The sequence below is a fragment of the Streptomyces sp. NPDC006193 genome, assembly GCF_040613915.1.
In the GTDB taxonomy this organism is placed as follows: Bacteria; Actinomycetota; Actinomycetes; order Streptomycetales; family Streptomycetaceae; genus Streptomyces.
In genome coordinates this window covers 70,801-128,057 of the sequence record NZ_JBEXTB010000010.1, presented here as the reverse complement: position 1 = coordinate 128,057, position 57,257 = coordinate 70,801, and the positions used below count along the sequence as shown (strand labels likewise).

General features: G+C 73.2%; 45 protein-coding genes, 1 tRNA gene and 1 riboswitch (1 of these 47 running past the window's edge). Of the genes, 13 read left to right on the top strand and 33 right to left on the bottom strand.

Annotation, left to right across the window (positions count from 1 at the left end; genetic code table 11):
• Window positions 1-538 precede the first annotated feature (538 nt).
• Both ABZ261_RS13135 and ABZ261_RS13130 read right to left on the bottom strand, forming a co-directional pair.
• A complete protein-coding gene (locus ABZ261_RS13135; RefSeq protein ID WP_356858418.1) occupies window positions 539-1,108 on the bottom strand; it encodes an ATP-binding protein in 570 nt (189 codons plus the stop codon).
• Window positions 1,109-1,428: 320 nt separating this feature from the next.
• A complete protein-coding gene (locus tag ABZ261_RS13130; RefSeq protein WP_356858416.1) occupies window positions 1,429-1,806 on the bottom strand; it encodes an STAS domain-containing protein in 378 nt (125 codons plus the stop codon).
• A gap of 246 nt (window positions 1,807-2,052) precedes the next feature.
• On the opposite strand from ABZ261_RS13130, the gene ABZ261_RS13125 reads away from it, so the two are divergent.
• Window positions 2,053-2,949 carry an RNA polymerase sigma factor SigF gene (locus ABZ261_RS13125; protein ID WP_356858414.1) on the top strand — a complete coding sequence of 299 codons (897 nt, stop codon included), beginning with the start codon at window positions 2,053-2,055 and terminating at the stop codon, window positions 2,947-2,949.
• A 162-nt stretch (window positions 2,950-3,111) separates the two neighbouring features.
• On the opposite strand, the gene hutI is transcribed toward ABZ261_RS13125, so the two are convergent.
• Genes hutI through hutU form a run of 4 tightly spaced genes read right to left on the bottom strand, consistent with a single transcriptional unit; the run spans window position 3,112 to window position 8,520 of the window.
• Window positions 3,112-4,287, bottom strand: a complete 1,176-nt coding sequence (hutI, locus tag ABZ261_RS13120) for an imidazolonepropionase (protein WP_356858412.1) — start codon at window positions 4,285-4,287, stop codon at window positions 3,112-3,114.
• A gap of 20 nt (window positions 4,288-4,307) precedes the next feature.
• Window positions 4,308-5,645: a formimidoylglutamate deiminase gene (locus ABZ261_RS13115; protein ID WP_356858410.1), complete on the bottom strand. Its 1,338-nt coding sequence runs from the start codon at window positions 5,643-5,645 to the stop codon at window positions 4,308-4,310.
• Entirely contained in the window at window positions 5,642-6,859 is a 1,218-nt protein-coding gene (locus tag ABZ261_RS13110; protein ID WP_356858408.1) for an allantoate amidohydrolase, read from the bottom strand. Before ABZ261_RS13110 ends, ABZ261_RS13115 begins: the two co-directional genes overlap by 4 nt.
• The gene (gene hutU, locus ABZ261_RS13105) at window positions 6,856-8,520 is read right to left on the bottom strand and encodes a urocanate hydratase (protein ID WP_356858406.1); all 1,665 of its coding nucleotides are present in this window, start codon (window positions 8,518-8,520) and stop codon (window positions 6,856-6,858) included. The genes ABZ261_RS13110 and hutU overlap by 4 nt, the downstream gene beginning before the upstream one ends.
• A 139-nt stretch (window positions 8,521-8,659) precedes the next feature.
• On the opposite strand from hutU, the gene ABZ261_RS13100 reads away from it, so the two are divergent.
• The 5 genes from ABZ261_RS13100 (at window position 8,660) to ABZ261_RS13080 (ending at window position 12,346) form a co-directional block, all read left to right on the top strand.
• A complete protein-coding gene (locus ABZ261_RS13100; RefSeq protein WP_356858404.1) occupies window positions 8,660-10,030 on the top strand; it encodes a diaminopimelate decarboxylase in 1,371 nt (456 codons plus the stop codon).
• A gap of 178 nt (window positions 10,031-10,208) precedes the next feature.
• A complete protein-coding gene (locus ABZ261_RS13095; RefSeq protein ID WP_356858402.1) occupies window positions 10,209-10,592 on the top strand; it encodes a hypothetical protein in 384 nt (127 codons plus the stop codon).
• Window positions 10,589-11,410 (top strand): transcriptional regulator, encoded by an 822-nt coding sequence (locus tag ABZ261_RS13090; RefSeq protein WP_356858400.1) that lies wholly within the window; start codon window positions 10,589-10,591, stop codon window positions 11,408-11,410. The genes ABZ261_RS13095 and ABZ261_RS13090 overlap by 4 nt, the downstream gene beginning before the upstream one ends.
• A gap of 31 nt (window positions 11,411-11,441) precedes the next feature.
• The gene (locus tag ABZ261_RS13085; protein ID WP_356858398.1) at window positions 11,442-11,960 is read left to right on the top strand and encodes a roadblock/LC7 domain-containing protein; all 519 of its coding nucleotides are present in this window, start codon (window positions 11,442-11,444) and stop codon (window positions 11,958-11,960) included.
• A gap of 11 nt (window positions 11,961-11,971) precedes the next feature.
• Window positions 11,972-12,346: a hypothetical protein gene (locus ABZ261_RS13080; RefSeq protein ID WP_356858396.1), complete on the top strand. Its 375-nt coding sequence runs from the start codon at window positions 11,972-11,974 to the stop codon at window positions 12,344-12,346.
• 7 nt (window positions 12,347-12,353) lie between these two features.
• On the opposite strand, the gene ABZ261_RS13075 is transcribed toward ABZ261_RS13080, so the two are convergent.
• The 5 genes from ABZ261_RS13075 to ABZ261_RS13055 form a co-directional block, all read right to left on the bottom strand.
• Window positions 12,354-12,935 (bottom strand): hypothetical protein, encoded by a 582-nt coding sequence (locus tag ABZ261_RS13075; protein ID WP_356858395.1) that lies wholly within the window; start codon window positions 12,933-12,935, stop codon window positions 12,354-12,356.
• Window positions 12,936-13,039: 104 nt separating this feature from the next.
• Window positions 13,040-13,882, bottom strand: coding sequence for a MurR/RpiR family transcriptional regulator (locus ABZ261_RS13070; protein ID WP_356858393.1), 843 nt, complete (start codon window positions 13,880-13,882; stop codon window positions 13,040-13,042).
• Window positions 13,883-14,132: 250 nt separating this feature from the next.
• Window positions 14,133-15,113, bottom strand: coding sequence for a DUF2637 domain-containing protein (locus ABZ261_RS13065; protein ID WP_356858391.1), 981 nt, complete (start codon window positions 15,111-15,113; stop codon window positions 14,133-14,135).
• A 12-nt stretch (window positions 15,114-15,125) separates the two neighbouring features.
• Window positions 15,126-15,395, bottom strand: a complete 270-nt coding sequence (locus tag ABZ261_RS13060; protein WP_356858389.1) for a hypothetical protein — start codon at window positions 15,393-15,395, stop codon at window positions 15,126-15,128.
• A gap of 604 nt (window positions 15,396-15,999) precedes the next feature.
• Complete coding sequence (locus ABZ261_RS13055; RefSeq protein ID WP_356858387.1) at window positions 16,000-17,391, bottom strand: cystathionine beta-synthase; 1,392 nt, start codon at window positions 17,389-17,391, stop codon at window positions 16,000-16,002.
• A gap of 163 nt (window positions 17,392-17,554) precedes the next feature.
• Between ABZ261_RS13055 and ABZ261_RS13050 the strand changes: the two genes are divergently transcribed.
• From ABZ261_RS13050 to ABZ261_RS13040, 3 genes are all read left to right on the top strand, one after another.
• Entirely contained in the window at window positions 17,555-18,574 is a 1,020-nt protein-coding gene (locus ABZ261_RS13050; protein ID WP_356858385.1) for an SGNH/GDSL hydrolase family protein, read from the top strand.
• 851 nt (window positions 18,575-19,425) lie between these two features.
• Window positions 19,426-20,646 (top strand): acetyl-CoA C-acetyltransferase, encoded by a 1,221-nt coding sequence (locus ABZ261_RS13045; RefSeq protein WP_356858383.1) that lies wholly within the window; start codon window positions 19,426-19,428, stop codon window positions 20,644-20,646.
• Between the two features lie 283 nt (window positions 20,647-20,929).
• Window positions 20,930-21,709 carry a hypothetical protein gene (locus ABZ261_RS13040; protein ID WP_356858381.1) on the top strand — a complete coding sequence of 260 codons (780 nt, stop codon included), beginning with the start codon at window positions 20,930-20,932 and terminating at the stop codon, window positions 21,707-21,709.
• Window positions 21,710-21,776: 67 nt separating this feature from the next.
• Here ABZ261_RS13040 and ABZ261_RS13035 read toward each other — a convergent pair whose 3' ends face one another.
• A complete protein-coding gene (locus tag ABZ261_RS13035; protein ID WP_356858379.1) occupies window positions 21,777-22,088 on the bottom strand; it encodes a hypothetical protein in 312 nt (103 codons plus the stop codon).
• A 99-nt stretch (window positions 22,089-22,187) separates the two neighbouring features.
• Between ABZ261_RS13035 and ABZ261_RS13030 the strand changes: the two genes are divergently transcribed.
• On the top strand, window positions 22,188-22,418 hold the full coding sequence (locus tag ABZ261_RS13030) for a DUF4287 domain-containing protein (RefSeq protein ID WP_356858377.1): 231 nt from the start codon (window positions 22,188-22,190) through the stop codon (window positions 22,416-22,418).
• Window positions 22,419-22,498: 80 nt separating this feature from the next.
• On the opposite strand, the gene ABZ261_RS13025 is transcribed toward ABZ261_RS13030, so the two are convergent.
• The 3 genes from ABZ261_RS13025 to ABZ261_RS13015 all read right to left on the bottom strand — a co-directional run bounded on the left by ABZ261_RS13025 (window position 22,499) and on the right by ABZ261_RS13015 (window position 26,393).
• A complete protein-coding gene (locus ABZ261_RS13025; protein ID WP_356858375.1) occupies window positions 22,499-23,359 on the bottom strand; it encodes a Bax inhibitor-1/YccA family protein in 861 nt (286 codons plus the stop codon).
• Window positions 23,360-23,600: 241 nt separating this feature from the next.
• On the bottom strand, window positions 23,601-25,004 hold the full coding sequence (locus ABZ261_RS13020; protein WP_356858373.1) for a VanZ family protein: 1,404 nt from the start codon (window positions 25,002-25,004) through the stop codon (window positions 23,601-23,603).
• 1,305 nt (window positions 25,005-26,309) lie between these two features.
• Window positions 26,310-26,393 (bottom strand) — tRNA-Leu (locus tag ABZ261_RS13015).
• 396 nt (window positions 26,394-26,789) lie between these two features.
• Between ABZ261_RS13015 and ABZ261_RS13010 the strand changes: the two genes are divergently transcribed.
• Window positions 26,790-27,560, top strand: a complete 771-nt coding sequence (locus ABZ261_RS13010; RefSeq protein WP_356858371.1) for an ABC transporter ATP-binding protein — start codon at window positions 26,790-26,792, stop codon at window positions 27,558-27,560.
• Window positions 27,560-30,088, top strand: coding sequence for an ABC transporter permease (locus ABZ261_RS13005; protein ID WP_356858369.1), 2,529 nt, complete (start codon window positions 27,560-27,562; stop codon window positions 30,086-30,088). The genes ABZ261_RS13010 and ABZ261_RS13005 overlap by 1 nt, the downstream gene beginning before the upstream one ends.
• Window positions 30,089-30,144: 56 nt before the next feature.
• Here ABZ261_RS13005 and ABZ261_RS13000 read toward each other — a convergent pair whose 3' ends face one another.
• The 15 genes from ABZ261_RS13000 to ABZ261_RS12930 form a co-directional block, all read right to left on the bottom strand.
• Window positions 30,145-31,437: a cyclopropane-fatty-acyl-phospholipid synthase family protein gene (locus ABZ261_RS13000; RefSeq protein ID WP_356858367.1), complete on the bottom strand. Its 1,293-nt coding sequence runs from the start codon at window positions 31,435-31,437 to the stop codon at window positions 30,145-30,147.
• 339 nt (window positions 31,438-31,776) lie between these two features.
• Complete coding sequence (locus tag ABZ261_RS12995) at window positions 31,777-32,538, bottom strand: hypothetical protein (protein WP_356858365.1); 762 nt, start codon at window positions 32,536-32,538, stop codon at window positions 31,777-31,779.
• A gap of 161 nt (window positions 32,539-32,699) precedes the next feature.
• A complete protein-coding gene (locus tag ABZ261_RS12990) occupies window positions 32,700-34,079 on the bottom strand; it encodes an NAD(P)/FAD-dependent oxidoreductase (RefSeq protein ID WP_356858363.1) in 1,380 nt (459 codons plus the stop codon).
• Window positions 34,080-34,524: 445 nt separating this feature from the next.
• On the bottom strand, window positions 34,525-35,487 hold the full coding sequence (locus ABZ261_RS12985; protein ID WP_356858361.1) for a Ppx/GppA phosphatase family protein: 963 nt from the start codon (window positions 35,485-35,487) through the stop codon (window positions 34,525-34,527).
• Window positions 35,484-36,020: a DUF501 domain-containing protein gene (locus tag ABZ261_RS12980; RefSeq protein WP_356858359.1), complete on the bottom strand. Its 537-nt coding sequence runs from the start codon at window positions 36,018-36,020 to the stop codon at window positions 35,484-35,486. Before ABZ261_RS12980 ends, ABZ261_RS12985 begins: the two co-directional genes overlap by 4 nt.
• A gap of 49 nt (window positions 36,021-36,069) precedes the next feature.
• Complete coding sequence (locus tag ABZ261_RS12975) at window positions 36,070-36,546, bottom strand: septum formation initiator family protein (protein ID WP_356858357.1); 477 nt, start codon at window positions 36,544-36,546, stop codon at window positions 36,070-36,072.
• A 100-nt stretch (window positions 36,547-36,646) separates the two neighbouring features.
• Window positions 36,647-37,927, bottom strand: coding sequence for a phosphopyruvate hydratase (gene eno / locus ABZ261_RS12970; protein ID WP_356858355.1), 1,281 nt, complete (start codon window positions 37,925-37,927; stop codon window positions 36,647-36,649).
• Window positions 37,928-38,240: 313 nt separating this feature from the next.
• Entirely contained in the window at window positions 38,241-38,990 is a 750-nt protein-coding gene (locus ABZ261_RS12965) for a transglycosylase family protein (RefSeq protein ID WP_356858353.1), read from the bottom strand.
• A 4-nt stretch (window positions 38,991-38,994) separates the two neighbouring features.
• Window positions 38,995-39,168: riboswitch (cyclic di-AMP (ydaO/yuaA leader) on the bottom strand.
• A gap of 197 nt (window positions 39,169-39,365) precedes the next feature.
• Complete coding sequence (locus ABZ261_RS12960; protein WP_356858351.1) at window positions 39,366-40,382, bottom strand: transglycosylase family protein; 1,017 nt, start codon at window positions 40,380-40,382, stop codon at window positions 39,366-39,368.
• 167 nt (window positions 40,383-40,549) lie between these two features.
• On the bottom strand, window positions 40,550-41,821 hold the full coding sequence (locus ABZ261_RS12955; RefSeq protein ID WP_356858349.1) for a cytochrome P450: 1,272 nt from the start codon (window positions 41,819-41,821) through the stop codon (window positions 40,550-40,552).
• 333 nt (window positions 41,822-42,154) lie between these two features.
• Window positions 42,155-43,162: a nucleoside triphosphate pyrophosphohydrolase gene (locus ABZ261_RS12950; RefSeq protein WP_356858347.1), complete on the bottom strand. Its 1,008-nt coding sequence runs from the start codon at window positions 43,160-43,162 to the stop codon at window positions 42,155-42,157.
• A gap of 111 nt (window positions 43,163-43,273) precedes the next feature.
• Complete coding sequence (locus ABZ261_RS12945) at window positions 43,274-43,927, bottom strand: SurA N-terminal domain-containing protein (RefSeq protein WP_356858345.1); 654 nt, start codon at window positions 43,925-43,927, stop codon at window positions 43,274-43,276.
• A gap of 164 nt (window positions 43,928-44,091) precedes the next feature.
• A complete protein-coding gene (locus ABZ261_RS12940) occupies window positions 44,092-45,606 on the bottom strand; it encodes a protein kinase (protein ID WP_356858498.1) in 1,515 nt (504 codons plus the stop codon).
• Window positions 45,607-45,623: 17 nt separating this feature from the next.
• A complete protein-coding gene (locus ABZ261_RS12935; protein WP_356858343.1) occupies window positions 45,624-46,328 on the bottom strand; it encodes a hypothetical protein in 705 nt (234 codons plus the stop codon).
• Between the two features lie 159 nt (window positions 46,329-46,487).
• Entirely contained in the window at window positions 46,488-48,770 is a 2,283-nt protein-coding gene (locus ABZ261_RS12930; RefSeq protein ID WP_356858341.1) for an N-6 DNA methylase, read from the bottom strand.
• A gap of 275 nt (window positions 48,771-49,045) precedes the next feature.
• On the opposite strand from ABZ261_RS12930, the gene ABZ261_RS12925 reads away from it, so the two are divergent.
• Window positions 49,046-49,804 (top strand): hypothetical protein, encoded by a 759-nt coding sequence (locus ABZ261_RS12925; RefSeq protein ID WP_356858339.1) that lies wholly within the window; start codon window positions 49,046-49,048, stop codon window positions 49,802-49,804.
• Between the two features lie 136 nt (window positions 49,805-49,940).
• Here ABZ261_RS12925 and ABZ261_RS12920 read toward each other — a convergent pair whose 3' ends face one another.
• From ABZ261_RS12920 to ABZ261_RS12910, 3 genes are all read right to left on the bottom strand, one after another.
• A complete protein-coding gene (locus ABZ261_RS12920; protein ID WP_356858337.1) occupies window positions 49,941-50,654 on the bottom strand; it encodes an HNH endonuclease family protein in 714 nt (237 codons plus the stop codon).
• Between the two features lie 232 nt (window positions 50,655-50,886).
• The gene (gene mfd / locus ABZ261_RS12915; protein WP_356858335.1) at window positions 50,887-54,429 is read right to left on the bottom strand and encodes a transcription-repair coupling factor; all 3,543 of its coding nucleotides are present in this window, start codon (window positions 54,427-54,429) and stop codon (window positions 50,887-50,889) included.
• Window positions 54,430-54,755: 326 nt separating this feature from the next.
• A protein-coding gene (locus tag ABZ261_RS12910) for an FtsX-like permease family protein (RefSeq protein ID WP_356858333.1) crosses the window boundary here: on the bottom strand, window positions 54,756-57,257 show its 3' portion. It continues 81 nt past the right edge of the window; 2,502 of the gene's 2,583 nt are visible here — the last part of the coding sequence; its start codon lies off the right edge, out of view — the gene reads right to left on this strand; the stop codon is at window positions 54,756-54,758.

The following is a 57,257-nucleotide window of genomic DNA, read 5'->3' as shown; positions in this document are numbered from 1 at the left end:
CCACGCCCGACACCGGCGGCGGGCATACCCCCAGGGCGGGTGCCCGGCGACAACGGACGCACCGGAGCGGCCGGCCCGGTGCGAGCCTTCCCGCCAACACGGGCGCCGCACGCCGGGACCGGCGCTAGGAACCTCCACGCCCGACACCGGCGGCGGGCATACCCCCAGGGCGGGTGCCCGGCGACAACGGACGCACCGGAGCGGCCGGCCCGGTGCGAGCCTTCCCGCCAGGACGGGCGCCGCACGCCGGGACCGGCGCTACGAACCTCCACGCCCGACACCGGCGGGAGCGCACCCCAGGGCCGGGGCCCGGTGGGAACGGACGCGGCGGAGGGGCCGGCCCGGTGCGGGCCTTCCGGCCAGGGCAGTTGGCCTCGGTGGGTGCCGAACGCCGGTAAGAATGCGTTCACTCCGGGCCGCCCTGCGGGGTCGCTCGCCGGGGTGGGCGGCCCGGTGGGTGCCGCGTGCCGGGTCGCGCGGAAGGGCCGGCCGGGCAGGGGACATGGCCTGCCCGGCAGGGGGTGGGTGGCCGGCCGGCTCAGGCCGGCGCGCCCAGCTCCGCCCAGACCGTCTTGCCGGGCCGGCCGGTGGCGCGGAACACGCCCCAGTCCAGGCACAGGCGCTGCACGATGAACATGCCGTGGCCGCCGGGTCGGCCCGCCCGGTGCGGGGTGCGCGGGGCGGGCTGGCCGGCGCCCCGGTCGGAGACCTCGACCCGGATCACCTTGTTGTCGCAGGAGAGGAGCAGGTCGTCGGGGCCCTCGGCGTGCAGGCAGGCGTTGGTGACCAGTTCGGAGACGACGAGCAGCACGTCCTCCGCGGCGGCCCGCTGATCGGCGGTGGCGGCCGGCAGCCAGCCCCACGCGTACAGCGCCTGGCGGGTGAAGTCGCGGGCGAGCGGGACGACCCCGCTCTCGCCTTCCAGGCGGAGTCTGCGGACCTCCCGGCCCCGTGCCTGCTGTGTGCCGGCGGTCGCCCCGGACGGCACGGACGGCGCGGCTGCCCCCGTGGCCGCGCCGGCAGCCGGCACAGCCTCCTCGGACGCCCCGGAAGCGCCGCTGGGCTCCGGGCCGCGGTCGCCCGGCGAGTAAGGCCGGGTGGTGCTCATCAGCGCTTCACCTCACCGATTCACCAGTTCATGATTCAAAAGTCCGGTCACAAGGTCCGGCACGCCGGTGCCGGGCGGTCGTACGTCGCCCGGCCGCCGTTCCTCCGCCGTCCGCGCGGGTCCCGTGTCCGCGCGTCCGCCGGGGCCGCGTCCCGTCCAGGCCGTTCGCCGGTCCCGCAAGGGGCCGGCGGCCGGCCGGGCGCCTCCTGGTTCTTCTGCCCTCTCCTGCCCGACCGATCCGGCGGAACACCCCCGTGTTCGAGGTGACGGACGCAACGCGCGCGTCGGCCGGTTCCGGACCGGGCGGGCGGGGCGGAGGGTCAGTCGGCACCGTCGGCCAGGGCCGCCTCCACGGAGTCGTGGACGCTGAAGACCGCCTCGGCACCCGTGATCTCGAACACGCGGGCGACCACCGGCTGCATTCCGGCCAGATGGACCCCGCCTCCGGCGGCCTCCGCCTTCAGCCGGGCGCCGAGCAGGACGTTCAGCCCCGTGGAGTCGCAGAACTCCAGGCGTGAGCAGTCCACCACGAGCCGCGCGAAGCCCTTGGCCAGAAGGTCGTCGAGGGGCTCACGCAAAAGATCGGCGGTGTGGTGGTCGAGCTCACCTGCCGGTGTCACTACGGCGCTGGAGCCCTCTTCCCGCACCTCCACCAGAAGCCGGCCCGACTGTGCGCTGCCGACCGTCCCGTGGTCCATGCCGTCTCTCTCCCGAGGTCGTGGCTGCTGATGCCCTCGAACATTACGCCTTCCCTGCGCACTCCGACACCCGAACATCCGCACACAAACGGACATACCGTCACAGAATGCACTTGCGACCCGCTCGGTGCAGCGGGTAGGGCTAGTAGGAACACGTACCCCTACACGCCGGCTTCGGAGGCGCCGCACACCGTAGTGCACGCACTGGCTTCGGCAGCCATATGCCGAGAACGATGGAGGACACCCATGTCACCCCGGCTCGACGCATCGCCTACCCCGATCGCGACGTCGACACCCTCACCGGACCCACTGGATCATCCCATCGACCCCCTCGATCCCCTCGAGGGACTCCCGGAGATCCCCCCGTACGCCGAGATCGGCGCCGTCGACGCTCGGGCCCTGTCCAAGACCCTCTTCGAGCGGCTGGAGTCGCTGGAGGAAGGGACGCACGAGTACGCGTACGTCCGCAACACGCTCGTCGAGCTGAACCTCGCGCTCGTCAAGTTCGCCGCCTCCCGCTTCCGCTCCCGCAGCGAGCCCATGGAGGACATCATCCAGGTCGGCACGATCGGCCTGATCAAGGCGATCGACCGCTTCGAACTCTCACGCGGTGTGGAGTTCCCCACATTCGCGATGCCGACCATCATCGGCGAGATCAAACGCTTCTTCCGCGACACCTCGTGGTCCGTGCGCGTCCCGCGCCGGCTGCAGGAGCTGCGGCTGGACCTCGCCAAGGCCGGGGACGAACTGGCGCAGAAGCTGGACCGCGCCCCCACCGTCGCGGAACTCGCCGAACGCCTCGGCATCTCCCACGACGAGGTCGTCGAGGGCATGGCCGCGTCGAACGCCTACACCGCCGCCTCGCTGGACGCCCAGCCCGAGGAGGACGAGTCCGAGGGCGCGCTCGCGGACCGCATCGGATACGAGGACCACGGGCTGGAGGGCATCGAGTACATCGAGTCGCTCAAGCCCCTGATCGCCGGGCTCCCGCCGCGGGACCGGAAGATCCTCTCCCTGCGGTTCGTCGCGAACATGACCCAGTCGGAGATCGGCGAGGAGCTCGGCATCTCCCAGATGCACGTCTCCCGGCTGCTGTCGCGCACGCTCGGGCGGCTGCGCAAGGGGCTGACCGCGGAGGAGTGACCCTCCTGCGTGCCGCGGCAGGCGGCCCGGCGCCATTGCCGGGCCGCCGCGCCGTCCACGGGACGCACTTCACGCAGTCCCGTGTATCCCCTGTCCCCGCCGCCATGCCTCCACCGCGGGAACGTCTTCGCACCACCCCCGGCCGCCGCCCGGGTCCGGCGTTCACAGCACCCGTGCGCCGCGGCGCCAGACGCCGGTGACCAGGGGCACGCCCGGCCGGTAGGCCAGGTGGACGTGGCTGGGGGCGTCCAGGAGGATCAGGTCGGCGCGGGCGCCCGGGGCGACGCGGCCGATGTCGGTGCGGCGCAGGGCCGCGGCGCCGCCCGCCGTGGCCGACCAGACCGCCTCGTCGGGGGTCATCCGCATGTCGCGGACGGCGAGGGCGATGCAGAACGGCACGGACGAGGTGAACGACGAGCCCGGGTTGCAGTCCGTCGACAGGGCGACCGTGACCCCCGCGTCCAGGAGGCGGCGGGCGTCCGGCCACTCGGCGCGGGTGGAGAACTCGGCGCCGGGCAGCAGGGTCGCGACCGTACGGCTGTTCGCCAGGGCGTCCACGTCGGCGTCCGTGAGGTGCGTGCAGTGGTCGGCGCTGGCCGCGTCCAGTTCGACGGCGAGCTGGACGCCGGGGCCGTGGGAGAGCTGGTTGGCGTGGATGCGCGGCTGCAGGCCCTTCGCCCTGCCCGCCGTGAGGATCGCGCGGGCCTGGTCGCCGTCGAAGGCGCCCTTCTCGCAGAAGACGTCGATCCAGCGGGCGTGCGGGGCGCAGGCGTCCAGCATCTCGCCGGTGACCAGGGCGACGTAGCCGGCCGGGTCGTCGGCGTGTTCGGGGCTGACGACGTGCGCGCCGAGGTACGTCACCTCGTCGGTGTGCCGCGCGGCGATGCGCAGGGCGCGGGACTCGTCCTCGACGGTCAGGCCGTAGCCGGACTTCGTCTCGAAGGTCGTCGTGCCCTGGCGCAGGCCCTCGGCCAGGTACCGGGTGAGGTTGGCCTCCAGTTCCGCGTCGCTCGCCGCGCGGGTGGCCGCGACCGTGGTGCGGATGCCGCCCGCGGTGTAGGAGCGGCCGGACATGCGGGCGTTGAACTCCTGCGTGCGGTCGCCCGCGAAGACCAGGTGGGAGTGGGAGTCCACGAATCCCGGCAGCACCGCCCGGCCGCCCGCGTCGACCCGGTTGTCAGTGGCGGGTGCTTTGCTGGATCCACCGGTCCACGCGACGCGGTCGCCGTCGATGACGACGGCCGCGTCCTGGATCAGACCGAGCGGGGAGCCGTCACCGAGGGAGGGGTCGTTGGTGACCAGCGTGGCGATGTTGGTGATGACGGTGCTGCTGCTCATGGTGTCCTCGTGGGTGATCGTCAGGCGCGGAGGGCTTCGACCGCCCGCGCGAGCGCTTGCGGCACATCGGGTACGAGCGTGTGCGCCCCGTCGCGCACGACGTGCCGGCCGCCCACGACCGTGTGTCGTACGTCCGCCGCGCTCGCCGCGAATACGGCCGTCTCGGCGCCCAGCCCGGGCGGCGGCCCGGCGGTCCTGACCGAGTCCAGGGCGATCGTCGTCAGATCGGCGAGCGCGCCGGGCTGGATGGCGCCGGCCTCGTCCCAGCCGAGGGCGGCATGGCCGTCGGCGGTGGCGGCCCGCAGCAGGGCGGCGGCCGTCCAGTGGCCCCGGGTGCGGGTGCGCAGCCGCTCGTTCAGCTCCATCGCGCGCGCCTCTTCGAGCAGGTCGATGACGGCGTGGCTGTCGGAGCCGAGGGAGAGCGGGGAGCCGGCCCGCTGGAGGGCGACGGCCGGGCCGATGCCGTCGGCCAGGTCCCGCTCGGTGGTGGGGCACATGCAGGTGCCGGTGCCCGAGCCGCCGAGCAGGGCGATGTCCTCGTCGGTGAGGTGGGTGCTGTGCACGCCGGTGGTGCGCGGCCCGAGGACCCCGTGGTCGGCGAGCAGCCGGGTGGGCGTGCGGCCGTGGGCGGCGAGGCAGGCGTCGTTCTCCGCGGTCTGCTCCGACAGGTGCACGTGCAGCGGGGCCCGCCGCTCCCCGGCCCACCGCGCCACGGTGGCGAGCTGCTCGGCGGGCACGGCCCGCACCGAGTGGATCGCCGCCCCGATCCGCGCGTGATCCCGCTCCTTGAGAACCGCACAGCGTTCGGCCCAGGCCTCCGCGCTGCCGTCGGAGAACCGCCGCTGGTGGGCGTTGGGCGGCTCCCCGAAGCCCGATGACAGGTAGCAGGTGTCGAGGAGGGTGATCCGGATGCCGGCCTCGGCGGCGGCGGCGATCAGCGCCTCGCCCATGGCGTTGGGGTCGGCGTAGCGGGCGCCGCCCGGCGCGTGGTGCACGTAGTGAAACTCGCCGACGCACGCGATGCCGGCGAGCGCCATCTCGGCGAACACCGCGCGGGCGAGCGCGTGGTAGCTATCCGGGGTCAGCCGGTCGGCGACGGAGTACATCACCTCGCGCCAGGTCCAGAAGGTGCCGCTGCCGACCTGCACCGCGCCGCGCAGGGCGCGGTGGAAGGCGTGGCTGTGGGCGTTGGCGAGTCCCGGCAGGGTCAGCCCGCGCAGGATCTCGGCGCCGGGCGGCGGAGCGGGCACGCCGGTGCGGACGGCGGTGATCCGGCCGTCCTCCGTGTCCACGGCCACGCCGGACTCGACGGCCGTGCCGAGCCAGGCGTGCTCCAACCAGTAGGTCACCTCGGTCACCTGCAGGCCAGTCCTTCCAGTACGTCGGCGAGCGCGCGCACCCCGGCCACGCAGTCGTCCTCGGCCGCGAACTCGGCCGGGGAGTGCGAGACACCGGTGGGGTTGCGCACGAACAGCATGGCGGTCGGAACGCTCCCGGACAGGATCCCGGCGTCGTGTCCGGCCCCGGTGCCGAGGACGGGCACCTTCAGGCCGGTGTCCGCGCCCAGGATGCGGCCGAGTTCGTCGCGCAGGGCGTGGTCGAACTCGACGACCGGGGTGAAGGACTCCCGGACCACGTCGAGGCCGACGCCGTGCGCGGCGGCGTGACCGCGCGCCGCCTTCTCCACTCCCCCGACGACCGCGTCCAGGGTCTCCTGGTCGGCGGCGCGGGAGTCGAGCCAGCCGCGCACCAGCGAGGGGATGGCGTTGACGCCGTTCGGCTCGACGGAGATCTTGCCGAAGGTGGCGACGGCGCCGGCGCGTTCGGCCTCGCGGCGGGCGGCGAGCACGGTCTCGGCACAGGACAGCATCGGGTCGCGGCGGTCGGCCAGCCGGGTGGTGCCGGCGTGGTTGGCCTCGCCGCGGAAGTCGAACCGCCAGCGGCCGTGCGGCCAGATGGCGCTGGCGATGCCGATGCGGTCGCCGGACAGGTCCAGCGCGCGGCCCTGTTCGACGTGCAGTTCCACGAAGGCGCCGATCCGGGCCAGCCGTTCGGGGTCGGGTCCGATGGCCTCGGGGTCGTACCCGGCGGCCTCCATGGCCCGCGGCAGGCTCACTCCGTCGCCGTCGGTGAGCCGGTGCGCCTGCTCGGGGGTCAGCAGGCCGGCGGTGAGCCGGGACCCGACGCAGGCGAGCCCGAACCGGGCCCCCTCCTCGTCCCCGAAGTTGACGACGGCGAGGGGTCTGGCGATGCGCGCTCCCCTGCCGCGCAGCTCGTCCAGCGCCGCGAAGGCGGAGACGACGCCGAGGGGCCCGTCGAAGGCTCCTCCGTCGGGCACGGAGTCCAGATGCGAGCCGGTGACGACGGCGTCCCCGGCGGCCGGGTCCCCCAGCCAGGCCCACTGGTTGCCGTTGCGGTCGACCTCGTACGCCAGCCCGCGGTCCTCGGCCTGCTGCCGGAACCAGGCCCGGCAGTCGGCGTCGGCGCCGGTCCAGGCGTAGCGGCGGTAGCCGCCGGAGGCGGAGCTGCGGCCGATCGGCAGCAGCTCCGCCCACATGCTGTGGAAGCTCACGCGTCGTCACCTTCGCGCATGGGGACCCGCACACCGCGCTCGGCCGCCACGGACTCGGCGATGTCGTATCCGGCGTCGACGTGCCGGATGACGCCCATTCCGGGGTCGTTGGTGAGGACGCGCCGGATCTTCTCGCCGCCGAGCTTCGTGCCGTCGGCCACGGTGACCTGGCCGGCGTGGAGGGAGCGGCCCATGCCGACGCCGCCGCCGTGGTGGACGGAGACCCAGGACGCGCCGGAGGCCACGTTGACCATGGCGTTGAGCAGCGGCCAGTCGGCGATCGCGTCGGAGCCGTCGAGCATGGCCTCGGTCTCGCGGTACGGGGAGGCGACGGAGCCGCAGTCCAGGTGGTCGCGGCCGATGGCCAGCGGGGCGGCCAGCTCACCGCTGGCCACCATGTCGTTGAAGCGCTCGCCGGCCTTGTCGCGCTCGCCGTAGCCGAGCCAGCAGATGCGGGCGGGCAGGCCCTGGAAGTGCACCTTCTCGCCGGCCATCCTGATCCAGCGGGCCAGGGACTCGTTCTCCGGGAACAGCTCCAGGATCGCCTTGTCGGTCCTGGCGATGTCGGCGGGGTCGCCGGACAGGGCCGCCCAGCGGAAGGGGCCCTTGCCCTCGCAGAACAGCGGGCGGATGTAGGCGGGGACGAAGCCGGGGAAGGCGAACGCCCGGTCGTAGCCGGCGAGCCGGGCCTCGCCGCGGATGGAGTTGCCGTAGTCGAACACCTCGGCGCCGGCGTCCATGAAGCCGACCATGGCCTCGACGTGCCGCGCCATGGACTCGCGGGCGCGCGTGGTGAAGCCGGCCGGGTCCTTCGCCGCCTCGGCGGCCATGTCCTCGAAGGCCGTCCCCACGGGCAGGTACGACAGCGGGTCGTGGGCGGAGGTCTGGTCGGTGACGATGTCGACGGGGGCGTTCATCGCGAGCAGCTGCGGGACCAGCTCCGCCGCGTTGCCGAGGACGCCGACGGAGAGCGGGCGGCGGGCGTCGCGGGCCTCGACGGCCAGCCGGAGCGCGTGGTCGAGGCTGTCGGCCCTGACGTCCAGGTAGCGGTGCTCGATGCGGCGCTCGATGGCGCGCGGGTCGCAGTCGATGCAGAGGGCGACGCCGTCGTTCATGGTCACGGCGAGGGGCTGGGCGCCGCCCATGCCGCCGAGTCCGGCCGTGAGGGTGATCGTCCCGGCGAGGGTGCCGCCGAACTTCTTGGCGGCTACGGCGGAGAAGGTCTCGTAGGTGCCCTGGAGGATGCCCTGGGTGCCGATGTAGATCCAGGAGCCGGCGGTCATCTGGCCGTACATGGTCAGGCCGAGGGCCTCCAGGCGGCGGAACTCCTCCCAGGTGGCCCAGTCGCCGACCAGGTTGGAGTTGGCGATGAGGACGCGGGGGGCCCACTCGTGGGTCTGCATGACGCCGACCGGGCGGCCGGACTGGACCAGCATGGTCTCGTCCTGCTTGAGGGTCCGCAGCGTGCGGACCATGGCGTCGAAGGAGCGCCAGTCGCGGGCGGCCTTGCCGGTGCCGCCGTAGACGACGAGCTTGTCGGGGTGCTCGGCGACCTCGGGGTCGAGGTTGTTCTGCAGCATGCGCAGGGCGGCCTCCTGCTGCCATCCCAGGGCGCTGAGCCCGGTGCCGCGCGGCGCTCGTACGGGGCGGGGTCCCGACATCGTCTGCCTCCTCCTGTGCCTACGTCTATTCACATCCTGTCGCCCTGAATAGAGCTAGTCAATACACCGCGGGGGCTCCGTCGGCGCCCGGCGGGTGTTTGGCTGGAGGCACCGGTCGCCGAGACAGGACGGGGATGCCGTGGAGCACATCGGGAGCGAGGCGCGCGAACGGGCCGGCCGGAGGGACCGGGCGGTGCGGGCGGCGGTCGGGCAGGGGCTGCTGGGACCGGACTGCGCCGTGGCGGCACTGCTGGACGTCACCGGCATCCGCCGGTCCGCGGCGGAGCTGCGGGCGGCGTTCGGGGCGGTGCTGCCCGCCGGGACGCCGGTGCTGCACGCGTTCGCGGTGAAGGCGACCCCGCTGGTGCCGGTGCTGCGGCTGCTGCACGAGGCGGGCGTGGGCGCGGAGGCGGCGAGCCCCGGGGAGCTGGCGCTGGTGCGCGCGGCCGGGGTGCCGGCCGCGCGGACGGTGCTGGACTCGCCGGCGAAGACGCCGGCGGAGCTGCGCGAGGCGCTGGCCCTGGGCGTCGCGGTCAACGTGGACAACCCGCAGGAGCTGGGCCGCCTGGACGCCCTCGTCGGCGCCGGGCCCGTCCGGTCCCCGCTCGGCGTCCGGGTCAACCCCCAGATCGGCGCCGGGGCGATCGGGGCGACCTCGACGGCGACGCGGACCTCGAAGTTCGGGGTGGCTCTGCGCGACGAGGGGGCGCGCGCGTGGGTCCTGCGGGCGTACGCTGAGCGGCCGTGGCTCACCCGGCTGCACGCGCACACCGGCTCGCAGGGCGTCCCGCTGTCGCTGCTGGCGCGGGGCGTGGCGGAGGCGTACGCGCTCGCCGAGGAGATCAACGCGCACGTCGGACGGCGGCAGGTCGACACGCTGGACATCGGCGGCGGGCTGCCGGTGAACTTCGCGTCCGAGGAGACGACGCCGTCGTACGCGCAGTACGCGCGGCTGCTGGCCGGCCGGGTGCCGGGACTGTTCGGCGGGCGGTACGGGCTGGTCACCGAGTTCGGGCGGTCGCTGCTGGCCCGGCACGGGACCGTGGTGGCCCGGGTGGAGTACACCAAGAGCGCGGGCGGGCGGCGGATCGCGGTGACGCACGCGGGCGTGCAGGTGGCGACGCGGACCGTGTACGCGCCGGGGTCGTGGCCGCTCCGGATCGCCGCGTACGACGCCGGGGGACGCCCGAAGCGGGGGCCGGAGACGGTGCAGGACGTGGCCGGGCCGGCCTGCTTCTCCGGCGACCTGCTGGCCGAGGGGCGCGCGCTGCCCCTGCTGGAGCAGGGCGACTACGCGGCGGCGCTGGACACGGGCGCGTACTACTTCGCGCACCACTACGCCTACAACTCCCTGGCCCGCCCGGGCGTGTACGGCTTCGCACCGGACGGCGAGGGGGGCGTGGCCTTCGCGACCGTGCGGGAGCCGCAGACGGTCGCGGAGGTGGTGGCGGAGTCCGGAGGGGCGCACGCGTCCGCGCTCACCACCCTCGATGCGCCCGAGCGCCGTTGACAGCCGCCGCCCGGGTTCGAACAAATGAAGCAACAGCCGTGACACACACGCCAGTCGGGCAACACTAGTGCGCCGGACGCATGTTCCGTCGGAAAATGCCAAAGGCCTCACCTCCCGCACACACGTTGCGTAGTGTCGGCGTCACTCAGCCGGAGTCCCAGGCGGGAGGGGAGCCACGGTGCCCGGAATCGACGAGTGCTTACTGGAAGCGATGCGGTTGCCCGGCGCCCGGGGAGCCGCGCTGGTGGACTGGACGAGCGGACTGGCGCTCGGCGCGGTCGGCGAGGCGCCCGGCGGCGACCACGAGACCACCGCCGCCGAGGCGGCCGAACTGGCCCGGATGGCCGCCGAGCACGGCACCTTCGCGGTGGGCCGGGACGACCTGCCCCCGGTGGAGGACGTGATCATCAGCAACGGGGACAGCTACCACCTGCTGCGGTTCGTGGACACGTCCTTCGACAGCAGCGTGTTCCTGCACCTGTGGCTCGGCCGCGAGGAGGGCAACCTCGCCCTCGCCCGGATACGGCTCGGCGAGATGGCCGCCCGGCTGGTGCTGGGATGAGCGCGGTCACGACGCCTCCGCCCGCCCTCCCCGTGCGCGAGAAAGGGGCCGCCCGCGCCCTGTCCCCGATGCTGACCCGGCTCGCCGAGGAGCGCGCCACCGGCGTCCTGCTCCGCGAGCACGGCACCCTCCACCTCGCCGAGGGCCGGGTGGTGCACGCCGAGAGCCCGCTCGCACCGGGGCTCGACGTGCTCCTCACGGCCCACGGCACCCTCGCGGCCGCCGCCTGGCAGCGGGCCGCCGCACGCAGCGCGGGCCCCCTGCACGCCGCCGAACTCCTGCTGGACGCCGGGGTGCTGCCCACCGGCGCGCTGGAGCTGTGCCACCTCGACGCGCTGTACGACGCCGGGTACTTCGCGCTGGCGCCGAGCAGCACTCCGGGCCGTTTCCGGTACGACAACGCGCCCCGGCTCGGCCCGCTGCCCTCCGTCCCGGTCGTCGCGCTGGAGCGGGAGACGCTGCGCCGCCGCCTGCTGCTGCACCGGCTGTGGCCCGACCCGGCCGGCGACAGCGTGCCGCTGGTCCGGGCGGCCCCGGCCGCCGGCACCTTCGCCGCCGCCCCGGTCACCCCCCGGCAGCGGGCCGTCCTGGACCGCGTGGACGGCGTCCGCACGGCCGCCGTCATCGCCCGCGAGCTGGGCCGGCAGGCGTTCCACACGCTGGTCGACGTCCGCCGGCTCGCGGCGGCCGGCCACATCGCCCCGGCGGCACCGGCGGCGCCCGCCCCGGCGGCCCACGTCCCGCTGCCCCACCAGGTCACCACCGACCCCGACATCGCGCTGCTGAAGAGGCTCAGGGATGCGCTGGAGGCGCTTTGAACGGCACCGCCCCGCCGAGAGGAGAGAGTTGATGGTGACCGAGGAGGACCTGCGGACCGTCCTGGGCGAGCTGCACCGCCTGCGCACCCGGGTGCCCCAGCTCACCGGAGCCCTCGCGGCCGGCGTCGACGGGCTCGTCGTCGCCCACGACACCCCCGGCGTCGCCCCGGAGGGCCTGTCGGCGCTCACCGCGGCAGCGCTCGGCGTCGCCGTCCGGGTCGCCGACGCCACCGGCAGCGGCGGCTTCCGGGAACTCCTGGTGCGCGGCGAGCACGGCTACATCGCCACCTACGCGGCCGGCCGCACCGCCGTGCTGACCCTGCTCGCCCAGGACCGGGTCAACGTCGGCCGGCTGCACCTGGAGGGCCGCCGGTCCGGCGCCCGCATCGGGGAGCTGCTCGACGCCGCCGAGGCCGCCGCCCGGGCCACGCCGGCGCCACCCGCGCCGCCCTCGCCCCCGACGCCCCCCGGGGCGCTCCCGCCGCGCCCCCGTACCCCCCGCGTGCCCCGCACCGCGGCCGCCGAAGCACACACCGCAACCGACAGCTGAGAGGACCCACCATGGCCAACACCGAGACCGCTCTGAAAGAGGCCCTGACCTCCATCGAGGGCGCCACCGGCGTGGCGCTCGTCGACTACACCAGCGGGATGGCGCTGGGCACGATGGGCGGCAGCAAGACCTTCGACCTGAACGTGGCCGCCGCCGGCAACACCGACGTGATCCGCGCCAAGATGCGCACGATGGAGATGCTGGGCCTCAAGGCGGAGATCGAGGACATCCTCATCACCCTCTCCGACCAGTACCACCTGATCCGCCTGCTCAGGAGCCGCGGCGGCAACGGCCTGTTCCTCTACCTGGTCCTGGACTCGTCCCGGGCCAACCTGGCGATGGCCCGGCACCAGCTCCGGCGGATCGAGGAGGAACTGGAGGTCTGACGGCGGCTCAGACCAGCGCCGCGGTACGGCGGCGTGCCCCGCCCGGGGCCGCGTCGCCGGCCGCGATGCCCGTGCCGCGCAGGCCCTTCACGGCCTTTCCGGCGGGCCGGCCGCCCCGCCGGAGCCAGTCGACGCGCACCCACAGCAGCGTCTCCCGCTCCCGCTCCAGCCGCCCGATCCAGGCCGCCTTCAGCCGCAGCCCGGCGCCGAGCCCGGCCAGCAGCAGACCGCCGGCCACGGGCACCGCGAAGGCGGAGCCCAGGGCGGCCGCGAAGCCCAGCAGCAGCCACCAGCGGTGCCCGCGGCGCCAGTTGCGCACGGTCACCGCCCGGTCCTGCAGCACGTCGTACTTGCCCGCGCGGGCCGCGCCCCGGGCCAGGTCGGCGTACCGGCCCCGGCGGACGAGCGCCACCACGGCCGCGCCGGCCAGGAACAGCACCGCCCCCGCCAGCACCCCGATCCGACGCCCGGTCAGCCCCTCCGGAACGGCGCCGACTCCCGCGGCGACCGCTCCGAGCCACCACAACGGCGCGGCTCCCGCCCGCACGACGACGGCGACCCGAGCCAGCCCCAGTCCTCCGCGCGCCACGTCATCCTCCCGTGTCACGTGTCCACGACGTCCTGTGTCCTGTGTCTTCTGAGGAAGCTAATAGCAGAACGTGAGACGAGTCTGAGAGAACCGCTGCGGGAACGTCACTCCGCGAACAGCCCGCGTGCCGCCGCCCTGGCGTCGAACTCCTCCAGCCGGGCCTGCGCGTCCGGCAGGCCGTCGCAGACCGCCTCCAGCAGCACCCGGCCGAGCAGCATCGGCGCACACGCGGTGTCGAAGGCCAGCCCGGTGCCGACGGCGGCGGGCAGCAGCAGGTCGGAGTGCTTGGCGACCGGAGCGAACGCGGAGTCGGCGACCGTGACGACGGTCAGGCCCGCGTCCCTGGCGTAGGCGAGGGTGTCCACGACCTCGCGGGGATGGCGGGGCAGCGCGAAGCACAGCAGCGCGGTGGCGCCCGCGCGGACAGCGGCGTCGATGCGGTCCTGGATCATCGTGCCGCCCTCGTTGAGCAGCCGGACGTCCGGGTGCACCTTGGCGGCGAAGTAGGCGAAGCCGTACGCCTGGGAGGCGGCGGCGCGCAGGCCCAGCACCGGCAGCGGGCGGGAGGCGGCGAGGATCCGGCCGGCCTTCTGCACCGGGCGCGGGTCGGCCAGCAGCTCGGCGAGGTGCTTCAGGTTCTCGATCTCGGCCTCGACGGCCTGCTGGTACTCGTTGTAGGCGCCGGCGTCGGCGGCCGGCTCGGCCGGGACGACCTCGCGCAGGTGCTTGCGCAGGGCGGGGTAGCCGTCGAAGCCGAGGGCGACCGCGAACCGGGTCACCGAGGGCTGGCTGACCCCGGCCAGTTCGGCCAGCTCCACGCTGGACAGGAAGGGCACGTCGGCGGCCCGGCGCACCATGCTGTGCGCGATGCGGCGCTGGGTCGGCGTGAGCCGGTGGCCCTCGAAGAGCGCCTGCAACCGGTTGGCCGGGCTGTCGGTCGCGCTCATGACGTACTCCCCCTCAGCGAGTGCTCGACGCCCCGGGAGGGTACAGCGCCGGGGCAGGGCCGCACACGCCCGGCCATTCAAACAATGCGTCTCTGCATACCGTTATACATCCCGTACCGGCGCCGGGGAACGGCGCGTCCGCTGCCGACCGGGGGGGGCGGCGGGACGCGCCCGCGGGCGGAAGCGACGGCGGACACGCCGGCGGGCGGAGGGCGGCGGCGGACGCGCCGGCGGGCGGCGGGACCGGCCGTCAGCCGCTCCGGGGCCGGCCGCCGCCCGCGGGGGACGCAGCGTCCCGCGCCGGCCGGCCGGCCGCCTCGCCCTGGGGCGGCTCGGCGGACCGCAGCCGGTGCCTGGGCAGCGTCCGCCGGGGCGGCCTGGTGAGCGTGATCTGGCGCACCACCTGCTGGAAGCAGGCCAGCGAGGCGAAACCCGGCAGGGCGGCGGCCGCGGTGTCGAGCACGTTCCTCGGCGCCTGCGCGACGCACAGCGCCATGCCGATGGCGGAGAAGGCCAGGAGCACGCACCAGGAGTGGAAGGCCCGGCGCTGGTGCAGCGACGCGCGGAGGATGGACAGCGACGCCACCAGCCAGGGCCCGAAGACCAGCACGGGCCACCAGGTAACCGAGCTGCTCTGGGTGCGGGTCATCGCCACGAAGCGCAGCGGGTCGTAGGCGATCAGCCCGCCGAAGATGCTGACGGCGGAGGCGATGACGGTCGCCGTCGCGGCGATGGTGCAGCTGGCGATGCGCAGCCCGCTCGGGCGCTGCCGTCGCCGGACCCTGCGATGGCCCCGCGGCGGCGCATGCACCGGGGGCGGCTCCGCGGTGATCCGCGTCAGGACGTCGTGCCCGGTCTCGGCGCCCCCGTCCGCGGGAACGTCACCGGCGGACGCGGGGCTCCCGTCCGCGGGAACGTCGTGGGCGGAGGCGAGGTCCCGGCCCGCGGGAACGTCGTGGGCGGACGCGAGGTCCCGGCCCGCGGGAACGTCCTCGCTGCGGGCGGCCGGGATCCTGGCCTGCTGCTCCTCGACGGCGTCCCGCAGCAGGAAGGCCAGCTCTTCGGCGGGATCCCAGCCCGAGTCCGGGGGGATCAGGGGAGGGTAGGAGGTCTCGGCGGGTCCACGGTGCCGGCCGCCGCCGCTGCGGTGGCCGGGCGCATGTCCGTACGCATATCCGTCCGCATAACCGACGGGGGGGTCCGGGTGGTGGCCCGTCCACTCATCATGCATGACGCTGCTTGATCATTCCGCCGGCGAATCGCTGAACCGTGTGCCCGCGCCCGTCCAGCGCCTGGAAAGATCCCTTTCCAGCGCGCTCATCGCGTCCATGAAATTCTGGAGGATTTCCTCGGTCACCTCGAGTGTGACGGGGAGGCCACCCTTCATCAGGATTCCCCTGGCCGGGTCCGTGTGGGGCGGCGCGGGCAGATAAGTGTAGGAACCCAGTCGCACGGTGCGCCTGACGGTGGAGTACGACAGTTCTTGGGCAGATTCGAGCATGTGCTCGCTCATCGCCTTCGTCATATTCCAACTAACGCCGCCGTTCGGTGATGGGTGTGCGGCAAACGAGTGAAGGATTAGCCGGACAACCACCTTGTTCAGGTATCTGCCGTACCGATAGGCGGCTGTATGAAGAATGACGAGCGGCAGAGTGCGTCATGTGAGGCGAGCGGCCGCATTCGGCGTCGCGCGCTTTTGCTCCGGAACAGCCGGAACGCGGCCGGGAAAGCAATTACCGGAATACCCGGAACCGTGCATGAATCGATCACCGCCCGGACGGGCCGGGGGCGGACTGCCGCGGGGACCGCCGCACCCCCGTTTCCGGGGGGCGGGACGACGGCGGTCCCCGCGCGGGACGCGGCCCGGGTCAGGCCGGGGCGTGCGCGTCCGTGGCGTCCGTGGAGGTCCGGGAGCCGCTCCGGAGGTCCGTGACGCCGTTCGCCGCCGGCCCGACGGGGAGACTTCCCGTGCTGAACGCCCCGGGTGCCTCCTCGCCCTGCCGACACCCACCACTGTGCCGGAGCCGTGTTAAGCGGGTGCTGCGCGGACGTGACACGCGCGTACCGGTTGCGCGAACCGCGGCTCGGCGGGGGTCACCGGGGGTTCACCGGGCGTCCTACCTGCTGCCGCCCTTGGCGAGGAAGGCCAGCAGGTCCTGGCGGCTGACCACACCGGTCGGCTTGCCCTCGACCAGGACGATCGCCGCGTCCGCCGCGCCCAGCACCTGCATCAGGTCGCCGACCGGCTCGCCGGAGCCGACCTGGGGCAGCGGGGCCGACATGTGCTTCTCCAGCGGGTCGTCCAGGGAGGCCCGCTTGCTGAACAGGGCGTCCAGCAGCTCGCGTTCCACGACCGAGCCGACGACCTCGGCGGCCATCACGTCCGGGTGGCCGGCGCCCGGCTTGACGACCGGCATCTGCGAGACGCCGTACTCGCGCAGCACCTCGATGGCCTGGCCGACGGTCTCCTCCGGGTGCATGTGCACCAGGGACGGGATGGAGCCGCCCGCCTTGTCGTCCAGGACGTCGCCGACGCGGGCGCTGGGACCCTCGTCCTCCAGGAAGCCGTAGTCGGCCATCCACTCGTCGTTGAAGATCTTGCTGAGGTAGCCGCGCCCGCTGTCCGGCAGCAGGACCACCACGACGTCGTCCGGGCCGAGGCGCTCGGCGACCCGCAGCGCGGCCACGACGGCCATGCCGCAGGAGCCGCCCACCAGCAGGCCCTCCTCCCGGGCCAGCCGGCGGGTCATCTGGAAGGAGTCCTTGTCGGAGACGGCGACGATCTCGTCGGCGACGGTGCGGTCGTAGGCGGTGGGCCAGAAGTCCTCACCGACGCCCTCGACCAGGTACGGCCGTCCCGAGCCGCCGGAGTACACCGAGCCCTCGGGGTCGGCGCCGATCACCTTCACCGTGCCGCCGCTGGCCTCCTTCAGGTAGCGGCCGGTGCCGGAGATGGTGCCGCCGGTGCCCACGCCCGCCACGAAGTGGGTGATCCTGCCCTCGGTCTGCTCCCACAGCTCGGGGCCGGTCGAGTGGTAGTGCGACAGCGGGTTGTTGGGGTTGGAGTACTGGTCGGGCTTCCAGGCGCCCGGCGTCTCGCGGACGAGCCGGTCGGAGACGTTGTAGTACGAGTCCGGGTGCTCGGGAGCCACGGCGGTCGGGCACACCACGACCTCGGCGCCGTACGCGCGCAGCACGTTGATCTTGTCGGTGGAGACCTTGTCGGGGCACACGAAAATGCACTTGTAGCCCTTCTGCTGGGCCACGATGGCGAGTCCCACGCCCGTGTTGCCGCTGGTCGGCTCGACGATCGTGCCGCCCGGCTTCAGCTCCCCGCTCCGCTCCGCCGCCTCGATCATGCGCAGCGCGATGCGGTCCTTCACGGAGCCGCCGGGGTTGAAGTACTCCACCTTGGCCAGGACGGTCGCCCGGATGCCCTTGGTGACGTTGTTGAGCCGCACCAGCGGGGTGTTGCCGACGAGGCTGATCATCGAGTCGTGAAATTGCACCGTTGTCTCCGGTCGCTTTCCAAAAACAGTGGTCGTAGTGGTCCAGCCAGCCTACGGCCCCGCAACGGACCCGGGCGGTCGTTCACCCGCTGTGGAGATTGGCACACGGTCGGTACGGGGCAAGGAGTGGGTGTACGGGGCGACGAGGAGGTGGCGGCGACGCATGACGAGCTTGTCGAGGGCCAGGGTGGCCCGGCGCATCGCGGCCGGGGCGGCGTTCGGCGGTGGCGGGGTCGGTCTGGTCGGCGCCGCCGCCGCCGGTCTGCTGCTGGCGGAGCTGCGGCTGGCGCGGCGCCATGTGGGCAACGGCAGCGGCGGCCGGGTGCCGGTGGCCGACGGGGTGTACGGGCCCGGGTACGAGATCCCCGGCGAACCGCCGCTCCGCCTGACCATGCTCGGCGACTCCACGGCCGCGGGGCAGGGCGTGCACCGGGCGGGCCAGACCCCGGGGGCGCTGCTGGCGGCGGGGCTTGCGGCGGTGGCGGAACGCCCGGTGGAGCTGCGCAACGTGGCGCTGCCCGGGGCCTGCTCCGACGACCTGGACCGCCAGGTGGCGCTGGTGCTGTCCGCGTCCCCGCCCGTCCCCGACGTCTGCGTGATCATGATCGGGGCGAACGACGTGACCCGCCGCATGCCGCCGACCCGTTCGGTGCGGCACCTGTCGGCGGCGGTGCGCCGGCTGCGCACGGCCGGCGCCGAGGTGGTGGTCGGCACCTGCCCGGACCTCGGCACCATCGAGCCGGTGCAGCAGCCGCTGCGCTGGCTGGCGCGGCGGGCGTCCCGGCAGCTCGCGGCGGCCCAGACGATCGGCGTCGTGGAGCAGGGCGGGCGCACGGTGTCGCTGGGCGACCTGCTGGGACCGGAGTTCGAGGAGAACCCGCGGGAGCTGTTCGGCCCGGACAACTACCACCCGTCCGCGGAGGGGTACGCGACCGCCGCCATGGCCGTCCTGCCGACGGTGTGCGCGGCGCTGGGGCTGTGGCCGGCGGAGGAGGAGCGCCCGGACGTGTCGCGGCGCGAGGGGTTCCTGCCGGTGGCGCGGGCGGCCGCGGAGGCCGCGTCGGAGGCGGGCACGGAGGTCACGGCGGCGATGCCGACGGGGCCGCGGGGGCCGTGGGCGCTGCTCAAGCGCAGGCGGCGGCGCCGGCTGCCGGAGGCGGAGCCCGCGACCCCGTGGACCTGAGCGGCCCCGCCTGCCTGAGCGGCCCCGCCTGCCTGAGCGACCCGATGGGCCTGAGCGGCCCCGCCTGCCTGAGCGACCCGGTGGCCCTGAGCGGCCCCGCAGGACCGAGCGACCCCGCGAGCCTCAGCGGCCCCGCCTGCCTGAGCGGCCCCGCAGGACTGAGCGACCCCGCGAGCGTGTGGGGCCCCGCAGGACTGAGCGGCCCCGCAGACCTGAGCAACCCGGCGGGCCTCAGTGGCCCACAGGACTGAGCGACCCGGTGGACCTGAGCGACCCCGCAGCACTGAGCGGCCCCGCAGACCTGAGCGGCCTCGCAGACCTGAGCGACCTGCAGGACTGAGCGACCCCGCGAGCGTGAGGGGCCCCGCAGGACTGAGCGACCCCGCAGACCTGAGCGGCCCCGCAGGACTGAGCGGCCCCGCAGGACTGAGCGACCCCGTGGACCTGAGCAGCCCCGCAAGACTGAGCGGCCCCGCGAGCGTAAGGGGCCGTGCGCCGGGGGGCCCGTGCGCCGGATCGGCACCGGCCGGGGAGCGTGCGGCGCACCGAGCGGGCCCGGCCGGGGGCGGCGGCGGTGCCCGGAGCTGCGGCTCCCGCTCCGGCGGCCGTCCCCGCTGCCGCGCCCGGTGCGGCCACGCCGGAGCGCGCTACGGCCGCAGGCGCTCATCCGGCGCCGCACGGGTGGCTCCGACCCAAGCAAGCGCTTAGTAAATTGCGGCCAGTGTCACACCGCGACACCCGTGACCTGGGCCATACGGCCGGGTAACTTCCCAACCGGCCCTGCCGCCCACCCGCCGCCCGACCACCACCCCCGACGAGGCGCTGTGCGCCCCCGTTCGAATGGAGCCGTGATGCCCGAAGCCGTCATCGTCTCGACCGCCCGCTCCCCCATCGGCCGCGCGCACAAGGGCTCGCTGAAGGACCTGCGCCCCGACGACCTGACCGCCACGATCATCCGCGCGGCGCTCGACAAGATCCCCGAGCTGGACCCGCGGGACATCGACGACCTGATGCTCGGCTGCGGCCTCCCCGGCGGCGAGCAGGGCCACAACCTCGGCCGGATCGTCGCCGTGCAGCTGGGCATGGACCACCTGCCGGGCTGCACCGTCACCCGCTACTGCTCCTCCTCCCTGCAGACCTCCCGGATGGCGCTGCACGCCATCAAGGCCGGCGAGGGCGACGTCTTCATCTCGGCCGGCGTCGAGACGGTCTCCCGCTTCGTCAAGGGCAGCTCCGACGGCCTGCCGGACACGCACAACCCGCTGTTCGCCGAGGCCGAGGCCCGCACCGCCGAGACCGCCCAGCAGGAGGGCGCCACCTGGCACGACCCGCGGGAGGACGGCCTGCTGCCCGACCCGTACATCGCGATGGGCCAGACCGCGGAGAACCTGGCCCGCTGGAAGGGCGTCACCCGCCGGGAGATGGACGAGTTCGGCGTCCGCTCGCAGAACCTCGCCGAGGAAGCCATCAAGAACGGCTTCTGGGAGCGCGAGATCACCCCGGTGACCCTCCCGGACGGCACGGTGGTCGGCAAGGACGACGGCCCGCGCGCCGGGGTCACCCTGGAGGCCGTGCAGGGCCTGAAGCCGGTCTTCCGCCCGGACGGGCTCGTCACCGCCGGCAACTGCTGCCCGCTCAACGACGGCGCCGCCGCGCTCGTCATCATGTCCGACACCAAGGCGCGCGAGCTGGGCCTGACCCCGCTCGCCCGGATCGTCTCCACCGGCGTCTCCGGCCTCTCCCCCGAGATCATGGGCCTCGGCCCGGTCGAGGCGAGCAGGCAGGCGCTTCGGCGCGCCGGCCTCACCATCGACGACATCGACCTGGTCGAGATCAACGAGGCCTTCGCCGCCCAGGTGATCCCCTCCTACCGGGACCTCGGCATCGACATCGACAAGCTCAACGTCAACGGCGGCGCCATCGCCGTCGGCCATCCCTTCGGCATGACCGGCGCCCGCATCACCGGCACGCTCATCAACTCGCTGCAGTGGCACGACAAGCAGTTCGGCCTGGAGACGATGTGCGTCGGCGGCGGCCAGGGCATGGCGATGGTCATCGAGCGCCTCAGCTGACGCACCGTCGGTAGCGGGCCGGGCACGGAAGGTCGCACACGGGCCCGGGACCGGGGGGACTCCCGGGTTCTGGGCCTTTCCGTGATCCAATCTCCCCCAGGATGTGACCTATCTCGCTCGCCTGGCACATCGGCGCAGGTCAGCGGCGGCCGACCCGGCGCACACCCCGGGTGTGCGGCACACGTGCTGTCCGTTTCGTGACGTTACGCACTGACAGCCGCTCAGTCCGCCCTTCAAGCTGATGTAGGAAGTCGGGGGTCGACTGTGAACCGGGAGTACGTCAGTGAGCGCCATGCCGATCGCCTTGCTGCTCACCACGGCCGCCACCGGCGCCGTGGGCGTCGCCGTCCTGCGCACCGTGCTGAAGCTGCGCCGTCAGCTCACCCAGCTGCAGCGGCAGCTCGCCGAGGACCAGGCGGCCGCCGCGCGCGCCCTGCTGCCGCACGCCCGCGGCTCGGACGCCGACCGGATACGCGTGGCCGTGGCCGAGGCGCTCGCCGAGGAACGGGAGCGGGAGCTGGCCGAGGCGCGCGCCTTCTGGGCCGCGCAGGAGGCCCGTGACGTCTCCGACACGCCTTCCCTGCTGGGCCTGCCCGACGCGGATCTGTTCCTGCCCCGGCAGGCCGACTTCGCGGGCCTGGAGCCGGTGTCCGAGCCCACCGCCGACGCCGACGAGTTCGGCGGGGAGTCCGCCGAACTGGCCGCGGCCCGCCGCCGCCACCCCTCGCACCCCGACTTCGTCCCGGTGCAGTCGCCGGCCGTCAACGACCACGAGCGGACGGTGACCGCCCTGGAGCAGCTCGCCGCCGACCGCGTGGAGCTCTCCGACGTCCGCCCCGGCCCCCTCGGCACCCTCGACGTCTACGTCTTCGCCGACGGCACCACCCTGTGCATGACCCCCGGCCACCGGGAGACCGCCGAGCGCCTCGCCGGGGCCCTGGCCTCCGGCGAGAGCCCGTACCTGCTGGGCGGCTCGGGCATCTCCGGTGCGTACACGCTGACCTTCGCCTGCGGCGAGGACATGGTCTACATCCTGGCCGACCGCGTCATCGCGTCCCTGTAGCCCCCGGCCCGCGCGGCTTCGCCGGTGCGGGACGCGGCGCACGCGGGGCGCGCCGGCCGCACCGGGTTCACACCCCCGCCCGCCGACGCGCCTCCTCCACCAGCCGCACGGCCTCGGCGACCTGCTCCTCGCTGCGCAGCACCACGGCGAGGTCGTGCGCGGCCACGAGGACCTGGTCGGCCGCGGCGAACATCCCCGCGTCCGGCATCTCCCTGGGCTCGCGCCCCGGCTCCTCCATGAGCTGGGCCCGCCGGGAGAGCTCCCGCGCCACGGCCAGGGCCTCGGCGGCGGCGCCTCGTTGCAGTCGGCTCTGCGGAGCGGCCCGCAACCGGTCGGCGAAGTGATCCACGGCTCGGGTCAAGGGCGTCGTATCAACCACCCGCCGAGCGTAACGCGCCGCACTGTTGCCAAGACGCGGACGCTCAGGCACGGTGACGGGAAGGACCGGCTTACATCCCCTTTGCGTCCGGAGGCGCCGATGTCCCATGTCTTCTCCGAGGAGACCCACCGCAACATGCTCGCCCGCATCCCGCACTGCACCGGTCGTGAAGTCTCCGACTGGCTGCGCACCGTCGAAGACGGTCCCGCCCTGTTCCGCTTCGAGGAGAAGGTCAGCTGGCTCCGGCACGAGTACGACCTGGCGTACGGCCACGCGAAGGCCCTCGTGCACGAATACGACCTGAGGAGGGCGGCCCGCAAGCTGCTCTAGCCGGGCCCGCCCCGCCGGCCGGAAGGACGACGAAGGGCCCCGGAGCGAGTCCGGGGCCCTTCGTGCGGACGGTCGGCCGGCTAGTCGTTGCTGCTGAAGATCGCCACCAGCCGCAGCATCTCCACGTAGATCCACACCAGGGTCATGGTGAGGCCGAACGCGGCGAGCCAGGACTCGTTGCGCGGGGCGCCGTAGGCGATGCCGTCCTCGATCTGCTTGAAGTCGAGCGTCAGGAAGAACGCGCCGAGCAGGATCGCGATGACGCCGACGAGGGCGCCGAGCGGACCGAAGCTGCGCAGACCGCCGTCCTCGGCGACACCGAACGCGACCAGCAGCAGGTTGATCGCCATGACCACCATGAAGGCGATCGCGATGGCGATGCCGATGCGGGCGTAACGGGCGGTGACGCGGATCCAGCCGGCCTTGTAGACCAGCAGGGTCGCGCCCGAGACCGCCATGGTGCCGAGGACCGCCTGGAAGGGCGCGCCGCTCCACCGGCTGTTGAACATCTCGCTGAAGACGCCGAGGAAGACGCCCTCGAAGGCGGCGTACCCGAGGATCAGGGCGGGCGACGGGGTGCGCTTGAAGCTCTGGACCATGGCCAGGACGAACGCGACCAGCGCGGAGCCGATGGCCAGGCCGTAGCTGGTGGCCGAGACCGGCAGCAGCGCCCACGCGAGGACGGCGCCGACGGCGACCGTGCCCAGCGTGAGGGCCGAGCGGACGACCACGTCGTCCATGGTCATCCGGTCGGTGGTGACCGGGGCCTGCGGCGGGGCGCCGTACTGGACGTCCGCCTGCGCGTACGGGTTCTGCGCGTACGGGTTCTGCGCGTAGGGGTTGCCCTGTGCGTACCCGGCCTGCGGTGCGGTGTTGAAGCCGGCGTAGCCGTTGTCGCGGCTGAACCCCCGTCGCGAGAAGACCGGGTTGCTGCTCCTCATTTCACTCCTCCATGGCTGCCGTGCGCAGCCTTGGCTCAAGAGTAATGGATTGGCAAAGGATCGACCATGGTACTTGAGGAGGATCTTTCCCTTGCACTGCTCGCCAACACGCTACGCGCAGCTCTGATTCCCTGCCAGGGACGATCCCACTCCGCTGTACGGCCGTCGCCTGCCGCCGCCACGGCGAGCTGCACCTCCTCCCCGCGGCGGCCCCGGCCCCCACTCACCCGGTGACCGGGTGTCAGTCGGTTCTGAGGGGCTGCCCGGCTGCGTCGTACACCTGCCCGGTCAAAGCGTTCACGCGGTACATGTCAGCCGGAGCCTGCTCCTGCGGATCATCGCTTTGTCCGTCCCTGGGCCACGTCACGTTCACAAGCCAGTTCGGTCGCCAATCACCGTCTTGCTCGACCGCTTTCAAAGTCACTGCTGCGGTGTGGAATTCTGCACCGGTTTTTCCCTTTGCCTGGAGTCGTACAGCTATCGCCTTCTCCACTTCCTTTTCGGCCTGCACGGCGTCAAGCTTGGCTTCGGGAAGGTTCACCCGGACCGGACCAAGGGTGACGTCAATCCGAGACACATTCCCGACCCTGTCCACCTGGACATCCAGCATCCTGGGCATCAGAACGTCACGCTGTTTCCATCTCCAGCTCGTGATCCAGCCGAGTTCGGCCTTTGCGCCCACAGCGGTCGTTTCACTCATGGTCGCACCCCTCGCCCACGGATACTGTCGCTGGGCATACAACTTCGCAATCCGAGAGGCTTCGGTATCGGTAGAGGGGGCTTTTTCGGCCCCCACTGGGTATCCCATGACGGTGGGGCGGTCGCTGTCCTCCAGCTGTACGTTCAGGTGCTTCTTGTCCGGCCAGGAGAGGCTGCCGATACCGAAGTCTTTGGAGTGCCCCTCTTCGCGGCTGTGCAGATTGAAAATGATGTTGGTGCAGGGGGCGCCCACGCACGGCTGCGCGTACTGCTGGCCTATCTCGTAGTGGTCACCGAACGCCTCCTTGATAGCAACCTGAACCGCCTGCTTCTGACGGGCACTTGCGCCGGCGAGGCTGCTGCCGTCCACGTTCGTGACGTCGAGCATGGGACGCGCCACTCCCAAGCTCAGGATCAGCAGCGCCGCAGAAGTGATCAGGGCGCCCTTGGTGCCCGCCTGCCAGGCGAGCGAGTGGCGGATTGTGAGCACAACCGCGACGACGGTGAGCCCCGCCAACCCGCCGATGATGTTCATCTCGGCGTCCGAGCTGTCACACACGCGCCCCAGGCCGTTGACGGTGGCCTGAGTGAACTCGATGGCCAGGGGCAGCCCTAGGACGCCGACGAGGACAGGCAGCGGGCGGCGGACGGCCAGTAGTGCGCAGGCGCCGACGGGCACCATCATGGCGAGGTTCCACAACCCTTGAGTGGTGTGGAAGGGCTCGGCGAATCGGTGGTTGAGGACGCACACGCCGCTGGCCGAGCCACCGCCCATGAAAGTGACGCCGAGCACGCCGGTGACAGTGAACGTGAGCCCGGACCACCACGCCCCGTGAGGGTGTCCCCACTTGCGGACGAGCGTCCATGACGCGCCGCCGAGGATGAGGCCGAGCACTGTGCACACGGCCAGATAGCCGACATGGTGTTGAAAGATGGCGGAAAACACGGCGCGGTTCCTTGCGTGGTTAGGTAAAGGGGAGCAGGGCCGATAGAGGGAAGGCCCCGCCTTGGGAGGCGGGGCCATTAGGGCTGTGGTTCAGCAGTGCGTGGCAGGCGTCTGGTACGTGCCATCGCTGTAGCCGAGCAGGCCGATTGTGCTCGTGCAGTAGGAGTCCTCCGACGCGACCACGTGTGGCTCTTGTTCTGGCCGGAACTGATGGAGACGGCACTGGCGTAGTGGCTGGTCCCCCCGCGCGAGTGACCGAGCTGGGCGGATACAGCAGATCCGCCAGCGTTGGAGACGGTGTGGCCAGACTTGCCGCGGTAGAAGAAGGTCGCCGCGGCCGCCGCGGCCGGCGTGCTGAACATGGCAGATCCTGCTGTGACGGCAAGGGCGATGAGAGTGGGATTGACTTTCCCCCGCATGCAATCTCCTAGGTGTAATGCCCCTGCCGTCCTGTGCGTGCGAAGAGGCTGGCACAGGCGGACGATGTCGTGATTACTTGATCACGGAGCACACATACCTTCAGATCTTTTTGGACACCAACGATGCCGCTACCGCACCACGGTCGGCTCGATCAGCACCGATCTCGATAACGATCAGGAGGCGGCCGCCACGGCGGTTGAGTATCAGCGTTTGCGGCTGGTTGGGGGGAGTGACGTACGGTGCCGGCAGCGGGGCGTGAACGATGGCGCCCTTGTCGGCCTCCGGCTCCAGACCCGGGCCGCGCAGACATCGACTCGTGGTTCCCGTCCAAGCCGCCGTGACGGGCCTCCCACAGCGACGCGGTCCGCGTCTCCGCCCGCAGATCCTGGTTCCGCCTCAGCTTCCACACGCCGGCGACCAACCGCGCACAGTCGTCCCGCCAGAACGCTTCCTGGTGGCCGTCCGGCCACACCAGCACGTGCACCGTGCCGCCCGGCGGATGGTCTCCATGGCGTCGTCGTCGGCCTCCGGCAGCAGGTGCCCGTACGTGTCCGACGCCGCCGTCCTGATCGAATCGTGCCCGAGGCGGCGCTGGACGTACGCCAGGTTCCGCCCGTCGAAGATCAGCACTGCCGCGTGGCTGTGCCGCGTCGTGCGGGTTCGGGTTCTTGCGGCTCGGCAGCACCCCGGCCGCCTTCGCCCGGTGCACCGCCCGCTGCCACCGGCCGTGGAACGTCGAGTAGTGCGGTCGGGCGCCGAATCACCGGTGAACAACAGGCGGGAGCGAGCTGTAGCCACTCGGCGCCGGCGGTGCGCCGGCGGCATGGATGAGTGGCCGCGGCTGCCGGCCGATCCCCCGGGGGTCGGGGGACATTTCAGTGCGAGTGCCCGGAGCCGGACTTGAACCGGCACGCCCGCGAAGGGGCAGCGAGGTTTAAGCTCGCCGTGTCTGCATTCCACCATCCGGGCAGGCCATGGGGGCGCCGCTTCGAGGTCCCGAGCCTATCGGGAGGCATCCCCCGAACAGCCGACCAGCGGACCGATGTTGTCTTATTTTATTGGCGTCTGAGGGTGCATCAGACCGCGGAACGCGCCGTCCGCACTTGCCAGTAGCGTGGCGTGACCGATGTGCGTGTGTACGCGAAATGACGGAATTTCACCGTCCGAACGAGGGTGGTCCACCCGTTCTCGACACGCGCCGCCCTGTCGGGGCCGGACGTCCTCCCCAGGTATGACACGGCGGCCGGCCGTCCGACCCCAGTCGCCCCCCGGAACCGGAACAGCGGCTGACTACACGGGCGCCCGGCGCCGGGACGATGGACAGGTCCCCAGGCACACACGTCGTCCCGACAGGAGCATCGTCCCGTGACCACCACACCCACCGCAGGCCGGACCACCGCCGTGGCCGCACGCGCCACGGAGTTGTCGAAGATCTACGGGCAGGGTGAGACCCGGGTGGTCGCCCTCGACCGGGTCTCGGTCGACTTCCGGCAGGCCGAGTTCACCGCGATCATGGGCCCGTCCGGCTCCGGCAAGTCCACCCTGATGCACTGCGTGGCCGGCCTGGACACCTTCTCCTCCGGCTCGGTGCGCATCGGCGAGACCGAGCTGGGCTCGCTGAAGGACAAGCAGCTCACGAAGCTGCGCCGGGACAAGATCGGCTTCATCTTCCAGGCGTTCAACCTGCTGCCGACGCTGACCGCCCTGGAGAACATCACCCTCCCGATGGACATCGCCGGGCGGAAGCCGGACAAGGAGTGGCTGGACCGGGTCATCGGGATGGTGGGCCTGTCCGGGCGGCTGAGCCACCGGCCCTCGCAGCTCTCCGGCGGCCAGCAGCAGCGCGTGGCCGTCGCCCGCGCCCTCGCCTCCCGGCCGGAGATCATCTTCGGTGACGAGCCCACCGGAAACCTCGACTCCCGCTCCGGCGCCGAGGTCCTCGGCTTCCTGCGCAACTCCGTGCGCGAACTCGGCCAGACGGTGGTCATGGTGACCCACGACCCGGTGGCCGCCGCCTACGCCGACCGCGTGGTCTTCCTCGCGGACGGGCGGATCGTCGACGAGATGGACGACCCCACCGCCGACTCCGTCCTCGACCTGATGAAGCGGTTCGACGCGAAGGGCCGGACCAGCTGATGTTCCGCACCGCCCTGCGCAACGTCGTCGCGCACAAGGCCCGGCTCCTGATGACCGTGCTCGCCGTCATGCTCGGCGTCGCGTTCGTCTCCGGGACGCTGGTCTTCACCCACACCGTCTCCGACGCCTACCAGAAGAGTTCCGCCAAGGGCTTCGACCGGGTCGACGTCGCCGTACGGCCCGAGTACCGGGAGTCCCACGGCGACGAGGTCGGCCGGAGCACCGAACTGACCCAGGTCCTGCTCGACAAGGCCGCCCGGGTGCCGGGCGCCGCCTCCGCCACCGGTGTCGTCACCGGTTTCACCGCTGTCGCCGACAAGGACGGCAAGCTCGTCGGCGGCGACTGGCAGTCCGCGGGCGGCAACTACTGGGGCGCCCACGACCCCCGCTACCCGCTGGTCAGCGGCCGCGCGCCGCACGGCAGGGGCGAGGTGCTGATCGACTCCGCGACCGCGAAGCGGGCCGGATACAAGGTCGGCGACACCGTGCGCCTCTCCGTCGACGGCCCGGTCCTCACCCCCACCGTCACCGGCGTCTTCACCACCGACGACGGCAACGTGGCCGCGGGCGGCAGCCTCACCCTGTTCGACACCCCTACCGCGCAGGCCCTGTTCGGCAAGAAGGGCGCCTACGACGAGATCGACGTGGAGGCCGCGCCCGGCACCAGCCAGCCGGCGCTGAAAGCGGCGCTGGACAAGGCCCTGCCGGCCGGCCAGGTGGAGACCACCACCGGCGAGCAGCTCGCCGACGACCAGGCCCGGGAGATCTCCTCGTCCATGAGCGGCCTGAGGCAGCTGCTGCTGGTGTTCGCCGGGATCGCCCTGTTCGTCGGCACGTTCATCATCGCCAACACCTTCACCATGCTGGTCGCCCAGCGCACCCGCGAGCTGGCCCTGCTCCGGGCGGTCGGCGCCTCCCGCCGCCAGGTCACCCGCTCGGTGCTGATCGAGGCGTTCGCGGTCGGCGCGGTCGCCGGTGCGGCCGGGCTGGCCGCCGGTGTCGGCATCGGCGCGGGCCTGCGCGCCCTGCTGGGCTCGTTCGGCGTGAGCGTGCCCGACGGGCCGCTGGTGATCAGCCCCGGCACGGTGGTGACCGCCCTCGCGGTCGGCGTGGTCATCACCATGCTGGCCGCCTGGCTGCCCGGCCGGCGGGCCGCGAAGATCCCGCCGGTGGCGGCGATGAGCAGCGTGCACGCCCAAGCCACCGGTAGGTCCCTGGTGCTGCGCAACACCTTCGGCGCGCTGTTCGCGGCGGCCGGTGTCGCGGTGGTCCTCGCGGCCACGTCCATGGACACCGACGCGGCCCAGGGGCCGATGGGCCTGGGGGCCGTGCTGCTCATCGTCGGCGTGTTCGTCCTGACGCCGCTGCTGTCCCGGCCGCTGATCGCCGCCGCCGCCCCGGTGCTGCGGGTCTTCGGGGTGTCGGGCAAGCTGGCCCGGCAGAACTCGGTGCGCAACCCGCGCCGGACCGCGGCCACCGCCTCGGCGCTGATGATCGGCCTGACCCTGATCACCGGCATGACGGTGACGGCGGGCAGCCTGCAGACCGCCATCGACAAGATGGCCGGCTCGGCGATCCGCGCCGACTACGTCGTCTCGATGGCCAACCGCGGTCCGCTCTCCCCCGACGTGGCGGACAAGCTCGCCGCCGCCGGCGGGGTCACCGCCAGCAGCCCGCTGCGCAACGGGGTGTCCCGCATCGACGGCGACACGGAGTACCTGACCGGCGTCGACGGCGCCGCCATCGGCAGGCTGACCGCCCTGAAGGTGACCGACGGCGCCTTCACGGTGGGCGGCACGCGGGTCGTCGTGGACGAGGACCGGGCGAAGGCGTACGGCTGGAAGGCCGGGTCGCGGTTCACCGCGCACTTCGAGGACGGCAAGGCCGCACGGCTGACCGTGGCCGGGGTCTACGAGGGCAACGACATGTTCAGCGGCATCATGCTCGACAACGAGGTCCTCACCCCGCACCTGGCCGATCCGGCGGACATGCAGGTCATGGTCAAGACCGCGGGCGGCGCCTCCGACGCGGCCAAGGACAGGCTGGAGAAGGCGCTCGGCTCCAACCCGGCCGTCAAGGTCCAGGACAAGCAGGACATCTCGCAGGAGATCGCGAAACTGTTCACGCTGGTGCTGAACATGGTCTACGGCCTGCTCGCCATGGCGGTGATCGTCGCGGTCCTCGGGGTCGTCAACACCCTGGCCATGTCCGTCTTCGAGCGGGCGCAGGAGATCGGCATGCTCCGCGCGATCGGCCTGGACCGCCGGGCGGTCAAGCGGATGGTCCGCCTGGAGTCGCTGGTGATCTCCCTGTTCGGCGGGGTGCTCGGCATCGGACTGGGCGTCTTCTTCGGCTGGGCGGCCGGTGAGCTGCTGAGCGCGAAGATGCCGACGTACGAACTGGTGCTGCCGTGGGGCCGGATGGCGGTGTTCCTGCTGCTGGCGGGCACGGTCGGCGTGCTCGCGGCCCTGTGGCCCGCCCGCCGCGCGGCCCGGCTGAACGTGCTGACGGCCATCAAGGCCGAATAGCGCTACGGCGCCGGAGGGGCCCCGCGGCCGCGGGGCCCCTCTCGTCGTACGCCGGGTCAGGCGTTCCAGGTGCGGGTGCGCAGCGGGAGCCCGGAGGCGCCGGAGTCGGGGGTGCGGACGGCCAGGACCTGGTTGACGCCGATGTCGTTGTGCTCGAAGGCGAGCGCGGAGGCGGCCATGTACAGCCTCCAGACGCGGGCCCGGCCCGGGGTGGTGAGCCGGGTCGCGCGGTCCCAGCCGGCCTCCAGGTTGGCGACCCAGCGGCGCAGCGTGCGGGCGTAGTGCTCGCGGATGGACTCCACGTCCCGGACCTCGAAGCCGGCCCGCTCCAGCTGGGTGACGGTGCTGCCGACGGGGGCGAGTTCGCCGTCGGGGAAGACGTAGGCGTCGATGAACGCGTCGACGCGGTACGCCGACTCGTCCCGCTGCGGGCGGCGGGCGATCTGGTGGTTGAGGAGCCGTCCGCCGGGCTTCAGCAGGGCGTACAGCCGCCGCGCGTACTGCAGGTACTGCTCGGCGCCGACGTGTTCGGCCATGCCGACGGAGGCGATCGCGTCGAACGGGCCGTCCGCGACGTCCCGGTAGTCCTGGACGCGGATCTCCACGCGGTCGGTCAGCCCCTCGTCGGCGACGCGCTTGCGGGCGTAGGCCGCCTGCTCCTGCGACAGCGTGATCCCGACGACGTCGACGCCGTGCTCCCGGGCCGCGTGGACGGCCAGGGAGCCCCAGCCGCAGCCGACGTCCAGCAGCCGCATACCCGGTCCCAGGCCCAGTTTGCGGCAGACCAGTTCCAGCTTGTCGCGCTGGGCGGACTCCAGGGTGCCGCCCTCCTCCCAGTAGGCGCAGGAGTACACCATGGAGGGGCCGAGGACGATCTCGTAGAAGTCGTTGCCGACGTCGTAGTGGTGGCTGATGGCCCGTCTGTCGGTGCGCCGGGTGTGCAGACCGCGGCGCGGCCGGCGGGCCTCCTCGCGCGGCGGGGCGGGCGGGATCGGCGGTCCGGCCAGTCTCAGCAGCTCGCGCACGGCGGCCCGGACGGCCGGGTCGCGCACGGCCTCCAGGAGGCCGCGGGCGTCCTCGTCGCGTTGCCAGACGAGCCCCGACACCGCGTCGAGCGCGGTGTACAGGTCGCCCTCGACGTCCAGGTCGCCGGCGACCCAGGCGCGGGCCAGGCCCAGCTCCCCGGGCCGGAACAGCATGCGGCGCAGGGCCCGGCGGTTGCGGACGACGAGCGCCGGCGCGTCCGGCGGCCCGGCCTGCGAGCCGTCCCAGGCCCGCACCCGCACCGGGAGCGGGACTCCCAGCACCTGCTCGGCAAGACTCCTCAGCCGCGATGCGGCGTCGGCCATGGCGCACACCTCCGTGAAGTGAACCGGCCCGAACCCGTCTGCATCCGTGCCTCGTCTGCGTTCGTGCCTGGGGGAACCATCGCGCACGACGGCGTCATTCCCCGCGAGGCGGCCCGGCCGACACGAACTCCGCACCCGCCCGCACCCGTCGGCGGGTGCGCGGGGCAAGCGGCGCACCGGATCGGGCGGGCGCACCGGACCGGGCGGGCGCACCGGATCATGCGGGCGCACCGGTTCGGGCGACGCGGAGAGGGCGGCCCAGCGGCGGACCGACGTGTGCGGCGGCGCGGACGGCCACCCCACGGCCTCGGTGTCCCCCGCTCCGCGGCGCCGCCGCCGCTACAGGCGGCTCAGCATGAGGGCGAGGGCGTCCAGCGCCTCTTCGCGGTTGCGCCCCTGGGATCCGCTGCGGCCCACGGAGGTCTGCAGCAGGACGTTGCCCTTGCGGCCGGTGATCAGCGTGTAGTGGCTGTCCGCCTCGCGGCCGTTCGCGTCGAGGATCATGCGGCCCTGCTCGGCCGTCTGCTCGTCCAGGCCCTCCAGGTCCGGCACGTCCACCGCGTGGACGTCCTCCCACCGCTTGCGGTGCCGCGCGTCGTACTCCGTGGCGCAGCGCCGGGTGTCCGCGCGGGACCGGGCGACGGCGGCCGCGGCGACGCCTTCGTCGTCGTGGACGACGACCGCCGACGAGGCGACCGCCGTCCGGTCCGCGGTGCGGACGGCCCGTTGCCTGGCGGCCAGGACGTGCGCGGCGGGCTTTCGGACCAGTGCGCAGTCCTCGTCGGCGACGGACCGGGGCACCTCGTCGGACTCGTAGGGATCGGCCCGCCGGAAGGTCGGCCCCCAGTCGCCGGGCGCCAGCGCCACCCGGTCCGCGAGCTCCCGGGCCTGCGCGGAGGCGCCGGCGCGCGGCCGGTGCGCTCCGCCGTCCCGTCCGAGCACGAGCACGGCCGCCACCGCGACCGCGGCGACGGCCGCGGCGACGGCGGCGCCGACGAGGACGGGCCGCCCGCGCCGCCGGGGTCGCGGAGCGGGCGGCGGGCCGGCGGCGGGCGCCCCCAGGGGGCCGGGCGGCGGGCCGGACGGCGGCTGCGTGCTCACGTGCCTCCTGTACCACCCGGCGCCGCGGTGTCACGGCGGCGGGCGCGCACGTCACCTGTCCGCCGCAGAGCCGTCCGCGCGGGCGGCCCGCACACGCCGAAGGGGCCGCCCGCACCACGGATGGCAGGCGGCCCCTTCGTGCTCGAGCGGGGTGACCGGGGTCAGGAGGCCTTGGCCTTCTCCTCGGTCTTGGCGGCGGCGACCGGCGCCGGCTTGGCGGCCTCGTAGAACTCCTCGCGCGGGTTCTGGATGGCGCCGAGCGACACGACCTCGCGCTTGAGGAACATGCCGAGGGTCCAGTCGGCGAAGACGCGGATCTTGCGGTTCCAGGTCGGCATCGCCAGGCCGTGGTAGCCGCGGTGCATGTACCAGGCGAGGCGGCCCTTGAGCTTGATCTTCATCTTGCCCATGACGATCATCGCCACGCCCTTGTGGAGGCCGAGACCGGCCACCGCACCCTTGTTGGCGTGCTCGTACTCCTTCTGCGGGAAGCCCCGCATGCCGGAGATCACGTTGTCGCCGAGCACCTTGGCCTGGCGCAGCGCGTGCTGGGCGTTCGGCGGGCACCAGGCGTTCTCGTTGCCCGCCTTGCGGCCGACCAGGTCCGGGACCTGGGCGTTGTCGCCGGCGGCCCAGATGTAGTCGGTGCCCTTGACCTGGAGGGTGGGCTCGCAGTCGACGTGGCCGCGCGGGCCGAGCGGCAGGCCGAAGCGGGCGAGGGCCGGGTTCGGCTTGACGCCGGCGGTCCACACGATGGTGTCGGCGTCGACCTCGAGGCCGTTCTTGAGCACCACGTGACCGTCGACGCAGGACTCCATGGAGGTGGAGAGGTAGATCTCCACGCCCCGGCTCTCCAGGTGCTCCTTGCCGTACTGGCCGAGCTTGGGGCCGACCTCGGGCAGGATCCTGTCCGCGGCGTCGACGAGGATGAAGCGCATGTCCTCGCGGGACACGTTCTTGTAGTACTTGGCCGCGTCCCGGGCCATGTCCTCGACCTCGCCGATGGTCTCCGCGCCCGCGAAGCCGCCGCCGACGAAGACGAAGGTGAGCGCCCTGCGGCGGATCTCCTCGTCGGTCGTGGAGTCGGCCTTGTCCAGCTGCTCCAGGACGTGGTTGCGCAGGCCGATGGACTCCTCGATGCCCTTCATGCCGATGCCCTGCTCGGCGAGGCCGGGAATCGGGAAGGTGCGGGAGACCGCGCCCATGGCGATGACCAGGTAGTCGAACGGCAGCTCGTACGCCTCGCCGACCAGCGGGGCGATCGTGGCGACCTTGCGGTCCTGGTCGATGGTGGTGACCCGGCCGGTGAGGACCTCCGCCTTCGGCAGCACGCGCCGCAGCGGGACGACGACGTGGCGGGGGGAGATGTTGCCGGCGGCGGCTTCGGGGAGGAAGGGCTGGTAGGTCATGTACGACCGGGGGTCGACGACCGTGACGGTCGCCTCGCCGTAGCGCATCTTCTTGAGGATGCGCCGAGCTGCGTACAGGCCTACGTACCCACCGCCTACTACGAGGATCCTGGGACGCTCCGTGGTGCTCATGCCATCGAGTATCCACCCGCCTCAGGGGGGTGGCTCGTGCGCCCCTTCACAAGGTTCGACGGGGCCTGTGTTAAACTCCGCGGCCCGCGACATCCAGGCCATGCGGCCGAAAAGGGACCGAGGGGCGATTCGACCCGTTGTCAAGGCCGCGTGAGCTGCCTCTCCGGGTCGCGGGGGTGATCGTGAGGGCGCGGTGACACTCCCGGAACACCGTCCTCCGGGGTGCCGGCGCCCCCCTTGTCTGAACGTGTTCAACCGGCTTCCGGACCCCCGGAAGGCCCAGTCGGGCCCCTCCGGGGGTGAGACGCGGGCCAATTCCTTGTGAAGAACTTCACGAACTTTTCCGCGGACCGGTGACCAAGGGCCCCTTGCGGGGCCCCTCCGGGCCGCTCAGACGGTATCGAACCTGCTCAACAGACGGCTACCCACCAGTAATAACAGCGGGTCACGCCACCGACCACGCGATGCCGTCGAGGATGTCGTGTTCGCTCACCACGACCTCCTCGGCGCCGGTCCGCTCCATGATCGTGAGCAGCACCAGGGCGCCCGCGCCGATGACGTCCACCCGGCCCGGGTGCATCGACGGGACGGCGGCGCGCTCGGCGTGCGTGGAGCGCAGCAGCCACTCGGTGATCTCGCGGACCCGGTCGCGGGAGATCCGGGAGTGGTGGATGCGCGCGGAGTCGTACGCGGGCAGCTCCTGGGCGATCGCGGACACCGTGGTGACGGACCCGGCCAGGCCCACCAGGGTGCGCGCCTCGCGCAGCGGGACCGTCCGCTCCGCCAGGTCCAGGGCGGCCTCGATGTCGGCCCGCATCGCGGCGATCTGCCGCTCGGTGGGCGGGTCGGCGACCCGGCCGTCGTGGACCAGGTGCCGCTCGGTCATCCGCACGCAGCCGACGTCCACGGACCGCGCCGCGCGCACGCGGTCGTCGCCGACGACGAACTCGGTGGAACCGCCGCCGATGTCCACCACCAGGTAGGGCTTGGCGAGGTCGTCCCGGCCGGCCAGCTCCCGGGTGGCGCCCGTGAAGGAGAACTCGGCCTCCTGGTCGCCGGTGATGACCTCCGGCTCGACGCCGAGGACGTCCACGACGCCGCGGACGAAGTCGTCCCGGTTCTCGGCGTCGCGGGAGGCGGAGGTGGCGACGAAGCGCAGACGCTCGGCGCCGTGCTTGTCGATGATCTCCGCGTACTCGCGGCAGGCGGCGAAGGTGCGCTCCAGCGCCTCGGGGGCGAGCCGGCCGGTGCGGTCGACGCCCTGGCCGAGCCGCACGATCGTCATCCGGCGGTCCAGCTCGGTCAGTGCGCCCGCCGCGCCCGCGCCCGGGGCGCCGGGCGCGGCGACGTCGGCGACCAGCAGGCGGATGGAGTTCGTACCGCAGTCGATGGCGGCGACGCGTGTCACTTGCCGTCCTCCTCGGTGTCCCCGGGCGTCACGCACGCGCCCTTGCGCCACCACTGCGGCAGCATCGCCAGGGCCTCGTCGCCGAGCGGGTTCACGCCCGGCCCGGCGGCGAGGGAGTGGGCGACCAGCACGTGCAGGCACTTGACCCGGTCCGGCATGCCGCCCGCGCTCGGGAAGCCCTGCAGGACCTCGATCTCGTCCCGGCGCCGGATGTAGTCCTCGTGCGCGGCCCGGTAGGCGGCCGCCAGCTCGGGGTCGCGCCGCAGCCGCTCGGTCATCTCCTTCATCACGCCCTCGGCCTCCAGCGTGCCGATGGCGGAGGACGCCTTCGGGCACGTCAGGTAGTAGAGCGTGGGGAAGGGCGTGCCGTCGGGCAGGCGGGGGGCCGTCTCCACGACGTCCGGCTGACCGCACGGGCAGCGGTGCGCGATGGCCCGCAGGCCCCGCGGGGGGCGGCCCAGCTGCTGCTTGAAGGCCTCGACGTCCGCGTCGGTGGGCTCGGTGCGCGGAGTGGGCGGCGGAGGGGTTTCCATGACTGCTTCAGGGTGGCTTTCTGCTCGTTTCACCGGCCGTGGCGCCGGGTCACTGGTCGGAGGCGTCGGACTTGTCGACGCCGTCCCAGACGTTCGCGTACCAGGGCCGGTGGGCGGCCCGGAGGTCGGTGCGGGACTGCTTGGCGGCGCCCGGATCGATGACCACGTACCCGGTCTCGCCGGGCCTCACGTAGTGCAGCCGGCGGCGGATCTGATGCTCGGCGTAGGCGTCGTCCTGCCAGCGCGCCTTGAGGTCCCGCAGCTGTTCGACGCGCTCGCGGGCCTGCCGCTGCTGGCGCCGCAGGTCGGCGATCTCGGCACGCTGGGAGACGTACTGCCGCATCGGGTAGGCCAGGGCGACGACCAGCGAGCACAGCACCAGCGCGAGCAGCGCCGCGCGGCCGGTGAGCCGGGAGCGGCGGGCCTGCCGCCTGGTCTGGGAGCGGTAGACCCGGGCCGCCGTCTGCTCGCCGAGCAGTCGCAGCCTGGTCGCGGTGGAGAACCGGTCCCGGTCCTTCACGGCCATCGTCCCGCCTCCCGTTCACACGCGCGTACGTCCCCGGACACGGTACGGGACCGGGTCCGGGGACGTACGGGCGACTGGCTCGCGCTTAGCCCGGGTTGGCTCAGCCCTTGAAGCGGGGGAAGGCCGAGCGGCCGGCGTACACCGCGGCGTCGTCGAGGATCTCCTCGATGCGCAGCAGCTGGTTGTACTTGGCGACGCGCTCGGAGCGGGCCGGGGCGCCGGTCTTGATCTGGCCGCAGTTGGTGGCGACGGCCAGGTCGGCGATGGTGACGTCCTCGGTCTCGCCGGAGCGGTGCGACATCATGCACTTGTAGCCGTTGCGCTGGGCCAGCTCGACGGCGTCGAGGGTCTCGGTCAGCGAGCCGATCTGGTTCACCTTGACCAGCAGGGCGTTGGCCGCGCCCTCCTCGATGCCGCGGGCGAGGCGCTCGGGGTTGGTCACGAACAGGTCGTCGCCGACCAGCTGGACCTTGTCGCCGAGCTGGGCGGTGATGGTCTTCCAGCCCTCCCAGTCGTCCTCGAACAGCGGGTCCTCGATGGAGACCAGCGGGTACGCCTCGACCAGCTCGGCGTAGTACTCGGTCATCTCCGCGGCGGTGCGGTTCTTGCCCTCGAAGACGTAGGAGCCGTCCTTGTAGAACTCGGACGCGGCGACGTCGAGGGCGAGGGCGATCTGCTCGCCGGGGGTGTAGCCGGCCTCCTTGATCGCCTCGAGGATGAGGTCGAGGGCCTCGCGGTTGGAGCCGAGGTTCGGGGCGAAGCCGCCCTCGTCGCCGAGACCGGTGGACAGGCCCTTGCTCTTCAGGACCTTCTTCAGCGTGTGGTAGACCTCGGCGCCCCAGCGCAGGGCCTCGGAGAAGGACTCCGCGCCGATCGGCGCGATCATGAACTCCTGGATGTCCACGTTGGAGTCGGCGTGCGAGCCGCCGTTCAGGATGTTCATCATCGGCACCGGCAGCAGGTGCGCGTTCGGACCGCCCAGGTAGCGGAAGAGCGGCAGGTCGCTGGCCTCGGAGGCGGCGTGCGCGACGGCGAGGGAGACGCCGAGGATGGCGTTGGCGCCGAGGGAGCCCTTGTTGTCGGTGGCGTCCAGGTCGAACATCGCCTGGTCGATCAGGCGCTGCTCGGTGGCGTCGTAGCCGACCAGCTCCGGGCCGATCTGCTCGATGACGGCGAGGACGGCCTTCTCGACGCCCTTGCCCTGGTAGCGGTTCGGGTCGCCGTCGCGGAGCTCGATGGCCTCGAAGGCGCCGGTCGAGGCGCCGGACGGGACGGCGGCACGACCCGTGCTGCCGTCGTCGAGGCCGACCTCGACCTCGACCGTGGGGTTGCCTCGGGAGTCCAGGATTTCCCGGGCTACGACGACGTCGATGGACGGCACGAGCATCTCCTTCTTGGATGTGACGCTGGAAGTGCGGGGCGGCGTGCCTTGCGGCTGTGCCTTGCGCCTAGAGCCTAACCGTCCCGGGAGCGTCGGCCACTGACCGACCGTCCCGTGGACAAGCCGACGGTACCTTTTGTTTGTTCCCGAAACAAAGGGTCTGCGGCGGGTTCGTGAAAAAGCCCCGCCCCGGTGCGTACGGGGGAGCACGCACCGGGGCGGGGCGCCCGTGGGGACGGGGGCGGCCCTCACCCGGCCCCCGCCGTGCGGGCCGGGGAGGAGGGGGCGCCGCGGTCCGGGCCGGGGCCGGCTGTCACTTCAGGTGCAGCTGCTGGCCCGGGTAGATGAGGTCGGCGTCCTCGACGATGTCCTTGTTCAGCTCGAACAGCTTCTTCCAGCCGCCCTGCACGTGGTGCTCGGCGGCGATGGTGCTGAGGGTGTCGCCGGCGACGACCTTGTACTCGCCGTCGCCCTTCTCGACCTTCTCACCGGTCGGGGTGGTGACGGTCCTGCTCCCGCTGCCGCTCGCGGAGGCGGCCGGGCGCTCGGCGGACCGGGAGGCGGCCTGCTGGTCGGCCGAGCGGGCGGCGGCGCCGGCCGGGGCCGAGCCGGTGGAGGTGCTCGAAGACGAGCCGGTGGAGGTGCTCGGGGCGGAGTCGGTGGAGGTGCTCGGGGCGGAGCTGTCGGAGGAGGCGCTCGACAGGCCCTTGCCGCAGACCGGCCAGGCGCCCTTGCCCTGCGCGGCGAGCACCTTCTCGGCGACGGCGATCTGCTGGGCCTTGGTGGCCTTGTCGGCGGTGGCCGCGTACTGCGTGCCGCCGTACGCGGCCCAGGTGGAGGCGGAGAACTGCAGACCGCCGTAGTAGCCGTTGCCGGTGTTGATGGACCAGTTGCCGCCGGACTCGCACTGGGCGACGGCGTCCCACTCGGAGGCGGTGGCGGCGGAGGCGTTGCCGGCCGCCATCAGCGGCGCGGCGACGGCGGCGCCGGCGACACCGGCGAGCGCGACGGCGCGGACGGCCCTGGACGGACGACGGTGCTTGCCCTTGACGGAAAACAGCATGGATCGATCCCCTCACCGACGCCTGCGAGGTGAGCTGTCGGGTTCGGGCCGGTCGAGTTGCCCGGCCGCACCCCGCTGTGCGCGCGGTGCGGCTTCACCCCCAGCCGGTTCCAGCCTCAAGTGCTGGACCCGGCGCCTACCTTGGGTCCCCCGCTCCTGCCTACGGCGCTTGACGCGACGACTGTTCCCGGGCGGCCGCTGGCAGGATTCGGCGTTGCGGCGGCCGGGGCTCGCGGTGACGAGCGATCACGACCGTAGACACGTGATCCGGGGAATTTCAAAGACGATCAGGGCTTCTGAGACTCATCCCACACTTTCGCCGAATCGGGCATCACCCATGAAACAGGGCGTCAACTTGTCCCGTTAAAGGCCTGTTCAGTCACCGATCCGCAGGGTCTGACCGGCAGTGATGTTGTTCGGGTCGGCGCCGATGGCCTGCCTGTTCGCCTCGTACAGCGCACGCCATCCGCCGTCGACGTCGAGCGCGTCGGCGATGGAGCCGAGGGAGTCACCCGCACGGACGGTGTAGGTGTCCGGCAGCCGGGAGGCGTGACGGCCGGCCGACGCCGCCTTCTGACCGTTTGTCACGCTTTCGTCCGCATGTGCGCCGCGGTGGCGACCGCCGCTGCCGAGAGCGCCGGTGTCCACCAGGCTCCAGGAGCCGGCGGCCTGCTCGGGATCGGCCGCCCGGCCGGCGTCCGGGACCACCGGGGCCGGGTCGCCGCCCGGCCGCGCGCTGCCGGCGTCCGGGGAGGTCGACGCGCCGGCTTCGGGGGTACCGGTCTCGCCGGAGCGGGCGGGCGCGTCCGCGCTCTTGTCCGGCTCGGCGGTCGGCGCGGTCGTGGCGTCCGCGGAGGAGCCGGCGCCGGCGGAGGGCGACGCGTCCGGCACGTCGGACGGCTTGGAGGCGCCGGGCGCGCCGGAGCGGTCGGCCGGTCCGGGCGTGCCGGCCGAAGCGCCGCCGTCACGGGAGCCGTCGGAGGCGTCGTCGCCCGGATCGACCTGCACCGAGCCCGAGTCCGAGGTCAGTCCGGACAGCAGGGCGCAGGTGGCCCAGGGGGTGGTGCCCTTGTCGGCGAGGATCTTCTCGGCGACGGCGATCTGCTGGGAGCGGCTGGCCTGGTCGGCGCTGGCCGCGTACTGGGTGCCGCCGTACTTCGCCCAGTCGTCCTGCGAGATCTGCAGACCGCCGAAGTACCCGTTCCCGGTGTCCGCGCTCCAGGAGCCGCCGCTCTCGCACTCGGCCACCTTGTCCCACGTGGTGCCGTCGGCCGCGTTGGCGCTCGCCGCGCCGAGGAGCGGGATGGCGATGGCGGAGCCGGTCACTCCGGCCGCGACGAGCAGCGCCGGAGCCTGGCGGGGGCGACGGTGTCGACCGTTCCCGGAGAGCATGCAGAAGCCTTTCGAGCGACAGCAGAACCGGCGCGGCGGTGGAAGCCCGCCGCCACGCTGATGGGTGAACGTATCGGCAGACGATCACTTGTCACAAGTTCATGCCGCGCAGATCACGTGAAGATCACAAAGTTGAACGTGTGTCATGTTGCTCCGGAGCGTTGTGTTCATGCGGTGGGCGTGAACTCCACCGGGAGGCTGCGCAGGCCCCGCATGATCAGCCCGCCGCGCCAGCGCAGCTCCGCCGGATCCACGGCGAGCCGCAGGTCGGGCAGGCGGGTGAGCAGGGTGGCGAGCGCGGTCTGGCCCTCCAGGCGGGCGAGCGGCGCGCCGAGGCAGTAGTGGATGCCGTGGCCGTAGCCGAGGTGCTGGTTGTCGCGGCGGGCGAGGTCGAGCACGTCCGGGTCGGCGAACCGCGCCGGGTCCCGGTCCGCCGCGGCGAGCACCACGAGCACCGGGTCCCCCGGCGCGATGTCCTGCCCGCCGATGGTGAGCGGCTCGGTGGCGAACCGCCAGGTGGCCAGCTCCACCGGGCCGTCGTAGCGCAGCAGTTCCTCCACGCCGGTCTCCAGCAGGTCCCGCTCCCCGCGCGCCAGCGACTCCTGCAGCAGCCGGCGCTGGTCGGGGTGCGTGAGCAGGGCGTACGTGCCGTTGCCGATGAGGTTGACCGTCGTCTCGAAACCGGCGAAGAGGAGGATGAAGGCCATGGCGGCGGCCTCGTTCTCGGTGAGGTGCTCGCCGTGGTCGAAGGCGCGGATCAGACCGGAGATCAGGTCCTCACCGGGTGTGGGCGCGGCGGGCAGCGCCTGGCGCTTCCGGTGGATCAGCTCGGCGAGATAGCCGCGCATCTTCTTCACCGACCGGGCGACCCCGCCGCGGGGGCCCTTGCCGTGCCGGATCATCATGCCCGCCCAGTCCCGGAAGTCGTCCTGGTCCTCGCGCGGGACGCCCAGCAGGTCGCAGATGGCGTAGATGGGCAGCGGGAAGGCGAAGTCGTGGATGAGGTCGGCGGAACCCGTCGCCGCGAACCGGTCGATGAGACGGTCCGTCAACTCCTGTACGCGGGGCGCGAACTCGGCGACCCGGCGGGGCGTGAACGCCTTGCTGACCAGTCTTCTGAGCCTGGTGTGGTCCGGCGGGTCGATGTTCAGCAGGTGCGTCATCAGCTCGGCCTTGCGCTCGCCCGGAATGCCGGTCTTGCCCTTGGCGTGCTCGGGCTCGTCGTGATGCGCCGGGTTCTTGCTCAGCCGCTGGTCGGCCAGGGCCTGCCGGGCATCGGCGTACCGGGTGACCAGCCAGGCCTCGACCCCGCTCGGCAGCCGCGTCCGGTGCACGGGTGCGTGCTCGCGCAGCCAGGCGTAGGCGGGGTACGGGTCGGCGGCGAACTCCCACGTGAACAGGGCGGGGGCCGGGTCGTCGGAGTGGTGCTGGTCGGTCACTCCTCGACCGTATCCGGTGCCCGCGTGCGCCCGGCCGGGGGCCTGCGCGCGGCCCGGCGCCCCGGTCCGGCGGCCCGCCGTGCCCGTTTGCGGCGCGGTCCGCCCGGACGGTCGGGCGGAGCACCGTCCGCCGGGGCGGAAGGGGCCGCGCGTCCTCGGGGCGAAGGGTCACCGGGTGCGTGCGCCGCCGGGGTCCGTCGTCGGGCGCCCCTGGGTGCGGGAGTGCTCCGGCCGCCGCGGACCGGCACCCGGCGCCCGCGCGGCCCGGCCGCCGGCTCCCGCGCCTGCGCGTCCCGCCGCCGCGCCCGCGCACCGGGCCGGGCGGCCGCCGTGCTAGGCGGGCAGGCCCTCGGCGGCCCGTATCGCGTCCCGGTAGGCCCGGGCCGCCGCCCGCAGCGCCGCCTCCGGGTCGACGCCGTCCGCCTCGGCGCGGGCCGCCAGCGCCAGCAGTTCGTAGCCGACGCCCTCGCCCCGGGGCAGGGGCACGTCCAGGCCGGCCGTGCGGGCGCGGGAGGCGAGCTTGGCGGCGAGGGCGAGGCCGGGCTGGCCGAGCGGGACCCCCTCGGTGACCGAGGCGCGCCGCTTCTCCTCCGCCTTGGTGCGCAGCCAGTGCGCCTTGACGTCCTCGGGGGTCTCGGCCCGCTCGTCGCCGAAGACGTGCGGGTGCCGGTGGACGAGTTTGGCGACGATGCCGCCGGCGACGTCGTCGACGGAGAACGGCGCGTCCGGGTCCTCCTCGGCGATCCGGGAGTGGAAGACCACCTGGAGGAGGACGTCGCCCAGCTCCTCGCGCAGTTCCGCGCGGTCGCCGGCCTCGATCGCCTCGACCAGTTCGTACGCCTCCTCGATGCCGTACTTCGCCAGGCCCTCGTGGGTCTGCCGGGAGGACCAGGGGCACTCGGCGCGGATGCGGTCCATGACCTGCACGAGGTCCAGGAGGCGGGCGCCGGGCAGGTCGTAGGAGGCGGGCAGCAGCTCCAGCTCCGGCATGGCGACCCGGCCGGAGCCGGCCAGCCGGGCCAGGCCGTCGGTGAGCGCGGGCTCGCCCTCGCCGGTCGCCACGACCACCACGGTCCGTCCGCCGGCGCAGGCGTCGACCAGCTCCTGCGCGGTGGGGGACGCCTCCGCCACGGCTATCCCGGCCTCGCGCAGATACGGCAGCTGCGGATGCGCGCCGTCCGCGCACAGCACGGCGTCGGCGGTGCGCAGGGCCTGCCAGGCGGGCCAGGACAGCAGTCCGGGTGCGACGCGGTGGCTGGTGGTGAGCAGGACGATGCGGCCGGGGCCGGCCGCGGGGTCGGCCGGCCCGGTACCGGTGGCTTCGGAGCTGATTTCGTTCACGATCCGAACGTAGCCCACGGCGCGGGAGAGCGGATCCGGCTGTCCACAGGGCCGGGCGGATCCTGTGATCGTACGACCGGACCACGGGCCGCGCCGCGGGCGTCGGCCCGTCTAGCCCGTCACCGCGGCTCCGCCCGCCGCCGTCGTGTCCTCCCGCAGCCACGGCGTCCCGGCGTCCACCCGGCTGCTCTTGCGCACGTCCCAGGAGCCGTAGCGCGGGTTGAGGTCGACGTGCAGCTCCCCGGACGCCTTGGACAGCGCCTTCCAGAAGGCGGGCCGGCTGGTGTCCGTGCCGAGCTCGGCGGCGAGCTTCTGCGCCTCCAGCTGCAGGCGCAGGTTGTCGTCGAGGCGTTCCGGGGCGATGCCGTACTTCTGCAGCCAGGCCGTCTCCAGGCCCTTGGCTCCCCCGGTCTGCCGCTCCAGGCCCGCGCGCATCTGCTGGATCTCCTTGGGGGTGACCGTGACGCCCGCGTCCTGGGCGGCGCGGTGCAGCACCCGGTCGAGGACCATGTTGTGCAGGGTGTCGCGGGTCAGGCTGCCGGTGGAGGCGACGACCTGGTGGTACTGGGTCTCGTCCGGCACCGCGGCCCGCTGCGCCTGGCGGACCTCCTCGACCCGGCTCTCCAGCTGGGCCACGGTGATCCGCTGCCCTCCGACGACGGCCGCGGCGCCCGGGTGCGCTTCGTCCGAGCAGGCGGTCAGCAGGGGCGCCGCGGCGGCGATCGCGGCGGTGAGGAGGAGCGCGGTGCGACGGCGGCGGTGCAAGGAGACCTCCAGGGGAGATTGTGCGACGGTGCACAAGGTCTTGCGGTGATCGATGGTAGGCAGTGGGCAGGCCGCGGCCAACCCATTCGACCAACGATTCGCGCGTCCTTCGGGCACCCGTGCAGGACCGGAGGTCTTGCACGGCCTCCTGCGGAGCGGCGGAGTCAGCCGCGCACCTGGCCCAGCCAGTGCAGCGTCCGCCGGACCTCCACGGCCAGCGGATGGCCGGGACCGTGCAGCCGCTCGACGTCCACGACCAGCCGCGCGAGCGTGTCGTGGGCGGCCGGGCGGTCGCCGAGGGCGAGCAGCAGATGGCCGATGCGCCGGCGCACGTCGTGGGCGAGGTGCGGGTCCCCGGAGACGTACTGGTTCTCGTAGTACGGCAGCAGCGCCCGGTACTCGGCGAGCGCCGCCGCCGGTTCGCCCAGCTGCTCCAGGCACTGGGCGGCCTCGTAGCGGTAGCGCAGGGACTGCGGGTCGGCCCGGCCGGCCTCGGCGGCGCGTTCGTCGGCGAGACGGCGCAGTTCGGGCAGCGCGCGCCGGTACTGGCCGTCGTCCATGAGCGTGGCCGCGTACTGCTTGCGCAGGGTGCGGACCACCGGGGAGTGCGCGCCGTGCTGTTCCGCGGCGGCCGGCAGGATCGCGCCCAGGATGTCGACGGCCTGCGTGATACGGCCCTCCCCCAGCAGCCGCTTGACCTCGTCCACGGCGGCGGCGACGTCCGGCTTCCCGGCCGCCTGGGGCGCCGGGGCGACGGGAGCGGGCTGCGGCGCGGGGGTCCGCGCGCGGTCCGGCCAGGGAGCGTGCGGGCGCAGGAAGGGGCGCGTGGGATCCAGAGGCGCTCCGGTGGGCGTCCCGCGCGCGGGCAGGAGCAGCGCCAGGTCCTCGTAGACCTCCTGCGCGGACGCCGGACGGTGCTGCGGGTCCTTGGCGAGCAGCCGCAGCACCAGGGCCTCGAGCGCCTCGGGGACCTCGGGACGGATCCGGCGCACCGGCAGCGGCGGCTCGTACAGGTGCCGGTGCAGCACGCCGAGCGCCGTGGAGCCCGCGAACGGCACCTCGCCGCTGAGCAGCTCGTGCATCAGCACGCCCAGCGCGTACAGGTCGGTGTACGGGCCGACCGCGCCGCCCATCGCCTGCTCGGGCGCCATGTAGGCGGGCGAGCCGATCGGGGAGCCGGTGTGGGTGAGGCGGGTGGTGTCGGTGTCCATGACCGAGGCCACGCCCAGGTCGAGGACGGTGACCGTGCCGTCCTGCTTCACCATCACGTTGCGCGGCTTGAGGTCGCGGTGCACGATCGGCACGGCGTGCACCGCGCTCAGCACGGCGCACAGCTGCGCGGCCACCGCGACCGCCCACGGCCACGGGTACGGGTCGTGCTCGGCGAGGTGGTCGGAGAGGTCGGCGCCGTCGACGTACTGCATGACGAGGAACAGCTCCTCGCCCTCGCTGCCCGCGTCGTGCACGGTGACCAGGCCGGGGTGGTCCACCTGCGCGGTCACCCGGCACTCGCGCACGAACCGGCGGCGCAGCTCGTCCGCCTCCTGGCCCGCCACCTTGTCGGGGCGCAGCAGCTTCACCGCCACGCGCCGGTCCAGCCGCTGGTCGTACGCCGTCCAGACCTGGCCCATGCCGCCCTGCCCGATGAGCGTGGCCAGTTCGTACCGGTCGGCGACCATGCGTCCCGTCGTCACCGTCATCGTCCGCCCTCGCCGCCGTCCTCGTGGCCGCCCTCGTGGCCGTCCTGCCGGCGCAGGTAGTCGCTGAGCTCGTCCAGTTCGGCCCGCACCTGGTCGATGCGGGCGGGCGCGGGACGCCGGGGCGGCCCAGCGGCGAGCGGGGGCTGCGGCACGGGCGTGTGCGGCCCCGGAACCGGGGTGTGCGGGGCGGGGGGCGGGGTGTGCGGGACGGGGGGCGGGGTGTGCGGGACGGCCGGGTGCACCGGCGCCGGGGGCGCCGTCACCGCCGGCACGGCCGGCACGCTCGCCGCCGGGTACGGGGTCACGGGCGCCGGGTAGCCGTAGGCCGGGGCCGGACGCCGCGCCGCGTACGCCTGCTGCCGCATCAGGAAGTGGCGGATGTCCGCGGCCAGGTAGTACGCCGCCGCGGCCACGAGCGTGCCGAGCAGCAGGGTGATGCCCACATAGCCGCCGGGCGTGTGGATCTCGTCGCCGGGCTCCATCGCCAGCAGCGTCAGGCTGAGGACGTCGGCGGCCAGCGCCGCCGTGAACAGCCCCCAGTCCAGCGACCGGCGCGTGACCGCGGCCAGCCGCAGCAGCATCACCCAGGCCAGGAAGCCGACGCTGAGCACCCCGACCGCCAGGAACAGCACGCGCAGGAAGACCAGCCACGCGGTGTGCGGCGGCTGCTTCACCGGCTGGCCGTAACCGTGGCCTTGCATGACTGCTCCTGTTGCCTGAAGTGGGCGTGCGTGCCCGGGCCGGCGTCCTTGTCCGAGAGTCACGACGCCGGCCGGTGCGATGGTGGTTCGAGCATATGGCCCGGCACGGACAAGCGGCCCGGGTTGTACCGAACCGTTGTCCACACGTCCCGTGCGGGCTCAGCCGGGTGCGACCGTACCGTCCGTCAGCCCGTCGTACATCCCGCGCACGAGCTGCTCCCCGAGCCGGCCGGCGTGCCGCAGCGCCCGCTCGAACTCGTCCAGGGCGCGGAACCGCGCGCCGTAGCGCCGCTGTTCCTCCAGCGGCAGTCGGGGAAGCTGGAGCCGGCGCACGTCCAGCCGGGTCGCGGTGGAGGCGTAGCTGCTGGCCTGCCGGTTGTTCGCGGTGCCCCGCAGGAACCCGGCGAGGAACCACGGGTCCAGCGCCGCGCGATCGGGCCGCAGCAGCACCAGGTTGCGTCCCAGCACGGCGCCCCGCGTCGCCTCGTCGATCACGCGCGCCACCGAGCCGCCGCCCAGCACCGGTACGACGACGTCGCCCGGCTCGGTCAGCACGGCCTCCTCCTCGCTCTCCGGCAGCGTCCCGGAAGGGCCGGTTCCGGAGAGGACGTCGTGGTCGGTGAGGACGGGCACGCGCGCGTGGCCGCCGTTCCCGCCGGTGCGCAGCACCAGCGCGCCCCCGCGCGCGAGTTCGGCGACCGTGGTGAGCGGCCAGCGTGCGGGCGGCGCCGGGTCGGCGGCGGGCGGGGTGAGGCCGGCGGCCAGCCGCAGCGTCTCACCGAGCCGCTCGCGCACCTCGGCGAGCTGCTCCTCGCCGTCGGCGACGGCGGGCGGCGGCAGATGGCGGGCGGGCGCCAGGTCCACGTCGTCGTCCAGCAGGTCGAGGACCGGCAGGGAACGGGCGAACCCCGGCCGCTCCTCCAGCCGCCCGGCCCGCCCGAAGGCGCGCCAGGCGTCCACGACGGCCTCCCGCACCGCCGCCCGGTCCGGCCCGCCGCGCCCCTCGGCGGCGAGGCCCCCCGCGTCCACGAGCAGCACCTCCGGCGCCGCCGGCGTACGGTCCGGGCGGCGCAGCACCCACAGGTGCAGCGGGATGTTGTACGGCGGCGCGGCGCCGGCCGGCAGCGCGACCACCGCCCTGAGCGCACCCCGGCGCAGCAGATCGGCGCGGATGCGGCGCCCGGAACGGCGGGAGGCGGCGGCCGGCGGCATCAGCAGCACGGCGGTGCCGCCGTCGGTCAGCCGGGCCAGGGCGTGCTGCACCCACGCCAGCTCCGACTCGGTGCGCGCCGGGAAGCCGTACTCCCAGCGGGGGTCGTAGGCGAGTTCGTCGTGACCCCAGTTGCGCTCGTTGAACGGCGGATGGCACAGGACGGCGTCCGCGCGCAGCCCGGGGTGGGCGTCGGCGCGCAGGGAGTCGCCCGCGGCGCCGCGCACGGCGGCCCGGCTGTGCAGCGCGAGCCGCAGCGCGCTGAGCGCGGCGAGGTCGGGGGCGCTGTCCTGGGCGTAGAACTCCTGGCCGGGGCGGGGTTCGACGGCGCGCAGCAGGGCGCCGGTGCCGCAGGCGGGGTCCAGGACGGTGCGGGCCGGGCCGGCGAGGTCGGCCATGAGGCCGGCGAGGCCGGCGGGAGTGAGCGTGTACTGGCGGGGGTTGGCGTCCAGGTGCCGTCCGAGCAGGAACTCGAACGCCTGCCGCGCCCCTGTTTCGGCGGCCAGTTCCGCGACACCGCGCAGCAGGGGGGCGGAGGGGAGCAGGCGGGGGCCGGTGGGGGTCGGGACGGCGGGGGCGACGGTGCGGGCGGGCAGGGCGGTGGCGGGGGCGCTGTGCGGGCTGGGAACGGGGCGTGAGGCGTTCACAGGCTGCCGAGTCGGTGAGGAGTTCACAGTCCCCCGCCTGTTCTGAGCGTTCACACCGTAGGTGCCGCCACCCCGGTTCACCCTCTCGGTGCCGTCCCCGGCGTTCACACCACCGCCTCGGCCGTAGGCGTTCACACCACCGTTGTCGCCCGCGGCGTTCACACCGTTGCCGTCGCCCCCGCGGTCCGCACCGCCGAAGCGTGCCGTCAGGACCTCTTCCAACGCGTCCGGCAGCATCGCGGCCAGGCGCGTGTCGCTGCCGGCGCTCACGTCGAGCCAGACGGTGGGGCGCTCATGGATGAGCAGCAGGACGCAGCCGGCGTGCACCAGCGCGGTCAGCGGGCCCTCGGGGTGGCCGGCCAGCTGTTGCCACACCCGTTCCCGCAGCGGGACTTCGGCGAGTTTCCCCTGCTTGCGCAGCCAGGTCTCGACCTCGGCGAGGGCGAAGGTCGGGCTGGTCTCGGTGCCGCCGACCGGCTGGGGGAAGTCGGCGTGCCGACGGCGCCAGTTGCTGACGGCGGCACGGCCCACTCCGGCGAGCCGCGCGATACCGGCTGCGGTCACCTCTGTCGCGTTGTCCGACACCGGCGTCGCTCCCCTCGTTCGGTGTGTGGATCGAGCATACCGACGCGGACACGTTCACCGCCTTCACGGTTGTGTAGCCCAGCGGGCGCGTGAACAGTGTTGACTCGGTTCACAAGATCTGATCTTATTGACACCGCGCTCGGGCGGCCATGGAGGGGGAGGCCGCCCGACCGCCGGACAGCACGGTGGGGCGTCTCGTGCCACGACCACGCGAGGCCCTTCCCGCCCGCCACCGGCACGTTCTCCCACCCACTTCTCTTCACCAAGGAACTTCCATGCGTCGTACCGCACTCGCCGCCCTCTGCCTCGCCGCCGCGGCCACAGCGGGCCTCACCACCGGCTGCCTCCCGGGGCAGGACAAGGCGGACAGCAAGCCGGCGGGCCCGTTCGCCGGGATGAGCGGCGGCGAGATCACCCAGCGGGCCATGAAGGCCACCACGAGCGCCCCGTCCCTGCGGATGAAGGGCCGGATCGCGGACGACGAGAGCGGGGGCGCCATGGAGATCGACATGGCGCTGAACAAGAAGGGCGAGTGCGCCGGCACGATGAGCATGGACGGTGCGGGCAAGGCCGACCTGATCCGCACCGGCGGCACCGTCTACATGAGGTACGACGAGAAGTTCCTGCGGGCCCAGAGCGAGGGGCAGTCCAAGGCGGACACGGACGCGGCCGTGGACATGCTGGCCGGGAAGTGGACGAAGATGTCCATGAAGGGCCAGGACGCCAAGGACGTCGCGAGCTTCTGCGACCTGGACTCGGTCCTGGGCGACGTGGAGGACGGCGAGTCGACGGGCACCACCCGCGGCAGGACCACGCGCATCGACGGCACGCCCGCGATCGCCCTGCACGAGAAGGACGGCAAGGAGCGCTACACCGCGTACGTCGCGACCGAGGGCAAGCCGTACCTGCTGCGGATCGACACCGTGTCGGCCGGCAAGAAGCCCGAGAGCCTGACCTTCGGCGACTACGGCGTTCCGGTCCCCGCGAAGAAGCCCGCGGGGAAGATCGTCGACCTGGACGCGCTGGGCGGCTGACGCCGGCCCGGAACCCGGCGCGGGGTCGCAGCGGGCGCCGCACCCCCGCGCCGGGTGCGACGTACAGGGCGTACCCGCGCTCCGGTTCGCCGCGCTCCGGCGGGAGCGCCCGGCCGCCTCGGGGCCCGTGCCCCGGTCAGCGGGCGCGGAAGCGTTCCGGCGCCCTGGTGGGGTTGCCACCGGTGGGGAGCTTCTGGTCCGGGCAGGCGGCGAGGACCTTCTTCATCGCGGCCTTCTCGGCGGCGGTGACCCACAGGCCGTACTTCTTCTTGACCGCGACCTGGGCGGCCACGTACGGGCAGCGGTAGGCCTTGGCGGGCGGCAGCCAGGTGGCCGCGTCGCCGTCCCCCTTGGAGCGGTTGGTGCTCGCGTCGACCGCGACGAGGTTGAGGGGATCGTTGGCCAGGGCTATGCGTTTGCTCGGGTCCCAGTACTTGGCGCCCTTCTGCCAGGCGTCGGAGAGGGCCACCACGTGGTCGACGTCGACCTGGCTGCGGCCGCGCCGGTAGGTGACCTTCTTGCCGGAGTAGGGATCCGGATCCAGCAGGCCGTACGAGACCTTGCAGGTGCCGTCGGTGAACCTCACGTCCCGCAGGTCGCGTTTGAGCACGTCGTCGCGGGTGTCGCAGGAGTTGGAGTCGGTGTCCGCCCAGGCGGCGCCGAACCGGTCGCGGGAGTAACCGGTCTTCGGGGCGCGCCCCTTGACGGTCAGTGCGTCGGCGGCGGCCAGGGCCGCGCCGCCGGGTGCGGTCCCCCCGGGCCCGGAGTCACCGGTCCGCTCGGCCGTGCAGCCGCTCACGGCGACCAGTACGGCGACGGCGGTGACCGCCCCGCCCTTCAGACGCGTCACGTGCGCCCCCCTTGCTCGCCCTGGTCCGCCCTCCGGGTGGGGCGGATCGTTCCGCTCCCCACGGTAACCGCCCCTGGGCGCCCACCGGACAGAGCGTCGTCGGACAAGCCGGGCACGACGCACGGCAGCTGACGGTGTGGGGGGCCGGCGCGGCCGTCGTGGGTGACGGAGCCGGAAGGGAGCCCGAGACGCCGGCGCCGGCCTCGACGGCGACGTCGGCGCACGGAACGTCCTAGCCCAGGATCGAGGTGAGGAACTCGCCGACCCAGGCCAGCAGTTCGCGGCCGACCAGCGGCCTGCCGCCCACCTTCGCGGTCTTGGGCCGCGGCACCAGCACCTGGCGCGCGGCGGGCTTGATGACCGTGCCCGGGTACAGCCGCTTGACCCGCAGTTCCTGCGACTCGCGCAACTCCACCGGCGCGAAGCGGATGTTGCTGCCCTGCAGGACGATCTCACCGACGCCGCACGCACGCGCGAGCATGCGCAGGCCGGCCACCAGCAGCAGGTTCTCCACCGGCTCGGGCAGCTTGCCGTAGCGGTCGACGAGTTCCTCGCGGACCGCCTTGATGTCCTCCTCCGTGTTGGCGGAGGCGATGGCGCGGTACGCCTGGAGCCGCAGCCGCTCGCCGGGCGCGTAGTCGTGCGGGACGTGCGCGTCGACGGGCAGCTCGATCTTGACCTCGAGCGGCGGCTCCTCCTCGATCTCGCCGGTCTCCAGCTGGCGCCGGTAGTCCGCGACGGCCTCGCCGACCATGCGGACGTACAGGTCGAAGCCGACGCCCGCGATGTGCCCGGACTGCTCGCCGCCCAGCAGGTTCCCGGCGCCGCGGATCTCCAGGTCCTTCATCGCCACGTACATGCCGGCGCCCATCTCGGTGTGCTGGGCGATCGTGGCCAGCCGCTCGTGGGCGGTCTCCGTCAGCGGCTTCTCCGGCGGGTACAGGAAGTAGGCGTAACCGCGCTCCCGGCCCCGGCCCACGCGGCCGCGCAGCTGGTGCAGCTGCGACAGGCCGAAGGTGTCGCCGCGCTCCACGATCAGCGTGTTGGCGTTGGAGATGTCGATGCCGGACTCGACGATCGTGGTGGACACCAGCACGTCGAACCGCTTCTCCCAGAAGTCGACCACGACCTGCTCCAGGGCCGCCTCGGACATCTGGCCGTGGGCGGTGGCGATGCGCGCCTCGGGGACGATCTCGCGCAGTCTCGCCGCCGCCCGGTCGATGGACTCGACCCGGTTGTGGATGTAGAAGACCTGGCCCTCGCGCAGCAGTTCACGGCGGATGGCCGCGCCGATCTGCTTCTCCTCGTACGGCCCGACGAACGTCAGCACCGGGTGGCGCTCCTCCGGCGGGGTGGTGATCGTGGACATCTCGCGGATGCCGGTGACCGCCATCTCCAGGGTGCGCGGAATGGGCGTGGCCGACATGGTGAGCACGTCCACGTTGGCGCGGAGCTTCTTCAGCTGCTCCTTGTGCTCGACGCCGAAGCGCTGCTCCTCGTCGACGATGACCAGGCCCAGGTCCTTGAACTTCGTCTCCGAGGAGAACAGGCGGTGGGTGCCGATGACGACGTCCACCGAGCCGTCCCTCAGGCCGTCCAGGACGGCCTTGGCCTCGGTGTCGGTCTGGAAGCGGGAGAGCGCCCTCACGTTCACCGGGAACTGGGCGTACCGCTCGGAGAACGTCCCGAAGTGCTGCTGCACCAGCAGCGTCGTCGGCACGAGCACGGCGACCTGCTTGCCGTCCTGCACGGCCTTGAAGGCGGCCCGCACCGCGATCTCCGTCTTGCCGTAGCCGACGTCGCCGCAGATCAGGCGGTCCATGGGGACCGACTTCTCCATGTCCTCCTTGACCTCGGCGATGGTGGTGAGCTGGTCCGGGGTCTCCGCGTAGGGGAAGGCGTCCTCCAGCTCGCGCTGCCAGGGCGTGTCGGGGCCGAAGGCGTGGCCGGGGGCGGCCATGCGCGCGCTGTAGAGCCTGATCAGGTCGGCGGCGATCTCCTTGACGGCCTTCTTCGCGCGGGCCTTGGTCTTGGTCCAGTCCGCGCCGCCCAGCCGGTGCAGGGTGGGGGCCTCGCCGCCGACGTACTTGGTGATCTGCTCCAGCTGGTCGGTCGGGATGTACAGCCGGTCGCCGGGCTGGCCGCGCTTGGCGGGCGCGTACTCGACGACCAGGTACTCGCGGGTGGCGCCCTGCACGGTGCGCTGCACCATCTCGATGTAGCGGCCGACGCCGTGCTGCTCGTGGACGATGTAGTCGCCCGGCTCCAGGGTGAGCGGGTCGATGGTCTTGCGGCGGCGGGCCGGCATGCGGGCGCCCTCGCGGCTCGCGGTGCGCTGGCCGGACAGGTCGGTCTCGGTGAGCACGGCGAGCTTGAGCGCCGGGTCCACGAAGCCGTACTCGATGGAGCCGCACGAGACGTGCACCACCGACGGGCTCAGCTCGGCGAGGTCGCCGTCCAGGCGGGCCGCGATGCCCTCGCCGCCGAGCACCTCCACGGTGCGGGCGGCCGGGCCGTGGCCCTCGGTGACGAACACCGTGCGCCAGCCGTCGGCGAGCCAGCCCTTGGTGTCGGCGAGCGCCCGCGCGGTGTCGCCGCGGTAGCTCTCGGGGGCGTGCATGCCGAGCTTGAGGGTGCCGGCCTCCCGTTCCTCGTCCGTGTCCGCGTCCGCGGCGAACGGCGAGACGGACCACCACATCATGCCCAGCTCGCGCGCCCGCTCGCGGACGTCGGCGATGGACCACAGGGAGGCGGCGCCGACGTCGATCGGGGCCTCGCCGCCGCCCGCGGTCGCCGCCCACGAGGCCTGCAGGAACTCCTGCGAGGTCGCCACCAGGTCGGCGGCGCGGGTGCGCACCCGCTCCGGGTCGCAGACGACGGCCATCGCGCCCTCGGGCAGCACGTCGAGCAGCAGCTCCATGTCGTCCACGAGGACCGGGGCGAGGGACTCCATGCCCTCCACCGCGATGCCCTCGGCGATCCTGCCGAGCAGTTCGCCCAGCTCGGGGTGGTCCTCGGCGAGGGCACGCGCGCGGGCGCGGACCTCGTCGGTGAGCAGCAGCTCGCGGCACGGGGGCGCCCACAGGCCGTGCTCGGCGACTTCGAGGGAGCGCTGGTCGGCGACCTTGAAGTAGCGGATCTCCTCGACGTCGTCGCCCCAGAACTCGATGCGCAGGGGGTGTTCCTCGGTGGGCGGGAAGACGTCCAGGATGCCGCCGCGCACGGCGAACTCGCCGCGCTTCTCGACCAGCTCCACGCGGGAGTAGGCGGCGGCCGCGAGGGCTTCCACGACGGCGTCCAGGTCGGCGCTGCGGCCGGTCCTCAAGGACACCGGTTCCAGGTCGCCGAGGCCCTTGACCTGCGGCTGGAGCACGGAGCGCACGGGGGCGACGACGACGGAGACCGGGCCGGCCGCGGGGTCGTCGGCGCTGGGGTGGGCGAGGCGCCGCAGGACGGCGAGGCGGCGGCCGACGGTGTCGCTGCGCGGGCTGAGCCGCTCGTGCGGGAGGGTCTCCCAGGAGGGGTACTCCACGACGCCCTCGGGCGGCAGCAGCGAGCGCAGGGCGGCGGCCAGGTCCTCGGCCTCGCGGCCGGTCGCGGTCACCGCCAGCACCGGGCGGCCGGCCTCGCGGGCCAGGGCGGCCACCGCGAAGGGGCGGGCCGCCGGGGGGCCGACGAGGTCGACGTGCATGCGGTTGCCGTCCGCGGCCGCTGTGATCGCTTCGGCGAGGGCGGGGTCCTTGACGACGGCGTCGAGCAGACCGTGCAGGCTCATGGAGGGCTTTTCCGTCCAGGGGGTCGGCAACACGAACGGCCCGACTCGTGCGACGGGCCGGGGGTGTCCAGCGTACGACGGCTCGCGCGACGCCGGTGGCGGCTGTGGACAACGCTGCCCGCCGGGGCGCCCGGCGCGTGGGTGCCGGCGCGCGGGTGCCGGGCGCCGCGGGGCCCGCCCGCCGGGGCGCCCGGAGCCGGGGAGCGCCCCGGAGCCGGGAGACGGAGACACCCGGTGCCGGGACGCCCTGAGGACGTCCCGGCACCGGGTGTCGGCCCGCGACCCCCGTGTGCGGTGGCCGTGACCCGTCCCGTGCGGCCCGCCCGCTACTCGGTGGCGATGGCGTTCAGGACGTTCATCCGGCCCGCCCGGAACGCCGGCACCAGCGCGGCGAACAGGCCCACGAAGGCCGAGCCGATGAACACCCCGATGATCGTCGGCCAGGGGATCTCCAGGACGTTCAGGCCCTCCAGGGCGAGGAGCTGCTGGGCGGTGGCGCCCCAGCCCATGCCCAGGCCGAGGCCCAGGAGCGCGCCGAACAGGGCGATCACCACGGACTCCAGGCGGATCATCCGGCGCAGCTGGCGGCGGGAGAGGCCGATGGCCCGCATCAGGCCGATCTCCCGGGTCCGTTCGACCACCGAGAGCGCCAGGGTGTTCACCACACCGAGGACCGCGACGATGATCGCGAGCGCCAGCAGGCCGTAGATCATGTTCAGCAGCTGGCCGATCTGGTCCTTCAGCGCCTGCTTGTAGTCGGTCTGGTCGCGCACGGTGTACTGCGGGAAGTCGTCGTGCAGGGCCGCCTTCAGCGCCCGGTAGGCGGTCTTCTCCTGGCCGTCCTTCGCCGTGGCGAAGACCAGCTGGTCCAGCGGCATCCGGTCGGCGGGCAGGTACTTCGCGGCCGTGGCGATGGACACGTACATCGCGCCCTTGTCGACGACGGCCTCGTCGCTGGTGATCGCGCGGACGGTCAGCTTCGCCGTCCGGCCCTGCTCGAAGCGGACGGTGACGGTGGAGCCCAGCCGGATGCCGTGGTCCTTCGCGAAGCCCTCGAAGACGGACATGGAGTCCGGCCGGTAGGCGTCGGCGAGGGAGCCGGCCACGGTCTCGGTGCGCAGGTCCTCGGCGTACGTGGGGTCGGCCGCGTTGATCGTCTCCTTCGCGGTGGTGCGGCCGTCCGGCGTGGTCAGGGACGCGTCGAGGAGCTTGTACTCGGTGACCCGGGCGAGCCCCGGGGTGTCCTTCACGGCCTTGACCGCCTGCGGGATGATCTCCTTGCCGTGGTCCTCCTGGATGATGAAGTCCGTGCCCACGGTCTTGTCGAGCTGCTCGGTGGCCGACGCCACCATGGAGGAGCCGACCACCGACAGGCAGGCCACCAGGGCGAGGCCGATCATCAGGGCGGCGCCGGTGGCGCCGGTGCGGCGCGGGTTGCGCAGGGCGTTGCGCTCGGCCATCCGGCCCACGGGCCCGAAGACCCGCAGCAGGACCGCGCCGAGGACGCGGACCAGGCCGCCGGCCAGCAGCGGGCCGATGACGACGAAGCCGATCAGGGTGAGCACCACGCCCAGGCCGAGCCAGCCCGAGCCGGTCTTGGCCTGCTCGGCGGTGGCGGCGGCGTAGAGGGCGCAGCCGCCGGCGGCGGTGAGGACCAGGCCGACGACGGCGCGGACGGCGCCGGCGCGGGCGCCGGCCGGGGCGTGCGCGTCGCGCAGTGCGGCCATCGGGGAGACCTTGCCGGCGCGCCGGGCGGGCAGGTAGGCGGCGAGGACGGTGACGACCACGCCGAGCAGCAGGCCCGTCGCGGGGGTGGTCCAGGCGACCGTCAGGTCGTCGGTGGACAGGTGCATGCCCATCCGGCCCATGAGCTTCATCAGGCCGACGGCGATGCCGACGCCCGCGCCGACGCCGAGCACGGAGCCCACCACGCCGAGCAGCAGCGCCTCCACCAGCACCGAGCGGTTGACCTGACGGCGGGAGGAGCCGATGGCCCGCATCAGGCCGATCTCCCGGGTGCGCTGGGCGACCAGCATGGAGAAGGTGTTGATGATCAGGAAGATGCCGACGAGGAAGGCGATCCCGGCGAAGCCGAGCATCGCGTACTTCATGACGTTCAGGAAGCTCTCGACGCTCTTCTGGTTGGCGTCCGCGACCTCCTTCGCGGTCTGCACCTTGTAGCCGTGCCCGAGGGCCGCGACGACGTTCTTCTTCAGCTGCGCGTCGGTCACGCCCTTGTCGGCGGTGACGTTGACGTTGGTGTAGACGCCGGTGGCGCCGACCAGGGTCCGCTGGGCGGTCCGCGTGTCCAGGTAGAAGATCGCCGCGCCGGGGTTGGTGACCTTGAAGGCGGCGATGCCGGACACGCGCGCGTGGTGCGTGCCGACGGCCGAGATCATGCCGATGTCGTCGCCGAGCTTCAGGCCGTGCTTGTCGGCGGTGTCGGCGTCGACCATGACCTGGCCGGGGCCCTTGGGCGCCGCACCGGAGGTGATCTCCATGGTGCGGGCGTCGTTGCCGTTCCAGCCGCCGACGATGGTGGGCGCGCCGCTGCTCGGCGACAGCTTGTCCTTGTCGGCGTCGACGACGGTCACCGAGGTGGAGAACACCGTGCCCTCGGCCGACCGCACGCCCTCGGCCCGGCGCACCTCGTTCAGCACGGAGGCCGGCAGCACCGGCGGCTTGCCGGTGCGGGAGGTGGTCTCGCCGGTGTCGGAGGAGCCCGGGGGGCTGACGGTGACGTCCGAGGCGGTCGCCTGGAACAGCTTGTCGAACGTGGTGTTCATCGTGTCGGTGAAGACGAGGGTGCCGCTGACGAACCCCACCGA

Coding starts and splice junctions, on each gene's coding strand:
- mfd (WP_356858335.1), bottom strand. CDS start 54,429: ATGAGCCTGCACGGTCTGCTCGACGCCGTCGTCAAGGACCCCGCCCTC.
- ABZ261_RS13045 (WP_356858383.1), top strand. CDS start 19,426: ATGCCCGAAGCCGTCATCGTCTCGACCGCCCGCTCCCCCATCGGCCGC.
- ABZ261_RS13050 (WP_356858385.1), top strand. CDS start 17,555: ATGACGAGCTTGTCGAGGGCCAGGGTGGCCCGGCGCATCGCGGCCGGG.
- ABZ261_RS12975 (WP_356858357.1), bottom strand. CDS start 36,546: ATGGCCGTGAAGGACCGGGACCGGTTCTCCACCGCGACCAGGCTGCGA.
- ABZ261_RS12990 (WP_356858363.1), bottom strand. CDS start 34,079: ATGAGCACCACGGAGCGTCCCAGGATCCTCGTAGTAGGCGGTGGGTAC.
- ABZ261_RS12935 (WP_356858343.1), bottom strand. CDS start 46,328: ATGCAAGGCCACGGTTACGGCCAGCCGGTGAAGCAGCCGCCGCACACC.
- ABZ261_RS12980 (WP_356858359.1), bottom strand. CDS start 36,020: ATGGAAACCCCTCCGCCGCCCACTCCGCGCACCGAGCCCACCGACGCG.
- ABZ261_RS13060 (WP_356858389.1), bottom strand. CDS start 15,395: ATGAGCGAGCACATGCTCGAATCTGCCCAAGAACTGTCGTACTCCACC.
- ABZ261_RS13135 (WP_356858418.1), bottom strand. CDS start 1,108: ATGAGCACCACCCGGCCTTACTCGCCGGGCGACCGCGGCCCGGAGCCC.
- ABZ261_RS12965 (WP_356858353.1), bottom strand. CDS start 38,990: ATGCTGTTTTCCGTCAAGGGCAAGCACCGTCGTCCGTCCAGGGCCGTC.
- ABZ261_RS13030 (WP_356858377.1), top strand. CDS start 22,188: ATGTCCCATGTCTTCTCCGAGGAGACCCACCGCAACATGCTCGCCCGC.
- hutI (WP_356858412.1), bottom strand. CDS start 4,287: ATGAGCAGCAGCACCGTCATCACCAACATCGCCACGCTGGTCACCAAC.
- ABZ261_RS13000 (WP_356858367.1), bottom strand. CDS start 31,437: ATGGCCGACGCCGCATCGCGGCTGAGGAGTCTTGCCGAGCAGGTGCTG.
- ABZ261_RS13070 (WP_356858393.1), bottom strand. CDS start 13,882: ATGAGCGCGACCGACAGCCCGGCCAACCGGTTGCAGGCGCTCTTCGAG.
- ABZ261_RS13005 (WP_356858369.1), top strand. CDS start 27,560: ATGTTCCGCACCGCCCTGCGCAACGTCGTCGCGCACAAGGCCCGGCTC.
- ABZ261_RS13065 (WP_356858391.1), bottom strand. CDS start 15,113: ATGCATGATGAGTGGACGGGCCACCACCCGGACCCCCCCGTCGGTTAT.
- ABZ261_RS13125 (WP_356858414.1), top strand. CDS start 2,053: ATGTCACCCCGGCTCGACGCATCGCCTACCCCGATCGCGACGTCGACA.
- ABZ261_RS12925 (WP_356858339.1), top strand. CDS start 49,046: ATGCGTCGTACCGCACTCGCCGCCCTCTGCCTCGCCGCCGCGGCCACA.
- ABZ261_RS12940 (WP_356858498.1), bottom strand. CDS start 45,606: ATGGTCGCCGACCGGTACGAACTGGCCACGCTCATCGGGCAGGGCGGC.
- ABZ261_RS12960 (WP_356858351.1), bottom strand. CDS start 40,382: ATGCTCTCCGGGAACGGTCGACACCGTCGCCCCCGCCAGGCTCCGGCG.
- ABZ261_RS13025 (WP_356858375.1), bottom strand. CDS start 23,359: ATGAGGAGCAGCAACCCGGTCTTCTCGCGACGGGGGTTCAGCCGCGAC.
- ABZ261_RS13085 (WP_356858398.1), top strand. CDS start 11,442: ATGGTGACCGAGGAGGACCTGCGGACCGTCCTGGGCGAGCTGCACCGC.
- ABZ261_RS13090 (WP_356858400.1), top strand. CDS start 10,589: ATGAGCGCGGTCACGACGCCTCCGCCCGCCCTCCCCGTGCGCGAGAAA.
- ABZ261_RS13080 (WP_356858396.1), top strand. CDS start 11,972: ATGGCCAACACCGAGACCGCTCTGAAAGAGGCCCTGACCTCCATCGAG.
- hutU (WP_356858406.1), bottom strand. CDS start 8,520: ATGTCGGGACCCCGCCCCGTACGAGCGCCGCGCGGCACCGGGCTCAGC.
- ABZ261_RS13130 (WP_356858416.1), bottom strand. CDS start 1,806: ATGGACCACGGGACGGTCGGCAGCGCACAGTCGGGCCGGCTTCTGGTG.